56 protein-coding genes (1 of these 56 cut by a window edge) are annotated in these 56,073 nt (G+C 41.7%); 28 read left to right on the plus strand and 28 right to left on the minus strand.

The window, feature by feature from the left end; all coding sequences use genetic code 11:
- The 5 genes in view from paaE to paaA are tightly spaced (at most 57 nt apart) and all read right to left on the minus strand, a layout consistent with a single transcriptional unit that may run on beyond the window.
- Positions 1 to 277 carry the 5' end (the start) of a 1,2-phenylacetyl-CoA epoxidase subunit PaaE gene (gene paaE / locus AC5YCD_RS08280; protein WP_496129580.1) on the minus strand. It extends 782 nt beyond the left edge of the window, so 277 of the gene's 1,059 nt are visible here — the first part of the coding sequence; the start codon lies at positions 275 to 277; its stop codon lies beyond the left edge, outside the window.
- Between the two features lie 57 nt (positions 278 to 334).
- The gene (paaD, locus tag AC5YCD_RS08285; RefSeq protein WP_496129581.1) at positions 335 to 835 is read right to left on the minus strand and encodes a 1,2-phenylacetyl-CoA epoxidase subunit PaaD; all 501 of its coding nucleotides are present in this window, start codon (positions 833 to 835) and stop codon (positions 335 to 337) included.
- A gap of 25 nt (positions 836 to 860) precedes the next feature.
- Positions 861 to 1,616 (minus strand): 1,2-phenylacetyl-CoA epoxidase subunit PaaC, encoded by a 756-nt coding sequence (gene paaC / locus AC5YCD_RS08290; RefSeq protein WP_496129582.1) that lies wholly within the window; start codon positions 1,614 to 1,616, stop codon positions 861 to 863.
- Between the two features lie 12 nt (positions 1,617 to 1,628).
- Positions 1,629 to 1,919, minus strand: coding sequence for a 1,2-phenylacetyl-CoA epoxidase subunit PaaB (gene paaB, locus AC5YCD_RS08295; protein WP_496129583.1), 291 nt, complete (start codon positions 1,917 to 1,919; stop codon positions 1,629 to 1,631).
- Positions 1,920 to 1,946: 27 nt separating this feature from the next.
- On the minus strand, positions 1,947 to 2,888 hold the full coding sequence (gene paaA / locus AC5YCD_RS08300; RefSeq protein ID WP_496129584.1) for a 1,2-phenylacetyl-CoA epoxidase subunit PaaA: 942 nt from the start codon (positions 2,886 to 2,888) through the stop codon (positions 1,947 to 1,949).
- A 259-nt stretch (positions 2,889 to 3,147) separates the two neighbouring features.
- Here paaA and paaZ point away from each other — a divergent pair, with 259 nt between their 5' ends.
- Positions 3,148 to 5,244, plus strand: a complete 2,097-nt coding sequence (paaZ, locus tag AC5YCD_RS08305; protein WP_496129585.1) for a phenylacetic acid degradation bifunctional protein PaaZ — start codon at positions 3,148 to 3,150, stop codon at positions 5,242 to 5,244.
- A 54-nt stretch (positions 5,245 to 5,298) separates the two neighbouring features.
- On the opposite strand, the gene AC5YCD_RS08310 is transcribed toward paaZ, so the two are convergent.
- The 4 genes from AC5YCD_RS08310 to AC5YCD_RS08325 form a co-directional block, all read right to left on the minus strand.
- On the minus strand, positions 5,299 to 6,738 hold the full coding sequence (locus AC5YCD_RS08310) for a VWA domain-containing protein (protein WP_496129586.1): 1,440 nt from the start codon (positions 6,736 to 6,738) through the stop codon (positions 5,299 to 5,301).
- Complete coding sequence (locus AC5YCD_RS08315; RefSeq protein WP_496129587.1) at positions 6,726 to 8,228, minus strand: AAA family ATPase; 1,503 nt, start codon at positions 8,226 to 8,228, stop codon at positions 6,726 to 6,728. The genes AC5YCD_RS08310 and AC5YCD_RS08315 overlap by 13 nt, the downstream gene beginning before the upstream one ends.
- 359 nt (positions 8,229 to 8,587) lie before the next feature.
- Positions 8,588 to 9,001 carry a PaaI family thioesterase gene (locus AC5YCD_RS08320; protein WP_496129588.1) on the minus strand — a complete coding sequence of 138 codons (414 nt, stop codon included), beginning with the start codon at positions 8,999 to 9,001 and terminating at the stop codon, positions 8,588 to 8,590.
- A gap of 93 nt (positions 9,002 to 9,094) precedes the next feature.
- Positions 9,095 to 9,646 carry a type 1 glutamine amidotransferase domain-containing protein gene (locus AC5YCD_RS08325; protein ID WP_496129589.1) on the minus strand — a complete coding sequence of 184 codons (552 nt, stop codon included), beginning with the start codon at positions 9,644 to 9,646 and terminating at the stop codon, positions 9,095 to 9,097.
- A gap of 179 nt (positions 9,647 to 9,825) precedes the next feature.
- Here AC5YCD_RS08325 and AC5YCD_RS08330 point away from each other — a divergent pair, with 179 nt between their 5' ends.
- Complete coding sequence (locus AC5YCD_RS08330; protein WP_496129590.1) at positions 9,826 to 10,293, plus strand: CinA family protein; 468 nt, start codon at positions 9,826 to 9,828, stop codon at positions 10,291 to 10,293.
- Here the strand turns inward: AC5YCD_RS08330 and AC5YCD_RS08335 are convergent.
- Positions 10,290 to 10,490 (minus strand): hypothetical protein, encoded by a 201-nt coding sequence (locus AC5YCD_RS08335; RefSeq protein ID WP_496129591.1) that lies wholly within the window; start codon positions 10,488 to 10,490, stop codon positions 10,290 to 10,292. The genes AC5YCD_RS08330 and AC5YCD_RS08335 overlap by 4 nt on opposite strands.
- Positions 10,491 to 11,082: 592 nt before the next feature.
- Here AC5YCD_RS08335 and AC5YCD_RS08340 point away from each other — a divergent pair.
- Positions 11,083 to 11,505: an acyl-CoA thioesterase gene (locus AC5YCD_RS08340; protein ID WP_496129592.1), complete on the plus strand. Its 423-nt coding sequence runs from the start codon at positions 11,083 to 11,085 to the stop codon at positions 11,503 to 11,505.
- A gap of 30 nt (positions 11,506 to 11,535) precedes the next feature.
- Here the strand turns inward: AC5YCD_RS08340 and AC5YCD_RS08345 are convergent, their stop codons facing one another.
- A complete protein-coding gene (locus tag AC5YCD_RS08345) occupies positions 11,536 to 13,221 on the minus strand; it encodes an AMP-binding protein (protein ID WP_496129593.1) in 1,686 nt (561 codons plus the stop codon).
- A gap of 268 nt (positions 13,222 to 13,489) precedes the next feature.
- Here AC5YCD_RS08345 and AC5YCD_RS08350 point away from each other — a divergent pair, with 268 nt between their 5' ends.
- Both AC5YCD_RS08350 and AC5YCD_RS08355 read left to right on the plus strand, forming a co-directional pair.
- Complete coding sequence (locus tag AC5YCD_RS08350) at positions 13,490 to 14,770, plus strand: MFS transporter (protein WP_496129594.1); 1,281 nt, start codon at positions 13,490 to 13,492, stop codon at positions 14,768 to 14,770.
- 263 nt (positions 14,771 to 15,033) lie between these two features.
- Positions 15,034 to 15,234, plus strand: coding sequence for a hypothetical protein (locus tag AC5YCD_RS08355; RefSeq protein ID WP_496129595.1), 201 nt, complete (start codon positions 15,034 to 15,036; stop codon positions 15,232 to 15,234).
- Positions 15,235 to 15,530: 296 nt separating this feature from the next.
- Here the strand turns inward: AC5YCD_RS08355 and AC5YCD_RS08360 are convergent, their stop codons facing one another.
- The 7 genes from AC5YCD_RS08360 to AC5YCD_RS08390 all read right to left on the minus strand — a co-directional run bounded on the left by AC5YCD_RS08360 (position 15,531) and on the right by AC5YCD_RS08390 (position 23,324).
- Positions 15,531 to 17,009: a flavin-containing monooxygenase gene (locus tag AC5YCD_RS08360; RefSeq protein WP_496129596.1), complete on the minus strand. Its 1,479-nt coding sequence runs from the start codon at positions 17,007 to 17,009 to the stop codon at positions 15,531 to 15,533.
- Positions 17,010 to 17,021: 12 nt separating this feature from the next.
- Positions 17,022 to 17,861, minus strand: coding sequence for an alpha/beta fold hydrolase (locus AC5YCD_RS08365; RefSeq protein WP_496129597.1), 840 nt, complete (start codon positions 17,859 to 17,861; stop codon positions 17,022 to 17,024).
- Between the two features lie 62 nt (positions 17,862 to 17,923).
- Complete coding sequence (locus AC5YCD_RS08370; RefSeq protein ID WP_496129598.1) at positions 17,924 to 19,723, minus strand: acyl-CoA dehydrogenase C-terminal domain-containing protein; 1,800 nt, start codon at positions 19,721 to 19,723, stop codon at positions 17,924 to 17,926.
- Between the two features lie 129 nt (positions 19,724 to 19,852).
- The gene (locus AC5YCD_RS08375; protein ID WP_496129599.1) at positions 19,853 to 20,836 is read right to left on the minus strand and encodes an NAD(P)H-dependent flavin oxidoreductase; all 984 of its coding nucleotides are present in this window, start codon (positions 20,834 to 20,836) and stop codon (positions 19,853 to 19,855) included.
- Positions 20,837 to 20,845: 9 nt separating this feature from the next.
- Positions 20,846 to 21,628 carry an enoyl-CoA hydratase-related protein gene (locus tag AC5YCD_RS08380; RefSeq protein ID WP_496129600.1) on the minus strand — a complete coding sequence of 261 codons (783 nt, stop codon included), beginning with the start codon at positions 21,626 to 21,628 and terminating at the stop codon, positions 20,846 to 20,848.
- 20 nt (positions 21,629 to 21,648) lie between these two features.
- Positions 21,649 to 22,572 (minus strand): 2-hydroxyacid dehydrogenase, encoded by a 924-nt coding sequence (locus tag AC5YCD_RS08385; RefSeq protein ID WP_496129636.1) that lies wholly within the window; start codon positions 22,570 to 22,572, stop codon positions 21,649 to 21,651.
- Positions 22,569 to 23,324: a class II aldolase/adducin family protein gene (locus tag AC5YCD_RS08390; RefSeq protein WP_496129601.1), complete on the minus strand. Its 756-nt coding sequence runs from the start codon at positions 23,322 to 23,324 to the stop codon at positions 22,569 to 22,571. The genes AC5YCD_RS08385 and AC5YCD_RS08390 overlap by 4 nt, the downstream gene beginning before the upstream one ends.
- Before the next feature lie 106 nt (positions 23,325 to 23,430).
- On the opposite strand from AC5YCD_RS08390, the gene AC5YCD_RS08395 reads away from it, so the two are divergent.
- Positions 23,431 to 23,871, plus strand: a complete 441-nt coding sequence (locus AC5YCD_RS08395; RefSeq protein WP_496129602.1) for a PaaI family thioesterase — start codon at positions 23,431 to 23,433, stop codon at positions 23,869 to 23,871.
- Positions 23,872 to 23,901: 30 nt separating this feature from the next.
- Here the strand turns inward: AC5YCD_RS08395 and AC5YCD_RS08400 are convergent, their stop codons facing one another.
- The 4 genes from AC5YCD_RS08400 to AC5YCD_RS08415 form a co-directional block, all read right to left on the minus strand.
- On the minus strand, positions 23,902 to 24,744 hold the full coding sequence (locus AC5YCD_RS08400; protein WP_496129603.1) for an IclR family transcriptional regulator: 843 nt from the start codon (positions 24,742 to 24,744) through the stop codon (positions 23,902 to 23,904).
- 104 nt (positions 24,745 to 24,848) lie between these two features.
- The gene (locus tag AC5YCD_RS08405) at positions 24,849 to 26,057 is read right to left on the minus strand and encodes a 3-oxoadipyl-CoA thiolase (protein WP_496129604.1); all 1,209 of its coding nucleotides are present in this window, start codon (positions 26,055 to 26,057) and stop codon (positions 24,849 to 24,851) included.
- 14 nt (positions 26,058 to 26,071) lie between these two features.
- Positions 26,072 to 27,613: a 3-hydroxyacyl-CoA dehydrogenase gene (locus AC5YCD_RS08410; RefSeq protein WP_496129605.1), complete on the minus strand. Its 1,542-nt coding sequence runs from the start codon at positions 27,611 to 27,613 to the stop codon at positions 26,072 to 26,074.
- 2 nt (positions 27,614 to 27,615) lie between these two features.
- On the minus strand, positions 27,616 to 28,386 hold the full coding sequence (locus tag AC5YCD_RS08415; protein WP_496129606.1) for an enoyl-CoA hydratase: 771 nt from the start codon (positions 28,384 to 28,386) through the stop codon (positions 27,616 to 27,618).
- A 260-nt stretch (positions 28,387 to 28,646) separates the two neighbouring features.
- Between AC5YCD_RS08415 and AC5YCD_RS08420 the strand changes: the two genes are divergently transcribed.
- From AC5YCD_RS08420 to AC5YCD_RS08445, 6 genes are read left to right on the plus strand one after another with little or no spacing between them, the layout of a single operon-like run.
- Positions 28,647 to 29,798, plus strand: a complete 1,152-nt coding sequence (locus AC5YCD_RS08420; protein WP_496129607.1) for an acyl-CoA dehydrogenase family protein — start codon at positions 28,647 to 28,649, stop codon at positions 29,796 to 29,798.
- Between the two features lie 55 nt (positions 29,799 to 29,853).
- Positions 29,854 to 31,125 carry an MFS transporter gene (locus tag AC5YCD_RS08425; RefSeq protein ID WP_496129608.1) on the plus strand — a complete coding sequence of 424 codons (1,272 nt, stop codon included), beginning with the start codon at positions 29,854 to 29,856 and terminating at the stop codon, positions 31,123 to 31,125.
- An 11-nt stretch (positions 31,126 to 31,136) separates the two neighbouring features.
- A complete protein-coding gene (locus AC5YCD_RS08430) occupies positions 31,137 to 31,796 on the plus strand; it encodes a 3-oxoacid CoA-transferase subunit A (RefSeq protein WP_496129609.1) in 660 nt (219 codons plus the stop codon).
- Between the two features lie 9 nt (positions 31,797 to 31,805).
- Complete coding sequence (locus AC5YCD_RS08435; protein ID WP_496129610.1) at positions 31,806 to 32,453, plus strand: 3-oxoacid CoA-transferase subunit B; 648 nt, start codon at positions 31,806 to 31,808, stop codon at positions 32,451 to 32,453.
- A 45-nt stretch (positions 32,454 to 32,498) separates the two neighbouring features.
- Positions 32,499 to 33,803: a DcaP family trimeric outer membrane transporter gene (locus AC5YCD_RS08440; protein ID WP_496129611.1), complete on the plus strand. Its 1,305-nt coding sequence runs from the start codon at positions 32,499 to 32,501 to the stop codon at positions 33,801 to 33,803.
- A gap of 10 nt (positions 33,804 to 33,813) precedes the next feature.
- Positions 33,814 to 35,037 carry an MFS transporter gene (locus AC5YCD_RS08445; RefSeq protein ID WP_496129612.1) on the plus strand — a complete coding sequence of 408 codons (1,224 nt, stop codon included), beginning with the start codon at positions 33,814 to 33,816 and terminating at the stop codon, positions 35,035 to 35,037.
- Positions 35,038 to 35,463: 426 nt separating this feature from the next.
- On the opposite strand, the gene AC5YCD_RS08450 is transcribed toward AC5YCD_RS08445, so the two are convergent.
- Positions 35,464 to 36,522 carry an alcohol dehydrogenase gene (locus AC5YCD_RS08450; protein WP_496129613.1) on the minus strand — a complete coding sequence of 353 codons (1,059 nt, stop codon included), beginning with the start codon at positions 36,520 to 36,522 and terminating at the stop codon, positions 35,464 to 35,466.
- Between the two features lie 33 nt (positions 36,523 to 36,555).
- Positions 36,556 to 37,782: a CaiB/BaiF CoA transferase family protein gene (locus AC5YCD_RS08455; RefSeq protein WP_496129614.1), complete on the minus strand. Its 1,227-nt coding sequence runs from the start codon at positions 37,780 to 37,782 to the stop codon at positions 36,556 to 36,558.
- A gap of 135 nt (positions 37,783 to 37,917) precedes the next feature.
- Here AC5YCD_RS08455 and AC5YCD_RS08460 point away from each other — a divergent pair, with 135 nt between their 5' ends.
- From AC5YCD_RS08460 to AC5YCD_RS08475, 4 genes are all read left to right on the plus strand, one after another.
- The gene (locus AC5YCD_RS08460) at positions 37,918 to 38,718 is read left to right on the plus strand and encodes an acyl-CoA thioesterase (RefSeq protein ID WP_496129615.1); all 801 of its coding nucleotides are present in this window, start codon (positions 37,918 to 37,920) and stop codon (positions 38,716 to 38,718) included.
- Between the two features lie 123 nt (positions 38,719 to 38,841).
- Positions 38,842 to 39,612 carry an SDR family oxidoreductase gene (locus AC5YCD_RS08465; protein ID WP_496129616.1) on the plus strand — a complete coding sequence of 257 codons (771 nt, stop codon included), beginning with the start codon at positions 38,842 to 38,844 and terminating at the stop codon, positions 39,610 to 39,612.
- 10 nt (positions 39,613 to 39,622) lie between these two features.
- Positions 39,623 to 40,078, plus strand: a complete 456-nt coding sequence (locus tag AC5YCD_RS08470; protein WP_496129617.1) for a MaoC family dehydratase — start codon at positions 39,623 to 39,625, stop codon at positions 40,076 to 40,078.
- A 25-nt stretch (positions 40,079 to 40,103) separates the two neighbouring features.
- Positions 40,104 to 41,006 carry an SDR family NAD(P)-dependent oxidoreductase gene (locus AC5YCD_RS08475; protein ID WP_496129618.1) on the plus strand — a complete coding sequence of 301 codons (903 nt, stop codon included), beginning with the start codon at positions 40,104 to 40,106 and terminating at the stop codon, positions 41,004 to 41,006.
- A gap of 27 nt (positions 41,007 to 41,033) precedes the next feature.
- On the opposite strand, the gene AC5YCD_RS08480 is transcribed toward AC5YCD_RS08475, so the two are convergent.
- Positions 41,034 to 41,750, minus strand: coding sequence for a TetR/AcrR family transcriptional regulator (locus tag AC5YCD_RS08480; RefSeq protein WP_496129619.1), 717 nt, complete (start codon positions 41,748 to 41,750; stop codon positions 41,034 to 41,036).
- A 226-nt stretch (positions 41,751 to 41,976) separates the two neighbouring features.
- Between AC5YCD_RS08480 and AC5YCD_RS08485 the strand changes: the two genes are divergently transcribed.
- Complete coding sequence (locus tag AC5YCD_RS08485; protein ID WP_496129620.1) at positions 41,977 to 43,323, plus strand: spinster family MFS transporter; 1,347 nt, start codon at positions 41,977 to 41,979, stop codon at positions 43,321 to 43,323.
- Between the two features lie 60 nt (positions 43,324 to 43,383).
- On the opposite strand, the gene AC5YCD_RS08490 is transcribed toward AC5YCD_RS08485, so the two are convergent.
- The 3 genes from AC5YCD_RS08490 to AC5YCD_RS08500 all read right to left on the minus strand — a co-directional run bounded on the left by AC5YCD_RS08490 (position 43,384) and on the right by AC5YCD_RS08500 (position 46,279).
- Positions 43,384 to 43,593: a cold-shock protein gene (locus tag AC5YCD_RS08490; protein ID WP_122901178.1), complete on the minus strand. Its 210-nt coding sequence runs from the start codon at positions 43,591 to 43,593 to the stop codon at positions 43,384 to 43,386.
- Between the two features lie 266 nt (positions 43,594 to 43,859).
- Entirely contained in the window at positions 43,860 to 45,233 is a 1,374-nt protein-coding gene (locus tag AC5YCD_RS08495; RefSeq protein WP_496129621.1) for an MFS transporter, read from the minus strand.
- 134 nt (positions 45,234 to 45,367) lie between these two features.
- Positions 45,368 to 46,279, minus strand: a complete 912-nt coding sequence (locus AC5YCD_RS08500; RefSeq protein WP_496129622.1) for a LysR substrate-binding domain-containing protein — start codon at positions 46,277 to 46,279, stop codon at positions 45,368 to 45,370.
- A 127-nt stretch (positions 46,280 to 46,406) separates the two neighbouring features.
- Here AC5YCD_RS08500 and AC5YCD_RS08505 point away from each other — a divergent pair, with 127 nt between their 5' ends.
- The 11 genes from AC5YCD_RS08505 to AC5YCD_RS08555 form a co-directional block, all read left to right on the plus strand.
- Positions 46,407 to 47,516 (plus strand): muconate/chloromuconate family cycloisomerase, encoded by a 1,110-nt coding sequence (locus AC5YCD_RS08505; protein WP_496129623.1) that lies wholly within the window; start codon positions 46,407 to 46,409, stop codon positions 47,514 to 47,516.
- Between the two features lie 26 nt (positions 47,517 to 47,542).
- Positions 47,543 to 47,833, plus strand: a complete 291-nt coding sequence (catC, locus tag AC5YCD_RS08510) for a muconolactone Delta-isomerase (RefSeq protein ID WP_496129624.1) — start codon at positions 47,543 to 47,545, stop codon at positions 47,831 to 47,833.
- Positions 47,834 to 47,995: 162 nt separating this feature from the next.
- Complete coding sequence (catA, locus tag AC5YCD_RS08515) at positions 47,996 to 48,916, plus strand: catechol 1,2-dioxygenase (RefSeq protein ID WP_496129625.1); 921 nt, start codon at positions 47,996 to 47,998, stop codon at positions 48,914 to 48,916.
- A 77-nt stretch (positions 48,917 to 48,993) separates the two neighbouring features.
- Complete coding sequence (benA, locus tag AC5YCD_RS08520; RefSeq protein ID WP_496129626.1) at positions 48,994 to 50,376, plus strand: benzoate 1,2-dioxygenase large subunit; 1,383 nt, start codon at positions 48,994 to 48,996, stop codon at positions 50,374 to 50,376.
- Positions 50,373 to 50,876, plus strand: coding sequence for a benzoate 1,2-dioxygenase small subunit (benB, locus tag AC5YCD_RS08525; protein ID WP_496129627.1), 504 nt, complete (start codon positions 50,373 to 50,375; stop codon positions 50,874 to 50,876). Before benA ends, benB begins: the two co-directional genes overlap by 4 nt.
- A gap of 110 nt (positions 50,877 to 50,986) precedes the next feature.
- Entirely contained in the window at positions 50,987 to 52,003 is a 1,017-nt protein-coding gene (gene benC, locus AC5YCD_RS08530; protein ID WP_496129628.1) for a benzoate 1,2-dioxygenase electron transfer component BenC, read from the plus strand.
- 15 nt (positions 52,004 to 52,018) lie between these two features.
- Entirely contained in the window at positions 52,019 to 52,804 is a 786-nt protein-coding gene (gene benD / locus AC5YCD_RS08535) for a benzoate diol dehydrogenase BenD (protein WP_496129629.1), read from the plus strand.
- A gap of 53 nt (positions 52,805 to 52,857) precedes the next feature.
- Positions 52,858 to 54,093 carry a benzoate/H(+) symporter BenE gene (benE, locus tag AC5YCD_RS08540; protein ID WP_496129630.1) on the plus strand — a complete coding sequence of 412 codons (1,236 nt, stop codon included), beginning with the start codon at positions 52,858 to 52,860 and terminating at the stop codon, positions 54,091 to 54,093.
- Positions 54,090 to 54,761: a 3-oxoacid CoA-transferase subunit A gene (locus AC5YCD_RS08545; RefSeq protein WP_496129631.1), complete on the plus strand. Its 672-nt coding sequence runs from the start codon at positions 54,090 to 54,092 to the stop codon at positions 54,759 to 54,761. The genes benE and AC5YCD_RS08545 overlap by 4 nt, the downstream gene beginning before the upstream one ends.
- Positions 54,762 to 54,781: 20 nt before the next feature.
- Positions 54,782 to 55,435 carry a 3-oxoacid CoA-transferase subunit B gene (locus AC5YCD_RS08550; protein WP_496129632.1) on the plus strand — a complete coding sequence of 218 codons (654 nt, stop codon included), beginning with the start codon at positions 54,782 to 54,784 and terminating at the stop codon, positions 55,433 to 55,435.
- Between the two features lie 130 nt (positions 55,436 to 55,565).
- Positions 55,566 to 56,073, plus strand: a 508-nt coding sequence (locus AC5YCD_RS08555) for a thiolase family protein (protein WP_496129633.1), incomplete at its 3' end; no start/stop codon positions are given.

The raw sequence follows: 56,073 nt of genomic DNA on the forward strand, positions 1-56,073 counted from the left end.
CATCACCCACTTTGACCTGCTCATTGGCCCAAGTGGAAAAAATACCTTCAGGGATCTTTTTAATGGCAATACTGATGTCTTCATCTTGACCATAGCTACAAATAGAATAGCAACGACGCAGCTCTTCACCTTGATGCACATGACGAATGGTTAAATGCTGACCCGGTTGATATTGAAACTGCTCGGCTAAATTATCTTGTAAATCAAATGCAATACAAATGGCACTATCGGTTTGTGGTGTTACAGATTTAACCACTAAAGGTACGAATTGGCTCATAAAAATCTCCCTATTTTTTTAACTTTGACTGTATTTATTGTTGGATCTATTTCAATGTTAGATACATTTAAAATAGTCAAAGGGTTCTAAGCAGCTCTGGCAACGATACAAGGCTTTGCATGCGGTCGAACTAAATTCACTGAGTAATTGGGTCTGGGTACTTTGGCAATGTGGGCATTGGATGCCAGCGCCTAACGCCACATGACTGCCACAAGTTTTGGCTTCGCCGACTGGGGGGGCAATCCCATAAGCACGCAATTTATCTTTGCCCTGCTCAGACATCCAATCGGTGCTCCAAGCTTCCGATAAATCAATCACAACCTTCACTGGGGCAAAGCCTGCAGCATTGAGTGCTTCAACAATTTGGCTTTTGAGTAAGTCTGTTGCAGGACAACCACTATAGGTTGGCGTCAGACGCACAATAATCTGTTCATCTGCATCTAAATCTATCCCACGTACCATGCCTAAATCTAAAATCGACAGCACTGGAATTTCGGGATCGGCAACGTTGGCTAAAACGTCCCAGCATTGATCGGTACAGTGTTTAATTAAATTCATGCGTCTCACTCCCTGTGATTGCGATTTACCAAACCATATTTGGGTAACTACGTTGCATATATTGCAACTCTGCTAAAATGTAACCTAAATGCTCAGTATGTAAGCCTTGTTTGGCTCCATTACGATAAGCACCTAAAGCAGGCACTGTTAACCCTAAACGTTCGACATCATTCAATACTGTTTCTGTCCATAAGGTTTTTAAGCTACTTAAATTTGGCAAAATACCTTGCTCAATTAAGGCTTGCTCATCTTGAGTTGTGCTGAACAACTCTTCAGTAAAACGCCACAGTTCATCCAGCGCCGCTTGTACTTTTTCATGAGCAAGTTGAGTGCCTAAACTTAAGCGCTCCATCCAAGCACTTGAAAAACGCACATGATATTTGGCTTCTTTAAGTGATTTCACTGCAAATGCAGCCACTTCAGCATGCTTACTTGCAGTTAACGCATTTAATAAAATGCTATGATAATGATCCATTAACCATTGACGTACGATGGTTTGCGCAAAATCACCATTGGGTTGTTCAGTCAGCAATAAGTTACGGTAGTCACGTTCATGACGGAAATACGCCAATTGATCTTCATCACGACCCAAACCTTCGAGCTCACCCGCCAAAGTCAAAGCATTACGCGCTTGACCTAATAAATCTAAACCAATATTGGCAAGCGCAATATCAAGCTCTAGTTCAGGTGCATGCCCACACCACTCTGCCAAACGATGCGATAAAATCAGTTGACTATCGCCAACATGCAGTAAAAATTGTGCCAGTGTTGCATTTGTCATCATCATTCTCCCTTACATATGCTCAATGCCATCTGGGATGGTATAGAAGGTTGGATGACGATAAACTTTGTCTAATGACGGATCAAAAAATTCAGTTTTCTCATCAGGTTGAGATGAAGTAATCAATTCAGACTTAATTACCCAGATGCTGATCCCTTCATTACGACGGGTATAGACATCACGGGCATTTTGCAGCGCAATCTCATCATCTGGAGCACGTAAGCTGCCCACATGACGGTGACTTAAGCCTTGTTTACTACGGACAAAAACTTCGTAAAGTGACCAGTTGTTTTTGTTATTCATGATTGTATATCCTTATTCATCAAAAATTTAAGCGACTTTTGCTGCAGCATCTTGTTGCTGCTTTTGTGCATAAACGGCGGCAGACTCACGTACCCAAGCACCACCTTCCCATGCTTTTTTACGCGCCTGAATACGTTCGTGATTACCTGGGCCCTTGCCTGCCAGTACCGCAAAGAATTCATCCCAGTTAATTTCGCCAAATTCGTATTGACCCTTTTCTTCATTCCATTTCAAGTCAGGATCTGGCACAGTCAGCCCAAGCTGTAGCACTTGTGGCACCGTGTTATCGACAAACTTTTGACGTAATTCGTCATTACTAAAACGTTTAACTTTCCAAGCCATGCTTTGCGCACTGTTTGGAGAATTGTCATCATTAGGACCAAACATCATTAATGCCGGCCACCAGAAACGATTGACAGCATCTTGCGCCATTTGTTTTTGCTCAGGGCTACCAGCCGCCAAGGCCATCATGGCTTCAAAACCTTGACGTTGGTGGAAACTTTCTTCTTTACAAATTCGCACCATAGCACGTGCATAAGGACCATATGAGGTACGGCACAACGCCACTTGGTTGACAATTGCAGCGCCATCTACTAACCAACCAATGGCCGCCACATCTGCCCAAGTTAACGTTGGATAGTTAAAAATCGATGAATATTTCATTTTGCCGCTAATCAGCTTATCCATCATGTCATCACGGTCAGCACCCAAGGTTTCAGCCGCGCTGTAAAGATATAAGCCATGCCCTGCTTCATCTTGGACTTTGGCCAGCAACACCGCCTTACGCTTTAAGCTTGGTGCACGGGTAATCCAGTTGCCCTCTGGCAACATACCAATAATTTCCGAATGACCATGTTGGCCAATTTGACGGATGAGGGTCTTACGGTAGGCATCTGGCATCCAGTCTTTAGGCTCGATGGAAACGTCCTGTTGTATTTTTTGTTCAAATAACGCGGCTGCGGTTGTCATCTTATTGTCCTCACTTATCCTAAGTGTTTCGATTAAATTAAAACGATACACATTTAAAATCAATACATTTTTATTAGTATCATAAAATTTTTATGAATCAAATTTAATAAAATATTGTTTTTTATGAAATTAATTTTTATATTTTTCATATTAAATAAAATTTAATCAAAAACATGATTGACTTTTTGTTATTTAAATATCAAATTAGCACACAATAATTCAAACAAAACTATGGAATACAGGATAAGGAGTCAGTCGTATGCTTGATCTTGAACAACAACAAGACACGCCCGCTACACACGAAAGCCAAGAGTCAATTAAAGTTTTAAGTTCGTTGGTCTATGGTGAACAGTACACCGCTACACAAAGTCTACGCCCGGTGTATCATGCCATTAGCGGTCAACGGATCTATGAAGTGAGCAGTCACGGCATTGATACGCAAAAAATTGTGCAATATGCCAAACAAAAAGGCCGTGCTTTAGCGAACCTCACTTTCCATGAACGTGCCAATGCCTTAAAAAATATCGCACAATATTTGATGGAACGTAAGGAAGACTATTACCAGTTGGCTTATGCAACTGGTGTAACCCGTAAAGATGCCTGGATTGATATTGAAGGCGGGATTGGCACTTTATTTGCCTATTCAAGTTTGGTACGCCGTGAACTAAGCGATGAAAAAATTTGGGTAGAAGATGCATGGTTGCCATTGTCCAAACAAGGGAACTTTGGTGCCAAGCACATTTTAACCCCAAAAGCAGGCGTAGCTGTGCATATTGATGCCTTTAACTTTCCAATTTGGGGTATGTTAGAGAAAATTGCACCAACCTTGTTGGCTGGCGTGCCGTGTATTGTGAAACCTGCCACCGAAGGTGCTGAGCTAACGCATGCGGTAGTACGTGACATTTTAGCCAGCAACTTATTGCCTGAAGGTGCTCTACAGCTAATTTGCGGTCAAACTTATGATTTATTTGAGCATTTAGGCCCACAAGATACCATTACCTTTACTGGCTCTGCCGCGACAGGTCAAAGTTTACGTCAGCATCCGCATTTAAATCGTCATTCGATTGCATTTACCATGGAAGCCGATTCCGTTAATAGCGCGATCTTAGTCGAAGATGCCAACGACACGACAATTGACCTTTTTGTACGTGAAGTATTCCGCGAAATGACCACCAAAGCTGGGCAAAAATGTACTGCCATTCGTCGTGCTTTTGTACCACAAAATCTCATTGATACTGTACAAGAACGCTTGATTGCCAAACTTGCTAAAGTGGTGGTGGGTGATCCTGCACGTGAAGGCGTGACCATGGGCGCGCTTGCCAGCCTAAAACAAAAACAAGATGTGACTGAAAAAGTTGCGCAACTTGCCAGCCAAGCCCAAGTGGTGTTTGGTAGTCATTTACGTCAAGACTTTAGCATTGATGCCGCACAACCACAGCAAGGTGCATTCTATCCACCTGCGCTATTGCGTTGCGACCAACCAAGCCAAGCGGATGTAGTACATAATACTGAAGCCTTTGGCCCAGTGTGTACCTTAATGCCATACCAAAATCTCGATGAGCTTGCTGATTTAGTGGCACGTGGTGAAGGCAGCTTAGTCGCTTCTATTGTGCGTAATACAGACAGTCAAATCGAAGCCTTATTGGCCGCGATTGCACCATGGCATGGTCGTGTGCACATTTTAGATGAGCAAAGTGCTAAAGAAAGTACCGGTCACGGTTCGCCATTACCTTATTTAGTGCATGGTGGTCCGGGTCGTGCCGGTGGTGGTGAAGAACTCGGCGGCTTACGTGCAGTCAAACATTATATGCAGCGCACTGCAATTCAAGGCTCGCCAAATGCTTTAACCCAAGTCGGTCATAGCTGGACTGCAGGCGCTGAATTCTTTGCTGATCGTGTGCATCCATTTAAAAAATCCTTTGATGAATTACGCATTGGTGAACGTTTACTCACGGCACGTCGTAGCATTACCGAAGCCGATATTGTCAGCTTTGCGGGTTTAAGTGGCGACTATTTCTATGCACATATGGATAAAATTGGCGCGGCTGAATCGTTGTTTGGTGAACGTGTAGCACATGGCTACTTTGTGGTGTCTGCTGCCGCAGGTTTATTTGTTGATGCAGCGGTCGGGCCAGTAATTGCGAACTATGGTATGGACAACTTACGTTTTGTAGAGCCAGTAAAAATTGGCGATACGATTCAAGTTGAACTGACCTGTAAGCAAAAGACCCCTAAAATCTTAAAAGACCCAACGCAAAAACCGCATGGCGTGGTGGTCTGGGATATTAAAGTGAAGAATCAACGTGATGAGTTAGTTGCAACCTACGATATCTTGACTTTAGTCGAGCGCGACTAATCCTGTTAAAGCCAGTATGTTAAGCATACTGGCCTTTTTAAACCTTAATCCGCTTTAGGTTGTAGCAAGTTCAACAACTTGCCCTGTTTTGGCTTGATAGATCCATTGATGATCAAATAAGCCTAAATTAAGATGATCAAAACGGAAATTCCCAATCGCCACGGCATAAAAAACGTGGCCATTTTGCTTAGCTGTTTCAATATTTTGCATTAAATCTTCAGGCAAATGCCCCATAATAAAATCCGACACCACAATCACATCGGCATTGCTGAAATCTGGTGCTTCTAGCATCTCAATAGCATGACTTAAGGCTGGAATAATATCAGTACCACCATAAAATGATTGTCTTAAAAACTGCAATAAATCCTCAATGCCTTGGGCTTGAGTCAATTCTAAAGTCGTGACTTGAGTAGAGAAGTTTATTAAATACATGGGACGATGTTGTTTCATGGCCTGCATGGCCAAAAATAAACTTAAGGCTTTGGCAATCAGTTCTGGTTGTCCATGCATCGAACCACTGGTATCCAAACACAGCACCATCGGGCCTTTTTGCCCCAATTGTTTTTTTAGCTGTTGTTGCTGATCAATCACTTTGGCTTGGCTTTCACCTTGCATACTAAAGCTCATCAGATTTTCTTCTAAATATTTTAAATCAAATAGAATTTCTAAATCAGGATCAGCCAGTAAGGCCAATTCATGTGGCAAAGTGTTGTTTAAATCCCGTGCCAATTGAATCCCCATCAGCTCCTCTTGGACGTGATCAGTTTGCATAGCAACATGCGCATCGGGTGGCAATTGCAATGAGGCAGCACGGCGTGGATACTTAGACGGTTTGGCCGCACCCAAGCTATGGGCTAAGCGCACCAGTTCAGTATCTTGCTCTAAATATTCACACCATTGTTGAAACTGGTCTAAATCTTGTGGAGTCAGCTTGCCTTTGGAATAGTCAATAAAGATACCCGTATCGAGACCTAAAGACTCTTTATGTTTGGCCATACGCTGTAAGCTGGCTAAAAAGTCTTTCATATCATCTAAAAAAGCATCGCGCTGCAAGGCCAGTTGCTCAAATTCCCACGCAGCCACCGCTTCGGTCAGTTTACGCTGCCATTTATCACGTAATAATTGAAATTGTAAATCCCGAAACTTGGGGTCTTGCAAACGCTGTAATTGAAGCGGCTGCTGCCAAAAATCACTTAAATCCGACCAACCGAGCAATTGACTAAATTCTTGATAATCATTTAATAGTTGTTGAAACTCAGACGCATCCACCTGTATGAGCTTAAGCCAGTGCTCTAATTGCTGTTGTGCTTTTAAATATGGATGCTGCTGATCTAAATTAGATTTAGCTTGATAAGCCCATTCTTGTACCCTTTGCTCAACATGCTGCTGCACTTTTTGATCATTTAAATAATGTTTTAAGCTGGATGTCTGCAAACTTTGCATGAGTTGTTCGGTCGCAGCCTTTAATGCAGCAGGGGTATTTATTGTTGGCATAATTGTTCCAAACGCACACAATCCTGTAACTGTAATTCATACTGTTGCAATTGTTTTTCCAGTGCTTCAATCAAGTTTTGAATATGCTGCTGCTCTACAAAGATTGAGGCAAATTTTGGCTTTTGTGTGTTAAAACGTTGGCTTAAAGTCTGCTGCTGCTGCAAAAACTCGGCTTTGAGATCAGCCAGTTGTCGCTGTAATTGTTGCTGTTGTTCTGATTTTAAATGCTGACGTAGCGTACCTTTGGCATATTTAATACTTGGCGTCACCACTTCTTCTAAGCCGTAATAACCGCCTTTTAGCGTACATTGGCGCGTGCCGTTAAAATTACACACAATGCCACGAATTTCTTCGCCTTGTGCATCAATGGCAAAAAAGTCTTTATTCGTGCCCATTTTATCTAAGGCTAAATATAGAGCTTGATCTTGATAATGATGATCTAAATTGGTCACAGCATGTAGATAATCCTGTCCCTTGATTAAATAGCTATAATAGACATCATCGGTATAATAAAAATAGTTCAGGATTTCTTGTTCAAGCTGTTCTTTGTTATGGATTAAATCATCGAGCGCTAAATCATCATATAGCCCGCGCAATAGCACTTGATCTAAAATTTGCTCTACAAATGCGACATCGTCGAGCTGATTCCATAAACAATGTTTTAAAATAAATAAGTCACTGATAAGCACCGTGTCACGGCCATTTAAAAAAGCGGCTGCTTTGATTAAATAGGCAATGCGTTGCCAACGACGATCCGAAATATAAATCTGCTGATCAGCAAATTGCTGTTGCAGCTGCGCACGAATTTGACTAAAGGCATTTAACACATGCTCAGGCAAAACCACATCATAAATTTGCTCGCGCCAGGCTAATAATTCATCACGGCTAATTTTTAATTCTTCACTGACTTTAAGTTTACTGCTACTTGGGGCAGCATTTAATAAGGCAAAGAAATGCTGCTGCTGTTGAATTGGATGTACCTGCAAACGCAAAATAAAACGGTCATACAGTGCATCTAAGCCTTGCTCGGCTTGTGGAATTTCATTAGAGGCACTGATGAGTACTTTTAGCGGTACTTGTTGCAATACATCGCCATTTTTAAAGGTCTTTTCATTCAGCAGCGTGAGCAAGGTGTTTAAAATTGCTGGACTGGCTTTCCAAATTTCATCTAAAAAGGCAAATTCAGCTTTAGGTAAATAATGCTCAGTTTTACGGGTATATTGATCTTGTTTTAAGGCTTTTAATGATACTGGCCCAAATAATTCTTCTGGGGTGCTAAAGCGGTTCATCAAATATTCGAAATATTCAGAGACTTCAAAGCCTGCTGCCACGCGGCGCGAAATTAAACTTTTGGCTGTACCGGGTGCACCATATAAAAAACTGTTAGCACCTGCCACACCTGCCAATACACACAGCGCAATCGTTTGTTCACGTTCAAACATGTGCTCAGATAATGTTTGAATTAAAGTATGCATTCGCTTGTGCATCATGACCGATCATCTTGTAGCAGAAAACTAAATTGTAACCATGAATTGGTTCAAATATAAATCAAAGCTTTAATATTTGCTGTTTTAAGCAGCAATCGAGCAAACACTCTAATGCCTTGCTTACTAACCTTGCTATGCGTGTATTGAGCCAATGATAAAGAAAGCGTAAGGACTCTCTCCTTCCCCTACGCTTTCTAATGGCAAAATAGTAGCGTGATTTTTAAAGCAAGTAAAAACGATCTTTATTATTATAAACATCATTTTTACCGATTGTTTAAAATTAAAACGCTAAATTTTAATCATTTACTGAAATCAATATTGTCATTTAGTAGGGTAAATCACTGCCGTTTCAATGAAGCGTTTCATTCTGTACGCATTAATGCAAATGTGGCCACTGCATGCGCAATCATGTCTGCATTGCCGTCAGAATACATACTCATTTCAGCCGTGGCTAAATTTTTACCCGCTTTTAAAATTTTGGTATGCACAATAATCGCCTGATCTGCCGCGGCACGGCGCAAAAAATTAATATTTAAATTCGTGGTAAATGCACTCGCAATAATACCTTGATCCGCCATAATCCCCACATAAGCGGCAAAGTCGGCAATTTGCATTAAAGTTGGCCCCGAGACTGTCGCACCAGGGCGTAAGTCTTCCTCTTGAATATGACGTTTTAAGATGGTGCTGTCGGGTAAAATTTTTTCGAGCTGAAATTTTTGCATCGCACGCGGAAAATGTGTGACTAAATGCTGTTGTAGCTCAAGCAGTGATAACATAAGCGTCCTTGTTGTGATGTTTTTATTGTCGTCTTGAGCATAAAAAAACGCCAAAGTACATGCAAGTACTTTAGCGTCATATTTAACTGAAAATTAGCTTGAATGCTCAAGCTCTTTCACAATGGCTTGATTAAAGGCAGGCAGATCATCTGGACAACGTGAGGTGATCAGTACCCAATCATGCATCGCACAACGCTGTACTTCTTGATCGACCCAGTTGCCTCCTGCATGTTGTAAATCTAAGCGAATGCTATGATAAGAGGTTAAGGTTTTGCCCTGAATACGTTCAGCATCAATCAATACCCAAGGCGCATGACAAATGGCGGCAATCGGACGACCATGATCAGCGAAGTATTGAATAATACGCTGTGCGTCTTGATCCACACGCAATTGATCAGCATTGACCGTACCTCCCGGAATTAGCAATAAAGCATAGTCATCTACATTCACGGAACTTAAGCTGCTATCTGGCTCAAAATCAATGGCTGGCTTGCTATCCTGTTCTACGGTGCGTACAGCTTTATTTTCAATTGCAGCATGAATGGCTTCTATACCTTTACTGCGTAAAAATTCCAGCGGTTGCTGTAATTCTGCCAGCTCTACTCCCGTATTGGAGGTCATGATAAGCACTTTTTTCTGACTCATACTCATTCCTTCTCATATTTTTTTTGCGCCTCATTTACTGTAAAGCAAATCCAGCCAGATCAGGTTGAGTTATATAGTGCCTATGTATGTTTATGCAGGAATTGAGCAGCAGATTGTAAATATTAGCCCTGAATTGCATTTAGTTTTATAAGCTCAATACTAAAAAAAGGAGTACTGGCATGCGAAAATGCGCCCAAGCTTTAGCCAAGAAAAAATGCTGTATTAGCTTTATCGAAAGTGCAACCTGTGGTTATCTCGCCCACCGCTTTGCTCTTACACCTCAATCTGGAAAAATTTTAGTCGGTGGTTTAGTGTGTTACGACTTAAAAGTCAAAAAAAATGTCTTAGGTGTGCCTCAAAAACTGGTGAAAAAGTATAGTCCTGAATCTATGCAAGTCACTGAAGAACTGGCGCGCCGTGCCCCAAAATTATTTGATTGTGATATCTATGTGGCCTGTACAGGATTACTTAAAAAAGGCGGCAGTGAAACTCCGGATAAACCTGTCGGTACATTTTTTTATAGTATCTTATACCAAGATAAAATTTATAATCAGCGCTGTTATTGCACCGGCACTCAGCAGGAAAAATTAGATAAAGTACTGAAAAAAATCTGTAAAACATTGCTTAAATTACTCAACACACACTAACGTAAGCGTTGTAATGCACGTTGTCTTTTCATTAAGCCTAGAACTTTTTTACGCGCATTAATTTCTTCTTCATTAAAAGGCAATATCTTTTGCAGCTGTGCCATGCTTTGACTGGCATGCTCAATTAAATAACAATCCTGCTCCACACTCCATTGTGCTGTGAGCTGCAGTGCCGCCTGCTGTTTAGAACGCTTCATTTTTTCACTCAACATTTTTTCTTATAGAATAAAATAAAATGAGAGACATGCAAAAATTTCAGACTAATGGCAGGAAAAAGACCCTAGCATAAAATCGTAACAAGGTAACAGGGGTGTCAATTCATTTATGCTAGAGCAAGGTTATTATTGGTCGCAATTCCGACAAAATCAATCAAGATTACTAATCACCCAACAACGCTTAAATAAGTTTACAAATTGTGTGAAAATTCCTCCAAAATAAGCTTTTTAAGCTGCTCAACTGTGTTGAGGTTAACATTTTTAAATTTCACTAAACTGTAGCTAAGTATTCTGTATTTTTGACTGGTTAATGCAGTTGAACTTCATTTTAGAGTTGATGGGTAATAGGATTTAAGATCCATTCATTCCAATACAAAATCAGGACCAAAAGCCTGATTGATAAGCCATACAAATAGCAAAAGAGCATCAATTTATATCATCTCTAGCTGCACTTTTAACAGATCCATCATGAATGATAAAAATTGCGCTACAGCTTATGTTTAAATATACTACAGACTAACTAAAAATAATGCTGACCTAAAAACACAACACAATTCTATTTAGGATGTAGTCGATGCCTTTACAACAATTATTAAGCGTAAGTCGCCCTATTGCTTGGGGTGAAATGGATGCGTTTGGACATTTAAACAATGTACATTATTTCCGTTATATTGAAGATGCGAGAATTGCCTTTTTGGATGCTTTAAATTTCTTCGAACATTCGCTGTATAGTGTGATTTTAAAAAACGAATGTACCTATAAACAACCCGTTTTTTACCCTGATACGCTCACCACCAAAGCCTTAGTGACACATGTGGGCAAGAGTAGTTTTGTAATGCAATATGATATTTATAGCCAAGCACAAAATTGTTGTGTGGCCAGCGCCAGTAGTGTGATTGTGCTGGTATGCAAAGACAGTTTTGTAAAACAGCAGATACCAACTCAGATGAAAAATGATTTACAACGCTATATGCAGCAGTTTATACAAGCAGCCTAAAAAAGAGCCATCTTTCGATGGCTGTTTTATTTAAGACACTTGAGCTAAATCATTATGATCTAAATCACGAGGTAATTCACGACGCAAAATTTTTCCTACCGCTGATTTAGGCAATTCATCTATAAATTGAAGATATTTTGGAATTTTATAATTGGTCAGCTGCTGCTTTAAATAACTGTGTATTTCTTCTTGAGTCAAGCTTGGATCTTTCTTGACAATAAAGGCTTTAGGCACTTGACCAGATTTTTCATCCTCTACTCCAATTACTGCACTTTCTAGCACTTTAGGATGCAGTGATAAGACATATTCAATTTCATTTGGATAAACATTAAATCCTGACACTAAAATCATGTCTTTTTTGCGATCCAAAATGGTGATGTAGCCCTGTTCATTCATCGAACCAATATCACCACTTAAGAAAAAGCCATCTGGAGTAAAGACTTTCTGGGTGGCTTCTGGCTGTTGCCAATAACCTTTCATTACTTGGGGGCCACGAATCGCAATTTCTCCCGCTTGGTTAAAGCCAAGTCGTCGACCATGCTCATCTAGAATAACAATTTCGGTACCTGCAATTGGCAAACCAATAGTTTCATTAAAGCGTTCACTTAACGGTGGATTAAACGTTGCTGTGGGCGATGTTTCTGATAAGCCATAGCCTTCATAAATATAGCGACCGGTCACCGCTTGCCAGCGATCTGCAGTTGCTTTTAAAATTTTAGCGCCGCCACCTGTCGTCGTTTTCAAATGACTATGATCTAAACTAACAAAACGTGGGTGATGTGCCAAAGCATTAAATAACGTATTCACTGCTGGAAAAACCGTAGGTCTGTATTGCTGATATTGGTCAACTAAGCTGTCTAAATCGCGTGGGTTTGGAATAAGAATATTGGCGAAACCACGTGCCAAACCATAACTAAATAAGCAAATGGTAAAGCCATAAATATGATACAGCGGCAGCGCGCATAATACTGATTCACCATCTTCTGCAACGCGATCACCAAAATGACTCACGAACACAGTACTGTTTTGTGCCACATTAAATAAAATATTGGCATGAGTGAGTTCTGCACCTTTAGATAAGCCTGTAGTGCCCCCTGTGTATTGTAAAATGACCGTATCTTGTTGCTGTTGTTGTAGCGGATTTAATTCAGACGCTGGGGTGTTTTCTAAGATATTGAACAAATCAAATGCTTTTACCTGTTGAGGGCATGCAGGAATATGCGGTGCTGATGAGGTTTGCAAGACCAGATCTGTAGCCGTGGTCGCAATAATATGGGTTAAATCAGGGCACTGCTCTAAATCTTGTAGCTTTTCCAAAGTTGAATTTAACGCAATCAAAACCTGAGCCTCTGAGTCTTGTAATTGATGATATAACTCACGCTGGGTATAAAGTGGATTAACGTTAACTAAAATATAACCTGCTCTTAAAATTGCAAAGCTTGCAATTGGATACTGAATAATATTGGGCAGCATGACCGCAATACGACTGCCCGCAGCAATACCTTGTTGTTGCAAAAAATACGCTAATCTGTGACTGAATTCATCGACTTGTTGAAAGCTATATTTTTGATTAAGAAAAATAAATGCGGTTTTCTCTGCAAATAAACGCAGTTTTTCATCAATCACTTGCGCTAAGGTTAAATCCGGATGTGGTGGAACAAATGCAGGATTAACGTTCCATCGTTGATACTCAGCAATCCATGGTTGTTGTGACATAACTCACTCCTGTGACCTATTCTTATAGTTTTGTATAGTGAAATATTATTTTAAATCAGCTCAAATCATAATGGATAGACCAGTACAAATGCAACATCCAGTTAGTACACAATCGTATTTTTACAATTTTTTGACTATTTAGATCAATTTAACGCTGTAAAAGTATAAAAAACATGCTAAACATATTATTCCGTTAAGCGGAATTTAATTCCTAAAACTCAAAAATCAACATTATTTTAAAATAACAACTCTAAACAGGATGTGCTCAATGACGGATCATGTAGCAGACGCATCAGCTGCCCAAGAGGCACAGGTGCAACCCAAAAAAATATGGCTGACTGCTTTTATCTTGTGTTTCTTTATTTTATTGGCAGACGGAATTGATATTGCATTTTTAGCCTATAGCTTGACCAGCTTAAAGGCTGAATTTAACTTAACCACAGTACAAGTAGGTGCTATTGGCAGTTGGAGCTTAGTCGGCGGCGTAGTAGGTGGCTTAATTGGGGGTTGGGCGTGTGACCGCTTTGGCCGGGTAAAAGTCATTGTTTTTTACATGATTTTAGCGTCCACCTTATCTTGTACCTTAGGTTTTGTTGATTCATATCACCAATTTATTATTATTCGTAGTATTGCAGCCATTGGTTTGGGCTCTTTATATATTGCTTGTAATACCTTAATGTCTGAATATGTACCGACTAAATACCGTACTACTGTTTTAGCAACACTCATGACCGGTTTCACCTTAGGCTCTTTATGTGCGACTTTATTAGCAGGTTGGATTATTCCAGAATATGGCTGGCGTATGCTGTACTGGATTACGATTATTCCGATTGTATTGGCATTTCTGCTGTACTTTTTAGTACCTGAACCAGACTCTTGGCAGCGCTCGCGCGAAATAAAACGCCAAGAAGCTCGAAATCCTAACCACAAAGTCAAAAAACAAAATCCTTATCTGGTCATTTTACGTGATAAGAATCATCGCTGGATGTTTATGTTATGGATTTTAAGTGCTGGTGCGCTACAGTTTGGTTATGCAGGCTTAAGTAATTGGTTACCTGCATATTTAGAATCGGATTTAGGTATCAAGTTTAAGGAAATGACCACCTACATGGTAGGTACTTTCTTAATTATGATTTTTGCTAAAGTCGTCGCCGGTGTGCTAGCAGATCGCTTTGGTCGCCGTGCTTTATTTGCTTTTGGTACGATTGGTACTGCATTATTTTTACCTATTGTTATCTATTTTAACACGCCAACCAATATCTTATGGTTAATGCTAATGTTTGGCTTTTTATATGGCATGCCATTTGCTATTAATGCCACCTATATGACCGAAAGCTTTCCAACTTCTATTCGTGGTACAGCAGTGAGTGGTGCATTTAACATTGGGCGAATTGGTGCTGTCTTTGCACCGCTCACTATTGGCTATTTCGCGCATGGTGGCTCAATTGGCACAGGTCTTTTAGTCATGGCTGTGGCTTATTTTATTTGTGGATTAATTCCAGCTTTACTGATTAAAGACCGTTTATACGATCCACAAAAAGCAGAATAAATTCAATATACAAAAGCCCCTCAATTGAGGGGCTTTTGCTCATCTACAGATCATATAATTAAAATTTAGCCATGAATGGCAATTGAATGGGCATAAAGTTTAACTAAATCGCTGGGCCAAAATATTTAGATCCGTCACCTAAGCACCAATTGATCTTTTAGAAATTCTTATATACACTAAATTTAGAAAAGATTAAAAGTTAGCTATAATTTTTATATAACATATTTATTAATAAAAATATTTTCTGTAATGAGGTCCTATTTATGAAACCAATACTTATGCTATTCAGTGCCTTAACTTTAGCTGCCTGTACATCCACACCCCATCAAAACACTTGGTCTACAGCGCAAATGCAGCAAGCCAAAACAGATTGTGCTTATGAAATTTCATTAGCCAAACTAAGTAATACAGAACATGCTAGTAAATTAGATGCCTGCCTAGCTCAGCACGGTCATAAAAAATAATGTGCTATTTATACAATGATTAAGTTACGTATAAGCTTAAATTGATTTAGGAAATTTAAGCTTATCTCTTTTTATACTGCTGATCATATCGCAAAGCACGGACTGTTTTTGTGTTGTACCCATCCCCCATTTAAATCCTATTCATGAGAAGATTTACCTGGTCTTTTATTTATATTTTACTAAAAAGCGAAAAGAGAATAATGGATCGATTCAAGAGTTTAAGCAATCTATAAGTTACTCATGCTTTTCATTATTATAGATTACAAAAAAGCGCCAATTATTGGCGCTTTGAGCATTTAGGCGACTGTTTGTTGCTGTATATATTGATAATGATAACCACTGCGCTTGAAATGCTGATTTTGATCACGGAAAGAATGTGCAAAATCAGGCCAAATAAGCGTCAGTTTGCGACTCACCGGATCTAAATACCAACTTTTACAGCCCTCAGATAACCACACGCTGCCTTGAGATAAAGTTTGTAAATCTGCCATATAATCAGCTTCAGCTTGTTCATCCGCTTCAAAGACTTGAATCTGCTGTTGTTTAAAAAAGTCTAAAGCATCTAAAATTAAATCAAATTGTACTTCAAGGAAGTATAATGCTGAATTATGGCCTGTAGCAGTATTAGGGCCATTTAAAATAAATAAGTTAGGGAAATTGTGCACCGTGGTCGATTGATAACCTTGCATGCCATTTTGCCATTGCTGTTCTAAACTCAAGCCGTGTTTACCCACTACTTTACTGGCATAAGGCGGTCGTGCTGCCTCAAAACCTGTCGCAAAAATAATCACATCGACATCATAAGCATTGCCCTTTTGACTGATGACTTGACTGGCATTAATTTCAGATAAAGCCGCATCTTCTAGGGTCACATGAGCTTCGAGAAAGGTGGGATAATAGCTATTGGATAATAATAAACGTTTACAGCCCGGCTGATAGTTAGGTGTAAGCTTGGCCCTTAACGTTGGGTCAGGTACTTGCTTCGCTAAAAAGTTAAGGCAATTTTTTTTCACCCGCTCAATTTGGCTCGTGACATTGCGACGCTGCGCGAAGTTATATTCATTACCCCAAAAAATTTCATGGCGTAACTGCGCCATACTTGCGGGGTCTTTGGCAAAAAGTTGCTTTTCAAGCGTGCTATAAGCACGGTCAGGGCGCGGTAAAATATAAGGTGCACTACGCTGTAAAACAGTGAGTTGTTTGGCACATTTGGCCACTTCAGGTACTAGTTGTATGGCTGAGGCACCAGAACCAATCACCGCCACACGTTGATTGCTGAGATCTATATCATGCTGCCAACGTGCTGAATGCATGATTTGCCCTTGGAATTGTTCAATTCCTTGAATATTGGGTAAACGTTCATCTGCTAAATGCCCCGTGGCAGTAATTAAAAAATCTGCACTGTATTGTCCTTGTGAGGTTTGAATGTGCCAACGTTTTAAGTCACTTTGCCATGTGGCACATTCAAGTGAAGTATTAAAATCAATGTGTTGACGAATCGCATACTCATCACAGGTTTGAATTAAATAGTTTTGTATTTCTTGACCTTGTGGAAAAACCCGTGACCAATTTGGATTTTGTACAAAAGAAAATGAATACAAATGTGACGGCACATCACAAGCAACACCAGGATAAGTGTTGTCACGCCATGTGCCACCAACTTCATTAGCCCGCTCAATCAGTCGAAAATTCTCAATCCCTTGTTGTTTTAAACGAATTGCCATGCCTAAACCGCCAAAGCCCGTTCCAACAATTAAAATTTGATAATGTTGCATCAAAACATCTCCTTAAGGCAGCAGCGCAGCGAGTGTACTGTTGGCGTGATAACGCTCAGCATGCTGACTAAATAAATGAATTAAACGGACCACCTCAGCAGGTGCTTCAATATATAAAGCATGTCCAGATTGAATCTCGCTATAACGACTATTACGGATCCCTGCAAACAATAATTTGCCTTGTGCATAAGGAATCATACGATCTTGTGTACATGCAACGACCAAAGTTTGCGCGCTAATTTCTTTGAGCAAGGCGGTAATATCAATACGACAGTTTAAAATACGCTGTTTGGCCGCATCCTTAGAAGGTGTCACAAAGCGAGCGAGATCGAGTACTTGTTGTTGATTGCGCAGTGATAAATATTGATCACTGTATAAACAATAGTTAATAAAATGCGGCAAAGCTTGCGAGCGCTCTTCAAATAAAGTTTGCCAAACATGGTTACGTAATTGCTGTACGGAACTGGTTTTCGCCCAACCTGCCAGTAAAATTAGCCGTGAGATCCGCTCACCCAATTCTGCCGCCAATTGAGCGGCAATTACAGCACCTAAAGAATAACCAACTACTGTAATCTCTTCATCTGCCTCGGTATATTGCTCAATCAGCGCAGCAACTTGAGCACTAAAGTCATGCACCTCAAGATCATCTCGATCCGGTGTATAAAGATCAATCGACAAGACACGCTGATGTACCGCAAGCATTGGAAAAATATAGTTAAAATGCTTATCCGTACTCCCACCTGTACCGTGAATTAAAACAATAGTCGGATGTTGGCTACGTTGCCCCGCTTCATAAAAACGTATACTTTGTTGTTGATGGTTGAATTGTTGTACTTTTGCGTCTAAGTCCATAATTTACTCCTACGCAGATATAAAAAAACCCACAACTGGCAAAATTGTGGGTGGGAAAAAACTTAATCGAATTTAAATTCATCTGGATCTAAAAGATACAGACTTTGGCTACCGGCCATAATATTGCCACGATGCGTTAAGGTACGCGGTAAAATACGTTCAAAATAGAATTGACTGGTTTTCACTTTAGCTGCGTAAAATGGATCTTGGCTATCTTGCGCTTTTTCCGCCGCCACCAACGCCATTTTGAGCCATAAATAAGCAAATACCACATAGCCTGAGAAATATAGATAATCGACTGAAGCGGCACCAATTTCATTGGCTGAGCTTTTGGCTTGTTGTTCTACAAAGCTCGTTAAATCTAGCCATTGACTGACCAAATCTGAGAGTTGCTTAAACTGAGTAGAAAATTGGTTTTTAGTTTGATTTTGTTCAATAAAAATTTTAATCTCGTCAGTCAATGGATGCAATAACTCTAATTTAGAACCTAAGACCTTACGCGCCAGTAAATCAATTGATTGAATTTCTGTAGTGCCTTCATATAAGCAAGCAATACGGGCATCGCGTGCCACTTGTTCCATACCATGTTCTGCAATGTAACCATGCCCACCAAAAATTTGCATACCGTGTTTAGCCGCTTCCAAACCTGTTTCGGTCATAAATGCCTTTGCAATTGGTGTTAATAAGGCCAAACGATCTTCAGCTTGCTGTTTTTCTACTGCACTTGTTGAAGCTTCCGCTAAATCCGCATAGCTGGCTAAGTAATAAGCTAAGGCGCGTGAACCTTCTGCAAAGACTTTTTGCGTTAATAACATATTCCGCACCGCAGGGTGCACGATAATTGGATCAGCAGGTAAATCAGGACGTTCAGCTCCAGTCAAAGCACGCATCGCTAAGCGTTCTTTGGCGTATTTTAATGCCCCTTGATAAGCTGACTCTGCTGCAGCCAACCCTTGAATGGCTGTACCAATACGCGCTGAGTTCATAAAGGTAAACATACAATTTAAGCCACGATTTTCAGGACCTATTAAGTAACCCTTGGCTTGCTCAAAATTTAAAACACAAGTGGCATTACCATGAATACCCATTTTATGTTCGAGTGCGCTGCAGATCACACCATTAGGTTCCGCCACAGCACCGTTCTCATCTAGATTAAATTTAGGCACAATAAATAGAGAAATACCTTTGGTGCCTTTAGGCGCATCAGGTAAACGTGCCAAAACAATATGGACAATATTTTCAGCCAAATCATGGTCACCAGCTGAAATAAAGATTTTCTCTCCACTAATAGCATAGCTACCATCTGCTTGTGGCACTGCTTTGGTGCGAATTAAACCTAAATCGGAACCTGCATGTGATTCGGTTAAACACATGGTACCTGTCCAACGTCCTTCTAATAACGGCACCAAGAATTTTTGTTTTTGCTCTTCACTGCCGTGATGTTCTAAAGTACGCATTGCACCGTGTGCTAAGCCCGGGTACATCCCCCATGACCAGTTGGTCGCGGTAATCATTTCTGACATAGCAATACGTAGCAGAGTGGGAAAACCCTGACCACCGTAGTTTTCATCACCTGTTAAGGATGGAAATCCTAAAGCAACATATTGTTGATAAGCTGCTTTAAAGCCTGTTGGTGTGGTGACTACACCATTGTCTAAACGGCAACCTTCTTGATCACCAATAGCATTTAAAGGTAATAACTCATTTTGGCAAAAATCAGCAGCCACTTGTAAATATTGGGCAAAAAGCTCTTCTGAAACTTTATCTTGATATTTGGGCAGCGCTTGATATAGCTGTTCAATCTTGAGCACATCATTGAGTACAAAGTGCATATCTTTTAAAGGTGCTTGGTATGGTCGCATCGCTAAATCCTTTGGCGTCTCTAGTTATTCTTGTTTAGTTTCGTACAACGAAATTTAATTCTAAAAATACTATAGTGTCTGTATAGAAAAAAATCTAGCCTTTTATGTTTTTTCAGGCAAAAAAATTATTCATGATGATTTAGATATCATAAAATGACTTAAACGCTGGCCAATAATCTGCTGCGCCTGTTGAATAATGCTTTGAATTAAAGCATCACAGCTTGGAATATCATGAATCAGGCCCATTACCTGCCCTGCACTGATCAGACCTGCATCAAGGTCCCCAGTTTCAAGCACTGTTTTACCACGGGCACCGCTGACCAAGTGACGAATCATGTCAAAACTCGCCTGTGGATTTTGACTGATCTGTAAAACTTGCTCCGAAATGGAATTTTTGGCCACGCGTGCGGTATTATTAAATTGCCGATACAGGAGTTGCGTCGCGCGCTCATCTTGCTCGAGATAAAATTGTTTCACCCGAGGATGAATCGGTGCTTCTTGAGTCGCGCAAAAACGTGTACCCATATTGATGCCTTCTGCGCCTAAAGCCAATGCTGCCACTAAACCACGTCCATCAGCAAAACCACCACTGGCAATTAATGGCACGCGCACCTGATCAGCGGCAGCTGGGATTAATACTAAGCCTGGAATATCATCTTCTCCTGGATGCCCTGCACATTCAAAACCATCAATCGAAATGAGATCTGCACCAATCCGTTCGGCCGATAGCGCATGCCGTACCGAGGTACACTTGTGAATGACTGTAATCCCGTGTGCTTTAAAGGCTTCAATATGCTCATGTGGGCGGTTACCAGCGGTTTCGACAATCTTTACCCCACTTTCAATGATGACTTGCCGATAATCTGCATAAGGGGGTGGCTGAATACTCGGCAATAAGGTCAAGTTGACCGCAAATGGACGATCCGTCATGCTTTTGCAACGTTGAATTTCGGCAGCTAATGCATCGGGCGTTGCTTGAGTTAAGGCGGTGAGTGTACCTAGTCCACCGGCATTAGAGACAGCGCTGGCCAGCTCCGCTGTTCCTACCCACATCATACCGCCTTGAATAATTGGATATTGAATACCTAAACATTGTGTAACACGCGTTTGCATCAGATTCTCCTAGCGTCCCAAAAATACTGCGGGACGTTTTTGTTTAAATGCTTGCACACCTTCTTTAAAATCATAACTATGCAAAGCAAAATATTGTAAATTACGTTCTAATTCTAATTGTTGGGCAAGGCTATGCTCGCTACTGCGATACAGCGCTTGTTTGGTAAAACCCAGAGCTTGAGTTGGTCGCTTGGCTAATTTTTCACATAAAGCTTGTACTTGATATTCAAAATCATCATCAGCAACGGCTTGCCAAATCATGCCCATTTTTTCTGCTTCAAGCGCATTAACGGCTTCCCCCAATAAGGTTAAACCGACTGCTTTGGCATAACCCACTAAACGTGGCAACATCCAAGTGCCGCCAGCATCAGGTACTAACCCAATATTAGAAAAAGATTGGATAAACTGAGCACTGTGTTTGGCAATCACTAAATCACAGGCCAGCGCTAAATTGGCACCTGCACCAGCAGCCACACCATTGACAGCCGCCACCACAGGTTTGGCCGACTGACGAATGCTTTGAATTAAAGGATTATAATAACGCTCTAAACTGCCCTCTAAAGGCAACGGTACACCCTGCTGTGCTGAGCTTTCACTTAAATCTTGCCCTGCACAAAAGGCACGTCCTTGGCCGCTGATTACAATCACACGCACCTCATGATCTTGACTGAATGAGGCAAAAGCATTGGCCAATTCTTGATGTAAACTTTCATTAAAGCTATTTAAACGTTCGGGACGGTTTAAAAGAATGCGCGCAATCCCAGCGCGTTTTTCGATTAAAATACTCTGCATATTCAAACCTGTATAGATCATTAATAACCGCGGCTCAAATCCACCTCATGCTCTAAGGCGTGGCCATGTTGTAGTCTTAAATCGTTCTCAATAATTTGTTTGACCACGGCGGACATCGGTGCATGTGAGGCAATATGTGGGGTGACTACAATATGAGGATGCTGCCAATATGGATGACTTTTAGCTAAAGGCTCTTGGTCAAACACATCTAAAATTGCACCCGACAATTGCCCTGTATCTAATGCAGCAAGTAGATCTTGCTCCACCAAATGCTGACCACGCCCACAATGAATGAGAGCTGCACCTTTTTTTAGCTGCTGAAATAGGCGTTGATCAAAAATGGCCAAGGTTGCATCAGTGAGTGGTAATAAATTAATTAAAATGTCACAGTCTGCTAAAAACGCTTTTTGCTGCTTGACCCCCACAAAACTGTCTACATTTAACAATTGCTTAGCAGAATTTGACCAACCGCGTACCTGATACCCCAAGTCGGCTAAAGCCTGCGCCACGAATGCCCCCATGTGCCCCAAGCCCATGACGCCAATACAGATATCTTGGCGGCTGCGTTGGCGCTGCTGTTGCCAAATCTGTTGCTTAGCTTGAGTAAAATAACGATCAAAGGCACGCTGAAAATACAACACGCCCCAAAGTACATAATCCAACATACCTTGTTGATGGACTTGATCTAATACTCGGCAGACCCGATATTGATGATCTAAATGCGCTAAATCTAAATGTTCGACTCCAGCAGCAATGGAATGTAGCAGCTGCAACTGCGGCAATTGTTGTAATTGACTCAGATCTGGAAACCAGCAAGCAGCCGTACGCGCCTGTAAAGCTTGTGGCGTATTGGGTGTTGTAATCGGCATTTCAGGCGCGTATTTTTTAAAGACTTGTATTAAAATTTTCTCGACCTCAGGTCGGCTACTGGCAATCACAATCATTGGCAATAGGCCTCCTGCTGCTCGGCAATTAGTGACAATGCCGCTTGCCAAGCACGCTGTAAAATCGGTTCAATTAAAGGACTGGAAAACTGTTTCGCGGTTTTTTCACACACCGTTACATCGGGATAATACAACTCACTGCCACCACTTAAGGCTTTGACTTGCGCTTGGCAAGCACGCTCTAGAAAATAAATTTCATGAAACGCCCGCGCAATAGATTCTCCTAAAGCCAATAAGCCATGATTACGTAGCATCATGGCACGTTTATCACCTAAGTCTGCTACCAAACGTTCACGCTCATCGGTCGATAAAGCAATGCCTTCATAATGGTGATAGGCCAGTTGCCCATAAAATTTCAATGCATGTTGCGAGATCGGCAACAGTCCATGTTTTTGTGCTGATACTGCAATGCCATCGGCAGTATGGGTATGAATAACGCAATCAATCTCAGGGCGGGCATGATGTACTGCAGAATGAATCACAAAACCCGCTTGATTGACGGGCTTATCTTGATCATAGCTAGCAATAACCTGACCTTCATGATCAATTTTAACCAAAGTCGAGGCGGTCATTTTTTCAAATGCGACCCCATATTGATTAATTAAAAAGTGTTGTGGTTGATCGGGTAAACGATAGCTAATATGCGTATCAATTAAATCGGTCATTTTATAATAAGCAATCACCCGATACAGTGCGGCAAGCTCACAGCGTGCTTGCCACTCGAGTGGGCTGACCTGATTTTTTATACTCATGGCGTAATCCTTGACGCTGATTATTATTGTGCTTTATTGTTATAGCATATTTTAAATAAAACAGAATATAATTTCACAAAGCGAAATAAAACAAGGATAATCAATTATGGATATGCAACATATGAGCGGTTTAGAATATTTAACTGCCATTCAACAAGGTAAAATTCCTGGTTCTGCCATGGCAGATATTATTCCCATGCGCCTAACAGTGGTCAAACCACAGTATATTGAATATGAAGTAACTCCTGATGAACGTCATTTCAATTTACAACACGGCATTCATGGCGGCTTTTGTGCCACAGTCTTAGATAGTGCTACAGGCGCAGCTGTACACACCACTGTCGGTAAAGGGGTCAAATTTTCTACCATTGATTTAAACGTCAAAATGCTAAAAGGTTTGCAAAGCGGTCAAACCTATACTGCAATTGGTGAAGTGATTCGTACTGGACGCAATGTACTGACGTCAGAAGGGCGTATTATTGATCCTGAGGGTAACATCTATGCCTACGGGTCAGCGACTTTACTCATTACCTCGCATTCAACCTAAACACAATCAGCCCCATTGCTGGGGCTTTTTTTAGCTCATATTCAGCGCATCTTGAATATTATGCACCATATGAATCAAACGTGGACCAATTTCATTTTCCAACTTTTCTTGACCCAGCAAATAACTTGGCGCACCGCAGTTAAACACTAATAAGCCATGTTTTGAGTGTACTAATGGCACGGCGACCGAATTGACATCCTTATGCCATTCACCAATCGATAAGCAATAGCCATAATCTTGATAATCGCGAAAAGCACGTTCTAAGTTACGTTTAATTTGTGGCCAATCATCGCCATGGCGTTTGGCTAAAGCGTCCATTAAAAAATTACGTTCACTTTGTTCCATCGCGGCTAAACAGGCACGTCCCATCGCACTCGAATGAATCGGTAAAGTCGAACCAATTGGGCGACGCATGGTTAGGGTTAAATCATGTTGCACCACATCTAAATACATCATATTTAAACGATCACGGGTCGCCATAGCCACTGGTGCTTGAGCATATTCAGCCATGGCCTCCATAAATGGATGCGCATGTACACGTGCCGAAATATTAGACAGGGCTGCATAACCTAAAGCGAGTACGCCAATATCTAGCGTATATTTGGTCGAGTTATTCAACTGTTTTAAATAGCCCAACGACACTAAAGTATTGGTAATTCGAGCAATAGTGGGTTTGGGTAGACCTGTCATGGTAGACAGTTCAAGATTACCTAGAACCTGATTCGTTGCTGAAAAACAACGTAAAATCTCTAAACCACGCGCAAGTGACGCAATAAATTGCGGATTATTTTCACGGTGGATATGGGAAATTGGATCTAGGCGAATCTCATCAAGATTAATTTTTTTTGTTGGTTCTTGTGCTTCTGTTTGCATTGATGACTCACCTAAATAAAATTATACTGCTAAAAATGATAACATTTTATTTCATCATTCAGAACAAATGCCATGAAAAACGAAATTTCATGGCATGTTTGAACTTAAGCAGCTTGGTTTTCGATCACCATCGCAAGGCCTTGGCCCAGACCAATACATAAGCTCACCACGGCATATTTTTTGCCTGTACGCTGTAAATGACGAGCGGTGGTGAGTGCCAGACGCGCGCCGGAACAGCCCAAAGGATGTCCAACAGCAATCGCTCCGCCATTTGGATTGACTCGTGGGTCATTTAAATCCACATTTAAACCTTTTAAGCAGGATAAAACTTGTGACGCGAAGGCTTCATTAATTTCAATCACGTCCATATCATCAAGGCTTAAATTGGCACGCTGTACTGCTTTTTTAATGGCATCTACAGGCCCTGCCCCCATAATACGCGGCTCAATACCTGCTGCTGCCGCAGAAATAATTTTGGCTAATGGTTTTAAACCATATTTATGTTGCACTTGCTCGCTGCCAATCAGCAAAGCTGCAGCACCGTCATTAATACCCGAAGCATTCCCTGCAGTCACCACACCACCTTCAAACAATGGTTTTAAATTTTGTAATGCAGCAAAATCTGAACTCGGGCGCGGATGCTCATCTTCAAGCACTTGTTTAGGAGGTAGTTTTTTACCTTGTGGTACTTCAATTGGGGTAATTTCGCCATCAAAGAAACCAGCCTGCTTCGCCGCTTGATATTTGGCTTGTGAAGCTGCGGCAAATTGGTCTGCTTGCTCACGGCTAATGCCATATTCTATAGCGACGTTATCACCAGTTTCTGGCATGCTATGTGCACCAAAAATCGCGGTAAATTTTGGATTTGGGAAGCGCGTACCAATGGTAGTGTCATAAATTTTGACGTCACGTCCAAATGCAGATTCGGTTTTTGCCATCACAAATGGGGCACGAGTCATACTTTCAACCCCACCCGCAATGTATAAATCACCTTCACCACAGGTAATCGCACGTGCTGAATCAATGACAGCGCCTAAACCGGAAGCACATAAACGGTTGACCGTTTGCCCTGGCACAGTCACTGGCATACCCGCTAACAATGCCGCAAAACGTGCCACGTTACGACTGTCTTCACCTGCTTGGTTAGTACTACCTAAAATGACATCTTCAACCTCATGGGCTGGAATTTTGGTTTTATCGAGTAGACTTTTAATCACTGAGGCTGCGAGATCATCAGCACGCACAGGTGCGAGTGCACCGCCATGACGACCGAAAGGTGAACGTAATCCATCGTAAATATATGCATTTAACATGTTTAATATCCTTATTATGCTGCTTGTTCTTGTTGCTGTTGTGGTTGATGATTAAGTTTTAAGCCCAGTTGTACACGGCGACGTAACCATGGACTTGGACGATAACGTGGATCATGAGTAATATGACTGATGCGTTCTAAAATGATAAATATTTTTTCAGCCCCCAACACATCGCCCCATTCAATTGGGCCATATGGATAACCCAAACCTAAGCGTACTGCAGCATTAATATCATCCACGCTGGCAATATTTTGCTGGGCGATATCACAGCCTAAGTTGACAATCATGGCCATGACACGCTGTGCTACAAAACCCACACTCTCTTGAATCACGCTTAAGCTTTGACCATCTAAATTAAAAATAGAATGAGCAGCTTGCAGTAAATGCGGTGCTGTCAGCAATGATGGCATCAGCGTCCGGTGTTTATCTAAGCCATAGAGCAGATCAATACATACCACTTGCTCTGGATTTACCCCATAACGCTGCGCTGCTGTGGTGGCATCTTCACCATAACAGGCCAATAACACTAAGCTGTTGGCTTGTGGCTGCGGCTGGGTATCAAGACGAATCTGGTGTTCGTTCAAATAACGCTTTAATACTTCAGCATCTTGTGTAAAGTCTGCACCAATCCAAACACTTGGATAATCATTTAAGCGACCAACAAAGATAGGGGCCACATCACCTTGCTTTTGCCCGCTGCGATAATCATAGAAGCCCTGCCCAGTTTTACGTCCCAGTTGCTTGGCAATATAGCGTTGACGCGTATTGACATTTGGACGATAACGCGGCTCATGGTAATACTGCTGATAGATCGACTCACTGACTGGATGGGAAACATCCATGCCCGTTAAATCACCGAGTTCAAACGGTCCCATTTTAAAGCCAATACCATCACGGTAAATTCTGTCAATCTCATAAAACTCAGCCACTTGTTCAGACAAAATCGCATAGGCTTCACTACCAAAGGCACGGCCGGCATGATTAATAATAAACCCTGGTGTGTCTTTGGCGACCACTGGACGATGTCCCATTTTCTCCGACAACTGTACCAAGGCCTGTACAATATCATCGCGGGTATAAAAACCTTGAATCACCTCAACTACTTTCATCAGCGGTACTGGGTTAAAGAAATGATAACCCGCTACGCGTTCAGGTTGCTGGCATTTGGCGGCAATTGCAGTAATGGATAAAGATGAGGTATTCGAAGCAATCACCGCATCTGCTTTTAACACTTGCTCGAGCTGTAGCATTAAATCTTGTTTAATTTCAAGATTTTCAATAATAGCTTCAACTACTAAATCACAGTCACTTAAATCTGATAGCTGATTGGCAATGTGCAAACGAGCGAGATCTTGTTCAGCTTTGGCATGGCTGAATTTACCTTTATCCGCCAATTGTTTTAAGGTTTGGCTGAGTTTTTGCTGAGCCTCTTGCGCAGCGCCTGCTTTGGCATCATATAGCCAGACTTCATGTCCTGATTGAATGGCAATTTGCGCAATGCCTGCGCCCATGGTGCCTACGCCAATCACGGCAATTTTTTCAATATGCAGACTCATTTTTATCGTCCTTGATAGGCTGGTTTACGTTTTTCGATAAAGGCTTGCATGCCTTCTTTTTGATCTTGTGAAGCAAACAACAGTTGGAAAGATTTACGCTCTAGACTTAAACCTGCTGAAAGTGGCAAGTCTTCAGCCATTAACGCTACTTCTTTAATTTGCTCTAAGGCAATTGGTGGCAGTTTTGCTAAACCTTGGGCAATTTTGACTGCTGTATGAATCGTTTCGCTGTCTTCGGTGACTTGCGATACCAAGCCCATCGCATAAGCTTCTTCGGCTGGCACCAAACAGCCCGTTAAAATCATACGCATGGCATGGAATTTACCCACTGCACGAAACAGACGTTGTGTACCGCCGGCACCTGGCATTACCCCAACTTTGACTTCAGGTTGTCCAAAATGCGCACTTTTACCTGCAATGATAATGTCAGCATGCATCGCCAGTTCACAGCCCCCGCCTAATGCATAGCCATTGACTGCCGCAATAACAGGTTTTGGACACTGTGATATGGCTGACCAATAGCGCTCCGTGCGACGTTGCATCATTTGAATCGGTTCGGCACTGGCCAACTCTTTTAAATCTGCACCTGCGGCAAAATCTTGTTCACCACCCGTTAATACAATGGCACGGACTTCAGGGTCATCACTTAAATCACGAAATGCTTGAGCCAAGCTTTGGCGGACTTGGGTATTTAGCGCATTTTTTGCTTCGGGGCGATGAATCGTTACCACAGCGACATGCTGCTGTTTTTCAATTTTTACGACCTGTTCCATAGGTTTTCCTTGTTTTTATTTTGCATCGTGAAAATTTGTTTTAAATCATAATTACGTTTTTTCCAATTTTTTAGCAAGTTTTTTTTGATTTTTATGCTTAAAAAACTGTAAAAGCAAATTTTTAAGTAAAAAAATGATTTTTTAATGGCTTTTTGCTTGTTTAATAGCCCATTTTATGATTAATATGTTTCGCATAACGAAATTTTAATAAAATTGTAGCAGGATTGCTGCAATGCAACAATAAATAGAGGATCTGAGCCATGATTCGTGATCAAGAGATGTTAGATCAATTACTCACCACCATTCGTCATTTTGTTAAAAAAGAATTGGTGCCAATTGAACATCAAGTGGATGAAACTAAAGAAATTCCTGAACATATCATTCAGCAAATGCGCGAATTAGGTTTATTTGGTCTGACCATTCCTGAGGAATACGGGGGATTGGGCATTACCATGGAAGAAGAGGTCTATGTGGCCATTGAACTTGGACATACTTCACCTGCCTTTCGTTCCTTAATTGGTACCAATAATGGTATTGGTTCAAGTGGTATCTTGATTGACGGCACGGAAGCGCAAAAACAAAAGTACTTACCACGTTATGCCAGCGGCGATATTATTGGTTCATTTTGCTTAACTGAACCGGATTCAGGCTCAGATGCGGCATCTTTAAAAACCACAGCCCTCAAAGACGGTGAATATTACGTCCTCAATGGTACCAAACGTTTTATCACCAATGCGCCGCGCGCCTCGACCTTTACGGTCATGGCCCGCACCAATCCTGAAATTAAAGGCGCCGGCGGGATATCCGCCTTCTTGGTCGAAGCTGGTACACCAGGTTTGTCCTTAGGTAAAGTGGATAAAAAAATGGGCCAGCATGGCTCTTATACCTGTGATGTGATTTTCGACAATTGCCGTGTCCATCAAGATCAACTTATTGGCGGGGTAGAAGGCGTGGGCTTTAAAACCGCGATGAAGGTTTTAGACAAAGGTCGTTTACATATTGCAGCCTATAGCGTGGGCATTGCCGAACGTATGCTTGAAGATGCACTGCAATATGCCTTAGAACGTAAGCAATTTGGTCAAGCCATTGCCGATTTCCAATTGGTGCAAGCTATGTTGGCAGATTCTAAAGCGGAAATTTATGCGGCTAAATGCATGGTAATTGATGCCGCCAAGCGCCGTGATGCAGGTCAAAACATCAGTACAGAAGCCTCCTGTGCCAAAATGTTTGCCACTGAAATGTGTGGTCGTGTGGCAGATCGCTGTGTCCAAATTCATGGCGGCTCAGGCTATATCAGTGAATATGCCATTGAACGTTTTTACCGTGACGTGCGCTTATTCCGCCTCTATGAAGGTACCACGCAAGTCCAACAAATTATTATCGCCAAAAATATGATGAAAGAAGCAAGCTAAGCTTAAATCTATATAACGCCACAGGATGTGGCGTTTTATCTTTGAGGATTTCATAATGACAACAGAAGCGATTGCAACAACGCAAGCGGTGAGCGAAACTCCGCGTCGCGTGTGGATCACTGCTTTTATTTTTGCATTTTTTATTTTGCTCTGTGACGGTGCTGATATCGGTATTTTGGCCTTTACCCTGACCAGTTTAAAAGCAGAATGGGGCTTGACCAGTGTTCAAGCCGGTGCGCTAGGTAGTTGGTCTTTAATTGGTATGGGTGTGGGGGGCTTTTTAGGTGGCTGGGCCTGTGACCGTTTTGGACGTGTCAAAGTCATCGTCATCTCCACCATCTCATTTTCTATTTTATCCGCCTACTCAGGCTTTGCTCAATCTTATGTTGAGTTTGCTGTACTACGCACCTTAGCCTGCTTTGGTTTGGGCTGCTTATATATTGCCTGTAATACCTTAATGTCAGAATACGTGCCAACCAAGCACCGTACGACTATTTTAGCCGCATTAATGACTGGCTATACCTTAGGTTCATTGGCCATTACCATGCTTTCCGGTTGGATTATTCCTGAATATGGCTGGCGTATGCTGTATTTCATTACTATTGCACCGGTGTTATTGGGCGTTTTAATGTACTTTATGGTACCTGAACCTGAATCATGGAAACAGGTCAATGCACTACGTCGCTCAGGTCAACTGCAAGATTTAACCACACAAAAAGGCAACCCTTATCTTGCCATTTTAAAAGACAAACAACATGGTCGCATGATGATCTTATGGTCACTCAGTTCAGGCTTCTTACTGTTTGGTTATTTTGGGGTAAGCAACTGGTTACCATCTTATCTAGAAGCAGAAATGGGCATTAAGTTTAAAGATATGGCCATCTATATGATGGGCACCTATGCCACCATGATTTTTGCTAAGGTGATTGCAGGTTATGTGGCCGACAAAATCGGACGCCGTGCAGTATTTGCTTTTGGTACGATGGGTACTGCAATCTTTATTCCTGTGGTTGTTTATATGCATACCCCTGAAAACATTGGCATATTAATGATTGTCTTTGGTTTCTTATACGGTATTCCTTATGCCATTAATGCCACCTATTTAACTGAAAGTTTCCCCACCGCATTTCGTGGTACAGCGGTCGGTGGTGCCTATAATATTGGTCGTGTTGGGGCAATTTTTGCGCCGCTGGCCATTGGTTATTTGGCGATGAATGGTTCAATTGGTACCGGTTTATTACTGATGGGCGCAGCCTATTTCTTCTGTGGCCTCATTCCTGCACTGTTTATTAAAGACCGTTTATACGATCCACAAAAAGCTGAATAAGGGATAAGCATATGATTAATAAAATTCGCCCCAATATGCATGACATCTTAAAACAAATTCCAGATGGCGCGCGAATTATGACCAGTGGCTTTGGGATTACAGGGCAAGCCATCGAACTCATTGAAGGTCTATTGGATTTAGGTACACGCGATCTGACTATTATTAATAATAATGCTGCATCCAGTGACCGCGGTTTAACCCGTTTACTCGAGGAAGGACGGGTCAGTAAAATGATCTGTTCCTTTCCTAAAACCAATAATTCTAATGTGTTTGAAACCTTATACCGTCAAGGCAAAATTGAACTCGAACTTGTCCCTCAAGGTAACCTTGCCTGCCGCATTCAAGCGGCAGGTGCAGGCTTGGGCGCGGTATTTACTCCAACAGGTTATGGTACTGCTTTGGCAGAAGGCAAAGAAACCCGACAAATTAATGGCAAAAATTATGTGCTTGAGTATCCAATCGATGCTGATTTTGCCTTAATTTGTGCACATCAAGCCGATCGTTGGGGCAATTTAACTTATCGTAAAACCGCGCGTAATTTTGGTCCCATTATGGCCAAAGCTGCCAAAACCACCATTGTACAGGTTAAAGAGCTTTTTGAACTCGGTGAGCTCGATCCAGAAAGTATCATTACTCCCGGTATTTTTGTACAACACGTGATTAAAGTCTAAGGAGAGACGATGCAAAAACGTACTCGTGAGCAAATTGTGGCACGCATTGCAGCCGATATTCCAGAGGGTAGCTATGTCAATTTAGGCATTGGCTTACCCACCAAAGTGGCGCAATTTTTACCTGCCGATAAAGAAATTATTTTACATTCGGAAAATGGCGTATTGGCATTTGGCCCTTGCTTAGGCCCTGAAGATCAAGACCCTGATCTGATTAATGCAGGTAAAGAGTTGGTCAGCCTATTAGATGGCGGCTGCTTTATGCATCATGGCGATTCTTTTGACATTATGCGCGGTGGTCATTTAGATATTTGCGTTTTAGGCGGATTTCAGGTTGCAGTCAATGGTGATCTGGCCAATTGGCATACTGGTGCTGCAGATGCTATTCCTGCCGTTGGGGGCGCAATGGATCTAGCCGTTGGGGCAAAATGCATTTATGTATGTATGGAGCATCTGACCAAACACGGCGAAGCTAAAATCGTGCAAGATTTAACTTACCCTGTGACTGGGCAACAATGCGTGGATCGGATTTATACGGACCTCTGCACCATTGACTTAAAAGATGGGCAAGCTCATGTGATTGAGATGATTCCTGAATTATCATTTGAAGAGTTACAAAAGCACACTGGATGTGCTTTAATTGATGCGCGTACTGTATAAGTACGCCATCGTACAATAAAAATATAAACATAAAAAGGATAATTTATGAAGAAATTACTGTTTGCTGGTGCTTGCAGTTTCACAGCTATGTCTGCTTTTGCCGTGGACACAACAGAACAACGTATCTTATTATTAGAACAACAACTCAGTGCATTGAAAGCTGAATTACAGCAACAAAAACAAGCACAAACCCAACTACAACACAGCCAAATTGTGGTACAGCAAGACCTACAAGCACAACAGCAGAATCTAGAAGCACAGCAAAGTAGCAGCAAAAAACTACTTGATTTAGGTGATAATGTCGACGTGTATGGGGTATTACGCTTTGATGGTGCTGTAGATTTTAAAAGTGCTCCTGATGGCCGGGGTCGTACCATTAACCAAATCAATCGCGCACCTTTTAATGAACCTGACTCAACGCGCTCCGATTTTACCGCTGCTGCGACGCGAATTGGGGTCAACGTTAAAGATTTAGCCGGCAATCCAAATGTTAAAGCCAAAATCGAAGCTGACTTTTGGACCAATGGTGGCCGGGGCGATGGTAATTTTCGTATCCGCCATGCTTATTTAAATGCTTATAATTGGACCTTTGGTCAAACCACGTCATTAATGTCTAATATTGAAGTGGCAACCGACGCGGTGGATTATAGTTTGCTACTTGGTAATGCCGTGGTGCGTCATCCTCAAGTCCAATACGGCTGGAAACTTAATCCAGAAAATAGTGTCAATGTGGCCTTAGAATATATGGGCGGTGGTGACCGATCTTCAGCATTACCTGCATTAACAGCCAAATACAGCTATAAAAATGGGCCAGCACACATCATTGCCAATGGTTTTGTCAATGAGAAACAAGCCCAAAGTACCAGCGAGGATATTGAAGAAATCGGTTGGGGTGTAGGTTTAGGTGGACGCTATCGCTTTGACGCGCAGAACTCTATTCAAGCGCAGTATTATCATATGGTCGGTGACCAACGCATTGTATCCTTCTTAACGCAAGGAGCAACTTCAGATGGCCACGCCTGGGGCGGTGATTTCTCAGTCGATCCTATTCAAAAAGAATTACTGCTGAATCGTTTTGATAGCTTTACTTTAGGTTACTCGCACATTTTCAATCCTAAATGGCGTGCCAATATTGCGGCAAGCATGGTAAATTTTGATGATGATTCAGACTATGCCAAAGCCAATCCTGAAAGCAATAAACGCCTAAGCGATTACGTCATTAATGGCATTTATAGTCCATGGAAAAATGTCGATTTAGGCGCGGAATATCATCATGGACAACGTGAAAGTTTTGATGGTCGGGAAGCAGATGTCTCACGTATTAATATGACTGCTAAATATAGCTTCTAGGCATAATCTTATGTCTGAAGTAACGCCATCCAAACAAGTCATCTTTATGATGGCAGTAACCTGCGCTTTATGCGCAGGTTGTAACTATTTTAATCAACCACTAATTTATTCAATTGCTCAAGATTTAAATATTTTACCTGAGCAAGCAGGTTTTACCGTGGTGTTAAGTCAAATTGGCTATACCTTAGGGCTATGCTTATTTGTGCCTTTGGGTGATTTATTTGAGAAACGTGCCTATATTTGTGGCTTGATGTTACTCACTGCCCTATCATTAATGGGCCTAGCCGCCAGCCAGCAAATCAATACTTTATATGGCTTTACGCTGCTTGCCGCCTTTTGTTCAATTAGCACGCAAATTTTAATTCCCTTTGCAGCGAGTTTATTTAATCAGCAAAAAAGTGCCGAAGTGGTTGGCTTGCTCATGAGCGGAGTGCTCATTGGTATTTTATTTGCCCGTACCTTATCTGGCTTAATTTCCACGCTATGGTCTTGGCATATGGTGTATTGGCTCAGTGGCTGCTGTATTTTACTCTTTAGTCTTTTGATGTGGTTTCAACTGCCACAAAGTAAGAGCCCGCTTGATTTAAAACCCGTACAAATTTATCAATCTTTATGGTATTTAATTAAAACCGAACCAAGACTAATGCGTCGTAGTCTCATTGGTGCCTTATCTTTTGGCATGCTCAGCATTTTATTTACTACCATGAGCTTTATTTTGGCTGAAGCACCTTATCATTTTAATGATTTTGAAATTGGGTTAATGGGCATTATTGGTGTAGTTGGGATTTGGGCATCCCAATGGACAGGCAAAATGATTGCTCGCGCTCAGGAATCTTTTTTAGCCACTTGGGCAACACGCAGTTTATTTATCGCTTGGTTGCCTTTAGCCGCTGCACAGCACAGTTTAGTTTTATATATTCTAGGCCTAATTTTTGCCTATTTTGGGATTTCAGCACTCCATGTTTTAAATCAGAATTTGGTTTATCGCATTTCGATTTCAGCACGCTCACGGATTAATGCCATTTATATGACATGTTACTTTTCTGGTGCAGCTTTAATGTCATTTTTAAGCTTAAAACTATGGCAGCATTATGGTTGGTGGGCATGTGTGATTATGGGCAGTATCTTGGGAATTTTCATTTTATTCTTAAATGCCTATGACTTAAGGCGTAAGAATAATTTAATTCAGTTAAATTTAAATGAAACTCACTCTGATCATTGTCCTAAGAATTAAAGATTTAAGCTGTATCAAGCGCTATTAGGTGACCAATTTTAGATGAAAGTGCAATTTATGTTAGATATCATAGATGAAATTTTCACCACTTATTCTCATATCTGATGTGTACTTTTGCTTAATTGGCTAAGTTAAAATAATACTGCACTTCTATTCAATAGGTCGGTAATGAGAACCTTAGGTTTTGCGTTTTGCTTGCCGTTATATGGCAATCTGCAAAGCGCGTGGATAACAGATCCTTATGGTCGATAGCACTCTAATTTTTGCCGCGCTGGTTTTTATTGGCAGTCCCATGGAGTCTAGCAGTAACTGAGTTTTAGATGCTTAGACATGCTTTATGGGGAAAACTTGTCCTCGAATCACATGGTTATGTTACGCAGAGAAAGCCAATCTTGAGCAAGATTGGCTTTGTTTTAAGCGATTTTTTTAACTGGCATGTAATAACACCACACGCCCTGTTATTTTACCTTGTTGTAAATCCTCAAAAGCCTGATTAACTTCCGTAATTGCCCTGGTTTGAATCGGAATCATATTTAAATTACGTTCTCGTACTAACTCTAGCAAGGCACGTAATTCCTGCACCGTGCCCACGTAGCTGCCTTGGATCGTAATCGGTCGCATCGCAATGCTTGGAATAGGTAAGTGTATGTCTCCTCCCATTAAGCCACATACCACAATATGTGCTCCACGTGCGGCATTTTTTAAAGCAAAATCTAAGCTATTACTGCTGCCAACTAAATCTAAAATACAAGCTGCACCACCATCAGTAAGCGCCTGTAATTGCTGGCTGGCATCTGCAGCTTGACTATTGATTGTAGCAAGTGCACCCAGTTGCTGCGCAGTTTGTAATTTGGCATCATCAATATCCACTAAAATTGCCCCCTTAGCATCTTGGGCATTTAGCAAAGCGAGTGCCATTAAGCCTAATCCGCCTGCGCCAATAATTACTACAGGTTGTTGCTGAACTTGTGCGCCAAATTTATTTAAGGCGCTAAACGTGGTTAAACCCGCACAGGCCAAAGGGGCAGCTTGAGCTGGATCAAGACCTTTTAAATCAATCAAATAGCGTGGATGAGGCACTAAAATATATTCAGCGAAACCACCTGGTTTGACAATGCCCAATTGCTGGGGTTTTAAACATAAGTTTTCTTGCTCATTTTGGCAATAACGGCAGGTATTACACCCAATCCATGGATGTAACAAGGCCTGTGTCCCTATTTCAAGTGCAGTGACTTGCTCACCATAAGCCACTACTTCACCACTAATTTCATGGCTTAAGGTCAATGGCGGCTTCACTCCACGTTCAGCCAAGGATAATTTTTTACCTTGGCCCAAATCATAATACCCATCCCATAAATGTAAGTCAGTATGACATAACCCTGCAGCATGCACTTTTATGAGGACTTCGGTGCCTTTCGGCTCAGGCATGGGTAGATTAATTTCTTGTAATGGCGCACCATGTTCTTGTACACAATAACAGCGCATCTGATTCATCCTTGTTGTTATTAAAGTTATATATTAGGCACTTTGCTGAATAATACCGCGTGCCTTTAAGCTTTGTAATTCATCTTCAGTTAAAAACTCCACTAAGACCTGATCGGTGTCTTCACCTAAGCAAGGCGGTGCTTTTTTATACTCAACTGGCGTTTTAGACAGTTTAATCGGTGAACCGATTGACTCATAATCATCACGTAAATGATGCGGCATTTTCACCAGCATCTCACGCGCTTGTATTTGTGGTTCTTCGAGCGCCTCTGCTAAATTATTAATCATCCCCACAGGTACACCCACAGCATGAATCACATCAACCCAATAGTGGGCTTCATGTTGCATAAAATGTTGCTGTAAAAGCTGTGTTAGAACATCACGGTGTTCGACCCGACCTGAATTATGCTGAAAACGCGGATCTTGGGCCAATTGGTGTAAGCCAATACTTTGGCATAGCGCGTCAAATTGTCCATCATTCCCGCACGCAATAATAAATTCACCTGCACTCGCTTTAAAGACTTGATAGGGCACAATATTGGCATGTGCATTACCAAAACGTCCTGGAACTTTACCGGAGGTTAAATAATTCATGGCCAGCACGGAAAGAGATGCGACTTGGGTATCTAACAGCGCCATATCAATATGTTGCCCTTCGCCTGTGGTATGGCGAGATAATAAAGCGGCTTGAATTGCAATGGCTGCATATAAACCTGTGGTTAAATCGGCAAAGGCTAAACCGGCTTTCTGCGGCCCACCACCCGGTAAATCATCACGCTCACCAGTGACGCTCATCATGCCACCCATACCCTGAATAATAAAATCATAACCTGCTTGCTGGGCACGTGGGCCATTTTGTCCAAAGCCTGTAATTGAACAATAGACGAGACCAGGATTGACCTTGGCTAAACTCTGATAATCTAAGCCATATTTTTTTAAAGAACCCGCTTTATAGTTTTCAATCACTACATCCGCAGTTGCTACCATTTTTAAAATTAAGGCTTGACCTTCTGGGCTCGCTAAATCAATCGCCACAGAATGCTTATTACGATTGGCTGATAAATAGTAGGCTGATTCACGCGTATTCTGCCCTTGATTGTCTTTCAGCCAAGGTGGGCCCCAAATTCGGGTATCATCGCCTGCCTGTGGTCGTTCAACTTTAATCACTTCAGCACCTAAATCGGCTAAAATTTGACTGCACCAAGGTCCAGCTAAAATACGGCTTAAATCCAATACACGAAATCCAGTTAATGCGCCCATATTGTCTAATACTTCCTTTATTGTGGCGTTTTTATTTTTTATTTCACAGAGTGAAACTAAATTTTATAACATAATTTTGGATTGTGGTGAAAAAATATGCAAGGATAAAGATTAAATTGACTCTTTTATAACAATATGAATCAAATTATACAAACTCCGACACAACAACTGATTGATTTATTAGCCTTAAATCCACTCACTGAGCAACGTTTCCTGGGAAAAAGTTTAGCTCTATTTGGTAAACGCGTGTTTGGCGGACAAATTTTGGCGCAAGCTATTATGGCTGCTGCTAAAACGTGCGATCGTCCAGTGAACTCTTTACATGCTTATTTTATTCGCCCTGGAGATAGTGCTTTCCCAATCGAATACCAAGTCGAAATCTTACGCGATGGCCAAAAATTTTCTTTAAGACAAGTGCATGCCTATCAGCATCAGCAGCTGATTTTTACTGCCTTGATTTCCATGAGCATTGAATATGCAGATTTTGATTATCAAGCCACTGTACCTGCCTATCCCGAGCAGCCATCTCATATTCAGCAGCAATATGCACGACGTTTCCATTTACATATTGAACCGCATATTGCTACACAACCCTCTGAATATATTGAATATGGCAAAACCTATGAGCCCTTAAATTTGGAATATGATACCCCATGCTATCATCAAGCGATTCTCGCTTATTACTCTGACTACAGCTTATTAAATACTGCTTTAAGTCAGTTAGATTTAAATGAGCATGATACCAATATAATGAGTGCCAGCTTAGACCACAGTTTATATTTTCATCGTGATTTTCGAGTGGACCAATGGCTACTCTATCAATTGCATTGTCCAACTGCACAGGCTGGGCGCGGTTTAAATCAGGGCTATATTTGGCAAAATAATCAATTAGTGTGTAGTGCAGTACAAGAGAGCTTAATCCGTGTGCATAAATAAAATTGATGCAAATACAATGGATTAATTTAGCATAGTTAAATAAATATAGTATTTACAAAAAAATTCCGTTATAAAATCTAAAAAAACAAAACCGTATTTATAGAAAAACAACAGGGATGCTGCATGCAGAATCTATTTGATGTACAAGGAAAAGTGGCTCTAGTGACCGGTGGCAGCCGTGGTATTGGTTATATGATTGCCCAAGGTTTATTACAACAAGGCGCCAAAGTCTATATCGTGTCACGTAAGTTAGCTCAATGCCAACAAGCGGCTGAAACATTGCAAGCCTTTGGTGAGGTGTATGCTCTATCTGCTGATTTATCTGATGTTGAACAAATTGAGTCCTTTGTTCAACAGTTTAAACAGCATGAAAGCCACTTAGATCTTTTGGTAAATAATGCAGGCGCAACTTGGGGCGCACCTTTAGGTGAATACCCTGAACAGGGTTGGGATAAAGTAATGGACACCAATGTTAAATCGGTGTTTTTTTTAACTCAAGCCTTATTACCTTTATTAAAACAAGCTGCAACTGACCAGCAACCCGCTAAAATTATTAATATCGGTTCTATGGATGGCTTAACCGTACCGCGTTTTGACAGTTATGCCTATTCAAGCAGTAAAGCAGCTTTACATCATTTAACCCGACATTTAGCTGGCCATTTAGCTGGACAATCCATTCAAGTGAATGCTATTGCACCTGGGCCTTTTGCCACACAAATGATTCAATTTGTTTTAGAACACAATAAACAAGAACTTGAACAACGCATTCCACTACAACGCATTGGTCAAGCTGAAGATTTAATTGGAACTACCCTATTTTTAGCGTCCAAAGCCTCAAACTATATTACTGGCGCAGTGATCCCTTTAGATGGCGGATACTCAACCACGCGCTAAGGAGCTTATTATGAATCAAATGCTCAATTTAGAAGATTACCAACTATTGGTAGGTCAAACTTTACACTCACCGTGGCTCGCGTTAGACCAAGAACGAATTAATGCCTTTGCTGATGCCACTTTAGATCATCAATTTATTCATATTGATCCGGAAAAGGCCGTACAAACTCCTTTTCAAGGTACCATTGCTCATGGCTTACTGACTTTATCGCTGTTGCCTTATTTTAGTCAGCAGACTTTGCCTAAATTAAACGGCTTAAAAATGGGCATTAATTATGGCTATAATAAAATTCGCTTTTTATCGCCGGTCAAGTGTGGCAGTTCATTACGTGCACATATCTTGATTCAAAGTTTTACTCCACTCAATAATTCACAATATCAACTAATTACTCAAGTCACTATTGAAATTCAAGGACAAGAAAAACCTGCCTTAGTGGCCGAGTGGATTAATTTATTTATTGCTTAATTTTTATTTTACAAGGAAAGTAGGTATGCAAAATCAATTTCAAGATCAGGTGGCTATTGTCACAGGTGCAGCCAATGGCTTAGGTAAATCTTATGCATTAGCATTGGCTGAGCTGGGTGTTAAAGTGGTAGTCAATGATGTCGGCGGTTCACGCGATGGTTCAGGTCAAGATCAAAGTGCTGCGGCCAAAGTCGTTGAAGAGATTCAAGCCAACGGAGGAACAGCCCTACTTAGCTATGCTGACATTACCAATTATAATGCTGTCACTGAAATGGTCAATGACGTGCTAAAACACTTTGGGCGTATCGATATTTTGATTAATAATGCAGGTATTTTGCGTGATTCGACCTTTTCTAAAGCCAATTTAGATGATTTTTGGCAGGTCGTCGATGTGCATCTCAAAGGCAGTGTACATTGTACTAAAGCGGTTTGGGATGTGATGAAAGCACAAAACTATGGCCGTATTGTACTGACCTCCTCTGCCTCAGGCTTATATGGTAATTTTGGACAAACTAACTATGCTGTGGCCAAATCAGCGTTGTTAGGCTTGATGAATGTTTTAGATGCCGAAGGTAAAAAATATAACATTAAAGTCAACTTATTGGCGCCAAGCGCACATACGCGTATGACTGATGAATTGTTACCAGAAGCAGCAAAACCCTTGTTGACTGCCGATGCTATTACCCCTGCAACTTTATTTTTAGCTGGTCCAGACGCACCCTCTAAAACCATTTTAGCAGTGGGTGCAGGTGTATATGCTAGAAGCTATATTTTTGAAACAGAAGGTGTTTTCATTCCCAAAGAACAGCGTACACCAGAAATTATTGCTCAACATTTTGAGCAAATTTCTGCCTCTGAACAACGCCATTATTTAAATAGTGCCTCAGAACAAACTGTACGTTTTGTCGAAAAGGCTATGCAACACTAAGCAATTCAATCAGGTGGCTTAAATCATTTAAGCCGCCATTTTCGCTTGCGTGAGTGCTTGATGTGCCCAGACATTTAAGCCAAGCCCTGCAAAAATCACATAACAAATATAATGATGCACTTGCGCTGCGCTTTGCCCAAAACCTGTCATGATCCATTGCCGACAATAGGCAATTGCTCCCTCAATTAACATTTTAAAAATTTCTACAGGCAGTGAATGCGGTTTAAAATGCGCAGGCAAAGCATTAAACCAATATTCTAGACCCGCCACATAATGGCCTTTAATGACATTTAGCTCTGCTAAAATTTTATTTGTGGTATAAGGTGCCAGAGCAAAAAATGCGTTGGCATAAACAGCATTTTGTGGAATATGATGTACATAAGCCCAAATCGCATGCTCTAAACGGGCCTTATGATCTATACCTTTGGCATAAGCTTGATGCAACACTTTAATATGTGCGGAGCTAATACGTTCAAAACACTGTAAATAACAATCTTCTTTGTCTTTAAACAATTTATAAAACGTCGTCTTAGATACACCAGCACGGTCAATGATATCTTGGACAGAAGTCGCCGCGTAGCCTTTTTGGTCCAAATGATAAGCTGTCGCTTCAATTAAGCGTCCACGCTGTGACAACATGACCACTGCAGGCGGTAGGCTATTGCTACCACGTGGCAATACACGGCGTTCTACCTGATCTAGCGCTGGCATATGAGATTCGATGATGGGATCTAATTTTGGCATCTGCAGCTCGTTTTTATAGGCAAGTCTCATCTTGAAGTGTAGCGAATTTAACAGAAAATTGCATATCTTTTCCCACGCATTAATGCTTCTTCGCTTCCCGACCAATGACAAGTAAAAGCCATATGCTAAGACTTGTTTGTATAAATACATCTATGTTTATATAGATAAAGCACGTGATATGATCGGCGCGATTCTTACAACAACAATAACATCAGGAAGTATTTTTATGTCTAAGGAAAGTTATATTGATTCAAACACTACTACCGTAACACCCATACCTGAAGCCTCAAGTGGCAATCGAACTTGGAAAATCTTGTTTTTTTTGTTCTTAGCCAATATGTTGAATTTTTTTGACCGTACCATTCCCTCTATTATTATTGAACCTTTACGTTTCGAGTTTAAACTCAGTGATTTACAATTAGGTCTGGTCACTGCAGCATTTACTTTGGTTTATGCGGTTGCAGGCTTACCCTTTGGACGTTTAGCCGATAAAGGCTCACGTAAAAATATTATTGGTTGGGGGTTACTCATTTGGAGTGGTTTTACCGCCATGAATGCTATGGCGTGGAACTATATCTCATTTTTCTTGGTACGTATTGGCGTGGGGATTGGCGAAGCCAGTTATGCACCTGCCGCCAATTCTATGATTGCTGACTTGTTCCCCCCTGAGCGTCGTGCACGTGCAGTGGGCATTTTTATGCTTGGCTTACCTATTGGTTTATTACTGGCATTTTTTACTGTAGGTTCAATTGCAGAATACTTTAATAGTTGGCGAGCACCATTTTTACTGGCCGCTGTCCCTGGCATTATCTTGGCTATATTCTTCTTTCGTATGAAGGAACCACAGCGTCAACAACTACAAAATGCCACTGCTGCACCGGTACATACGGTGCATCAACCAGTACGCCAGTTACTCAAAATTAAAACCTTACGCTGGTTAATTTTATCCGGTGTGAGTATGAATTTTGCAGCCTATGCAGGTAACGCTTTTTTTGTGCCCATGTTTCAACGTTATTTTGGCTTAAGTTTAACCCAAGCCGCCGTGATTACTGGATGCGTGGTTGGGATCACTGGTTTAATTGGCTTAGTATTGGGTGGCATAATCGCCGACCGTGCACATCAACGTTTAGCAGGTGGTCGCTTATTATTTGGTGCGATAAGCCTGTTGTTCTCAGCAATTTTTATTGCCGTAGCCTTATACCTTGGCAATGACTCATTAACTGCTGTTGTGATTTTACTCAGTATTGGTTGGCTCGCGTCTTATAATTATTACACGACGGTTTATCCAGCAATTCAAGATGTGGTGCAACCAAATTTACGTGCGACAGCTGTAGCGGTATATTTTGCTTGTATGTATATTTTAGGTGGTGCTTTTGGACCGGTCGTAGTGGGAGCATTGTCTGATCATTTTTCTAATGCTGCTATGCTCGCTTCAGGTTCTACTGTGATGTTAGAGCAATTTAAAGCGGTAGGTTTACATCATGCTTTATATGTCATTCCTGTAGCGCTATTGATTACATCGATCTTCTTATACTTTGCAGCACGTCAATTTAAACAAGATTGTCCAGATTAAAGACACAAAAAACCCATGCAATGCATGGGTTTTTTTCACTTTACTTTCTAAAAAGAAAAATTAAAGTGGGCTAATCGCGTTAGCTTGAGAGCCTTTAGGACCAGCAACGATTTCAAATTGAACGCGTTGGCCTTCTTGCAATACTTTGAAGCCTTTTACTTGGATTTGGCTGTAGTGTGCAAACACGTCTTCGCCAGAATCTGCTGCAATAAAACCAAAACCTTTAGTTTCGTTAAACCATTTAACTGTGCCAGTTACTACGTTTGACATAGATTTTTCCTATACTTTAAAAACTTTGTATGGCTTGTGCCATAGTGCCTAAGACAATAAACTTTGCAACGAAAAAATCTGATAAAACGAAGGGAACAACGAAATGAAAAGATTTGCGATAACAACAGTATTATTATTTTAGTGACTCCAATTATACATGGCTTGAATAGATAAGCAAGCCTTTTGGTTAAAATATATCAATCGCTTCTCAAATGCGTTATAGCGATAGAAATACTGCACTATAACGCATCTTCAGAATCCAGCTATTAACTGGTTTGGCGATCAAGAGTAATCTTTGTTTGAGGGTCAGCTATATGTTGCTCATGTTGACCATCTACTGATACTTTTAGATTGACCAAATAAATAGCAATGGCGGCAATCACACCAGGAATGGCGATCAGTAAAAAGTTCATTTGGTGGGGTAGTTCAAAGGTCAGTAATGCACCTGTTAAGACTGGACCCACAATGGCACCAATACGTCCCACTCCAGAAGCCCATCCCATGCCTGTTGAACGCACATTAGCAGGATAAAACTGTGCGACAAAAGTATATAGTAAGATTTGCGAACCAATCGTGGCTGCACCAGCAAGCGCGATTAAGCTATAGAGCACCAGTTGTGGACTATTAAAGCCAAGTAAAATTAAGGCCAGCGCCCCCACAACGAATAAACTGGTGAGTACTTTTTTAATATGAAAGCGATCTGCTAACATCCCACCGCCAATCGCGCCAACCATGCCACCAATATTTAAAGCAAATAAAAAAATCATACTGGCGCCAAGTGAATAACCTGCTTGAATCATCAATTTTGGTAACCAGCTGCCCAGCGCATAAACCATCAATAAGCACATAAAAAATGCCAACCAGAACATAAAGGTGCTTAAACTGCGCCCCTGCTGGAATAAAGCTTTTAAAGGTGCTTGATCTGCGACATTCACTTCAGGTAATACAAATTGAGTTTGCGCAGTTAAACGCTGTTCAGGTGCGATTTTATGAACAATTTTCGCAACCTCATCATTTTGCTGTTTTTGCGTCAAAAACATTAATGATTCAGGTAAATATTTCCATAATATAGGCAAAAATAAACATGGAATACCAGCGATATAGAACATGATTTTCCAGCCATAGTCACCCACTAACCATGCCCCTAATAATGCTGAGCTCATACCACCAATGGCATAACCACTAAACATGAGTGCCACCAAAGTACTGCGAATACGTTTGGGCGCATATTCAGTCATCAAGGCGACGACATTAGGCATCACACCGCCAATACCCAGTCCAGCTAAAAAGCGCAGCACTGCAAATTGGGTCGGATTTTCGGCAAACGCCCCTAAAAAGGTAAAACCACTAAAAATGGCCACACAAATTAAAATAGTTTTCTTACGCCCCAAACGATCCGCTAAAGTGCCAAAGCCCATAGCACCAAACATCATACCAAATAGAGCACTACTGGCGAGTAAGCCTGCTTGAACGGTCGTTAGGCCCCATTCTTGCATCAATAAAGGTAGTGCCACTCCGTAAATGACCAGATCGTAACCATCAAAAATGATAATACTCAAACACCAAAGCAATACGCTCCAATGGAATGGGCGGAATTTTGCTTCATCCACCACACGCTGAATTTGAATCTGCTCAGCCATACTTCACCTCCTTATTGTGAAGAACAATCTGCTGTGCACAATGCGTGATTAAAACTCCTTTGTCCAAAACTGTTTAAGCATACATTTATACTTAAAAAGTGGTATTTTTCCACAATATCTCAATTTTCAATACTTTAAAAAGCAGAACGGTCGTATTGAATGGCCTCTAAATCATAGACTTGATAAATACAATCAAATAATGCGCGTAGATCGTCGGCTGCATCTAAATTACGAATCGCCATAAATACAGGACTGACTGCATCATGCTCATGAATCGGAATATAGTGAACATGCGCTAAGCGCACTGATTGGGCACTTTCAGGCACAATACATATTCCTTCAGCCGCAGCCACTAAACCCAAAGCCAATTGAATTTCACGAACCAACTTTAAACTTTTGGGTGTGAGGCTATGCTCTGCAAAGATTCCTTGAACTTGCGTGGCAAAGTTAGGCCCAGTGCTGTTTGGGTATAAAAATAAGTTTTCTTGTTCAATTTCAGCCAAACTAATTGCGTCTTGTTGAGCCAAAGGATGGCTTTGATGCACTGCTGCAACTAGAGGTTCTTCACGTAATAAAATGCGTTTCACATTCGGATCAGAAATACGTAGACGACCAAAACCAACATCAATTTGACCTTTTTTAAGCGCTTGAATCTGCTCAAAAGTCGACATTTCAATCAACTCAACTTTTAAACTAGGCTGTTGTTGACGAAATACATAAATAATTTTTGACAATAATCCATACAGTAATGACGCCACAAAGCCAATTTTAATACTACGTTCAACAATACCTATTCGTGTGGTCATAGATTTGACTTCTTCAGCGTTAGACAAAAGTTTAACGGCATGCTGATAAAAGAATTGCCCTGCTTCAGTCAACTGTAATGGACGTGTACCACGTTCGAATAACTGCACCCCAATTTCGGCTTCAAGCTGTTGTATTTGGCGGCTTAGCGGGGGTTGAGCGATGAATAAACGTTCTGCTGCTTTGGTAAAACTTTTGGTTTCCGCCACGGCGACAAAATAACGTAAATGTCGCAATTCCATGGGCTCACTCCTTAACTTCATATCTTAAAGGTATAAAAAAATGCTAATTTGATCTTCGACAGCAAAAATTTATTCTTTTAAGGTATATGCAAGAACAGCGAAACGCAAGTACAGCCCGGAAGAGATTATGTACACAGCAATAGAAACAATTTTGGTGGAAATTCCAACCATCCGCCCACACAAAATGGCGGTTGCAACGATGCAAACCCAAACCTTGGTGTTGGTGAAAATCAGTACGGCTGATGGCTTTGTGGGCTGGGGTGAGGCCACCACTATCGGTGGTTTAGGTTATGGTGATGAAAGCCCTGAAAGTGTCAAAACTAATATTGAAACCTACTTTGCCCCACTGTTAAAAACATTATCGGGCTTGAATATTGCACAAACATTACAAGTCTTAAAAAAGAATATCAATGGTAACCGTTTTGCCAAGTGTGCCATTCAAACTGCGTTACTCGATATTCAAGCACAGCGTTTAGGCGTGCCTGTATCTGAATTACTCGGTGGCCGTTTACGTGATAGCGTGCCTGTCCTTTGGGTACTTGCATCTGGCGATACAGAGAAAGATATTGCTGAAGCAAAACGCATGGTGGCAGCAAAACGCCATAATATTTTCAAACTTAAAATTGGTTCACGTGCAGTAGAAGCGGATGTTGAACATGTGCTGGCCATTAAACAAGCTTTGGGTAAAGACGTATCGATTCGTGTCGATGTCAACCGTGCTTGGACTGAATTAGAAGCCATTAAAGGCATTCAATTACTCCAAGATGGTGGTGTTGATTTAATTGAGCAGCCATGTGCGATTGATAATATTGATGCGATGCAACGTTTAACTCAACGATTTGATGTTGCCATCATGGCGGACGAATCGCTTATGGGTCCAAGTACTGCATATCGCTTAGCTAAACGTCATGCAGCATCTGTATTTGCAGTTAAAGTTGCGCAATCAGGGGGCTTAATCGAAGGTTGCGAAGTAGGCACCATCGCTCGTCTAGCCGGCATTGACCTCTATGGCGGCACTATGCTCGAAGGTCCTGTGGGAACTATTGCTTCAGCGCATGTGTTCTCTACTTTTGAAAAATTAGCGTATGGCACTGAACTTTTTGGCCCATTGCTACTGACCGAAGACATTTTAACAACGCCGCTGCAATACCAAGATTTCGAATTACATTTGCCAAAAACGGCAGGTTTAGGTCTAGAACTGGATCTAAACAAAATTGACAACTTACGTCGTCAATAAACCCAGAATTAAAGAAGGAGTGAAACATGCTGTTTCAGGTACGAATGGATGTCAATATCCCACGTGATATGCCGGTTGAACAAGCCAATGAAATTAAAGCTGTAGAAAAAGCCTATTCGCAAGAGTTACAGCAGCAAGGGAAATGGCGTCATATTTGGCGTATTACCGGTCAATATTCCAACATCAGTATTTTTGATGTCGAAAGTAACGAAGAGCTGCATACGATTTTACAAGGTTTACCGTTGTATCCGTATATGCACATTGAAGTGATGGCACTCAATCGTCATCCCTCTTCAATTCGTGAAGACGATCGTTAATTTAAGCCACATCAATTAGTTTAAATTTTCAGCATGGATGCAGTTTTTTTGCTGCATCTTGACCCCCTTATTGTCCAAAAAAGGAAATCGGCCAGCCATCTCGCCAGCCCAAGTTAAATTGCGATGAATGTGCTTGCCATACATATTTACAGGAGTAAATGTATGAATCGCCAAGAAATTGATGCTTTAGTTAAGCAAATGAACGTTGACACTGCAACAGGTCCAGTGGATGCACGTGTACAACAAATTGTGGTGCGTTTACTTGGAGATTTGTTCCAAGCGATTGAAGACTTAGACATCAGCCAAACGGAACTTTGGAAAGGTCTTGAGTATTTTACTGATGCAGGTCAAGCCAACGAACTTGGTCTTTTAGCTGCTGGTTTAGGTTTAGAGCACTATCTTGATTTACGTGCTGACGAAGCTGATGCGAAAGCAGGCATCACTGGTGGTACGCCACGTACCATTGAAGGCCCATTGTATGTTGCTGGTGCACCAGAATCTGTCGGTTTTGCCCGTATGGATGATGGTTCTGAAGAAGGCAAAATTCCGACTTTAATTATTGAAGGTATTGTTAAAGATACTCAAGGTAACATCATTGAGGGTGCTAAAGTTGAAGTTTGGCATGCCAACAGCTTAGGTAACTACTCGTTCTTCGATAAGTCACAATCTGACTTCAACTTACGTCGTTCGATCTTAACTGATGCACAAGGTCAATACACTGCTTTAACAACTATGCCTGTAGGTTATGGTTGCCCTCCACAAGGTACCACTCAGCTTGTATTAGACAAACTTGGTCGTCACGGTAACCGCCCTTCACACGTGCATTACTTCGTTACTGCACCGGGTTACCGTAAGTTAACCACTCAGTTTAACATCGAAGGTGATGAATACCTTTGGGATGACTTTGCATTCGCAACACGTGATGGCTTGGTAGCGACTGCCGTAGACGTAACTGATGAAGCTGAAATCGCTCGTCGTGGCCTGAAAGGTGCGTTCAAACACATTCAATTTGACATTGAATTAGTCAAAGATGTTGAAGGTGCACCTTCAACTGAAGTTGAACGCCGCCGCGCATCAGCATAAATCATTCAGTCGGAATCGGGATAATCCATCCATTATCCCGATGACTTCCCCTCAATTTGGAAAGTCGGAGAACGTCCATGCCACGTATTCCTGTAATTAATACCAGCCATCTAGATCGTCTTGATGAGTTACTTGTAGACAACTTTGAGACAGGTGAGTTTAAACTTCATCGTTCAGTTTTCACTGATCAAGCCCTTTTTGATTTAGAGATGAAATACATCTTTGAAGGCAACTGGGTTTACTTGGCGCACGAAAGCCAAATTCCAAATAATAACGATTACTACACAACATATATTGGTCGTCAGCCGATCGTTATTGCACGTAACCGCCAAGGCGAGTTAAATGCGATGATCAATGCATGTTCACACCGTGGTGCACAGCTTTGCCGTAACAAACGTGGTAACAAAGCAACCTATACTTGCCCATTCCATGGTTGGACATTTAACAACTCAGGTAAACTTTTAAAAGTTAAAGATCCAGCAGATGCAGGTTATTCTGATTGCTTTAACAAAGAAGGTTCACACGACCTGAAAAAAGTTGCACGTTTTGAAAACTATAAAGGTTTCTTATTCGGTAGCTTAAACCCAGACGTATTACCATTAGAAGAATTCTTAGGTGAAACGACTAAAATTATCGACATGATCGTAGGTCAGTCTGATCAAGGTTTAGAAGTCTTACGTGGTGCTTCAACGTATACCTACGAAGGCAACTGGAAACTGACGGCTGAAAACGGCGCAGACGGTTACCACGTATCAGCAGTTCACTGGAACTACGCTGCAACGACTCAGCAACGTAAAGAGAAAGAAGCGGGTGACAACATCCGTGCCATGAGCGCTGGTTCTTGGGGTAAACAAGGCGGTGGTTCTTACGGTTTTGAAAACGGTCACATGTTACTTTGGACACAGTGGGCAAACCCTGAAGACCGTCCTAACTTCCCGAAAGCAGAAGAATATGCTGAAAAATTCAGCCCTGCAATGTCGAAGTGGATGATCGAGCGTTCACGTAACCTTTGCTTGTATCCAAACGTTTACTTGATGGATCAGTTCGGTTCACAAATCCGTGTCCTTCGCCCGATCTCTGTCGATAAAACAGAAGTGACCATCTACTGTATCGCACCTGTAGGTGAAGAGCCAGAAGCACGTACACGCCGTATTCGTCAATATGAAGACTTCTTCAACGCTTCAGGTATGGCAACTCCGGATGACTTAGAAGAATTCCGCGCATGTCAAGCAGGCTATGCAGGTATCGAGCTTGAATGGAACGATATGTGCCGTGGTTCTAAGCATTGGATCAATGGTCCAGATGATGCTGCAAATGAAATCGGTCTTAAACCAAAACTTTCAGGCATTAAAACTGAAGATGAAGGTTTATACCTTGCACAACATCAACATTGGTTAGAAGAAATGAAACGTGCGATTAAAGCAGAGCAAGCTTTAGCTGAACAAGGAGATCACGCATGAGCAACGCGAATCTTGAAGCAACTTTAGAATCAGTGAGCCAGTTCTTATTTAAAGAAGCGCGCCTACTTGATGATGAGCAATGGGATGAGTGGTTAGCGTGCTATGCACCTACAGCCTCTTTCTGGATGCCATCTTGGGATGACTACAATACTTTAACTGAAGATCCACAATCTGAGATCTCGTTAATTTATTATCCAGATCGTCAAGGCTTAGAAGACCGCGTGTTCCGTATTAAAACAGAACGTTCTTCTGCAACCATGCCTGATACACGTACAAGCCACAATGTAAACAACATTGAGATTCTTGAGCGTCATGAAGACAAGGTTATTGTACGTTTTAACTGGAACACTTTAAGTTACCGCTACCAAAAATCGTACAGCTACTTTGGTATGTCACGTTACGAAATCGATTTATCAGGTGATCAACCACAAATTTTAAATAAATATGTGGTACTTAAAAATGATTACATCAACCAAGTGATTGATGTTTATCACCTCTAATAAGTTCTTTTAAGTGCTTTTATTTTTACAAGCACTGCCTTTAGCTAAAAGGATTTTTAGCTAAAGGTTTCTCTCTCTGTTCCCCAGATTTTTTTATAGGATTTTCAGCCATGTCAAACCACAACATTGCTCTTCAATTTGAAGATGGCGTGACACGCTTCATTTCAGTTGCTCAAGGTGAATCTTTATCTGACGCCGCTTATCGTCAAAAGATTAATATTCCACTAGATTGCCGTGACGGCGCATGTGGTACTTGCCGTGCATTTTGTGAATCGGGTACATATGACATGCCTGAAGAAACTTATATTGAAGATGCACTGACGCCAGAAGAAGCTGAGCAAGGCTATATCCTAGCCTGCCAATGCCGCCCTACTTCTGATGCGGTATTCCAAATTCAAGCATCTTCTGATGTCTGCAAAACAGAAATTCATACTTACCAAGGTACTTTGGCAAGTGTAGAAAACTTATCAGAATCTACTATTACCTTTGATATCCAATTAGACGAAGGTCAACCAGACATCAACTTCCTTGCGGGTCAATATGTCAACGTAGGTATTCCAGGCACGCAAGAAACACGTTCATACTCTTTCAGCTCTAAACCAGGTAACCGTTTAACCAGTTTCGTTGTTCGTAACGTACCTAACGGTAAAATGAGTAGCTTCTTAAGCGAAACAGCGAAAGTTGGCGACAAAATGACATTTACGGGTCCATTTGGTAGCTTCTACTTACGTAATGTTGCACGTCCTGTTGTAATGCTTGCGGGTGGTACAGGTATTGCCCCATTTATGTCGATGCTTCAAGTATTAGAAGAAAAAGGTTCTGAGCATCCAGTACGCCTTGTATTTGGTGTGACCAATGACTTCGACTTAGTTGCACTTGAAGAACTGAACAAATTACAAGAGAAACTTTCTTGGTTCGAATATCGCACAGTGGTTGCAAGCCCTGAATCTGCGCATGAGCGTAAAGGTTATGTCACAGGTCATATCGAAACAGAATGGTTAAATGGCGGTGACGTAGACGTTTACCTGTGTGGTCCTGTACCTATGGTCGATGCGGTTCGTGGTTGGTTAGATGCAGAAGGTGTTAAACCGGCGAGCTTCTTATTCGAAAAATTCTCAGCAAACTAATTGAGAGCGATTCAAATGTCTGATCGTCAAAGATTTTTAAATAAAGTTGTGATCGTCACGGGTGCCGCGCAAGGCATTGGTCGCGGGGTTGCCTTACAAGTTGCCAGCGAAGGCGGACACGTTGTCATGGCTGACTTTTCTGACTATGTCGATGATGTGCTTGCAGAAATCACCAATGCAGGCGGTCAAGCGATTGTGGTTAAAGCCAACCTAGAGACTTTCTCAGGTGCACAATCCGTTGTTGCCAAAGCAGTTGAAAGCTACGGTCGTGTTGATGCCCTCATCAACAACGTCGGGGGTGCAATTTGGATGAAACCTTTTCAAGAATTTTCTGAAGAAGAAATCATCAAAGAAGTCAATCGTTCATTGTTCCCAACCCTATGGTGCTGCCGTGCAGTACTTCCTGAAATGTTGAAAAACAAAAAAGGAACGATTGTAAACGTCTCTTCAATTGCAACACGTGGCATTAACCGTATCCCTTACTCTGCTGCCAAAGGCGGTGTAAATGGTTTAACAGCATCTTTAGCATTTGAACATGCCAAAGATGGCATCCGTGTCAATGCGGTTGCAACAGGTGGTACAGAAGCACCGCCGCGTAAAGTACCGCGTAATGCTGCGCCAATGTCTGAGCAAGACCAAGCGTGGATGCAACAAGTGGTCGATCAAACCATTGATCGTACCTTTATGGGTCGTTATGGCACGATTCAAGAACAAGTGAATGCAATTACATTCCTTGCTTCAGATGAATCATCTTATATCACAGGTACAGTGGTTCCTGTGGGTGGTGGTGATCAGGGTTAACCTGATCTCCCCCTCTCATTTGCAGGATCATTGACGCAAGGAGGCATCATCCAATGGCAACCCTGTTAAAAACATTACAAGAGGATTGGTCGATCTCAGCCACAGTTGCAGGATTTTTAGCTGTGCTGATTTCTTATGCCGGCCCGCTGATTATCTTTTTCCAAGCCGCACAGCAAGCTCAAGTCTCTCAAGAGATGATGATCTCTTGGATCTGGGCCATTTCCATCGGTGCTGCGTGTGCTGGGATTTTTTTATCACTTAAATATAAAGTCCCAATTGTGACAGCATGGTCAGCACCGGGTACTGCCTTACTGGTTACTTTATTCCCTGAATTGTCTTTAAATGAGGCCATTGCTGCCTATATTACCTCAGCTGTGGTGATTTTTCTGATTGGGATTTCTGGTTCCTTTGACAAACTTTTAAAGTGGATTCCACAAAATATTGCCGCTGCCATGATGGCGGGCATTTTATTTCAATTTGGCTTAAGTTTATTTAAAGCCAGCGACTCCATGCCATGGATTGTGTTTGGTATGTTGGCTGTTTTTTTGCTCGCCAAACGTTTGACTCCACGCTACACCATGTTATGGGTACTTTTATCCGGTGTCATCTTGGCGATGTCTTTTGGGCAAATTAATCCAGTGACTGTCGACTTTCAATTGGCGGTACCGCAGTGGATTCAACCTGAATGGAGCTGGTCATCGACCTTAAACTTTGCCCTGCCGCTGATTTTAGTCAGCTTGTCTGGTCAGTTTTTACCAGGCATGTCGATCATTAAACTCAGTGGGTATGACGTCCCAGCCAAACCCATTATTGCAACGACCAGTATCGCCTCCCTTGCTGTGGCATGTATGGGTGGAATTACCATCGTTTTAGCCTCTATTACCGCTGCTTTGTGTATGGGTAAAGACGCCCATGAACTCAAAGATAAACGTTATATCGCTGGCATCGCCAACGGTGTTTTTTACATTTTAGGGGGTTTATTTGCTGGCAGCATCGTGATGCTGTTTAGCCTACTCCCTAAAGAGTTGATTGCAGCACTGGCTGGACTGGCTTTACTGGGTGCGATTGCCAGCAATATTTCTGTAGCCATGCAACATGAAAATCAACGCGATGCTGCACTATTAACCTTTTTAGCCACTGCTTCTGGGATGCAATTTTTGGGTCTCAGTTCAGTATTCTGGGGCATTTGTATTGGCATGTTGGCGCACCTGATCTTAACACCGCGCGCCGTGCCAGTCACAAAGGCACCGTCCTCTTCTAAACCTCATTCATCTAAGGAAACGACATGATTGATAAAAGTTCAACGTCAATGCAAGCCGCACTGGCACAAATTAAAGATGGTGCCACCATCATGATCGGTGGCTTTGGGACAGCAGGACAACCTGCCGAACTGATTGATGGTTTAATTGAGCTGGGTGTTAAAGACTTGGTGATTGTTAATAACAATGCTGGAAATGGTGATTACGGTTTAGCAAAGCTGCTCCAAGCAGGCGCTGTGCGTAAAATTATTTGTTCTTTCCCGCGTCAGTCAGATTCTTATGTGTTTGATGAGCTATACCGTGCCGGAAAAATCGAGTTAGAACTTGTCCCACAAGGTAACTTGGCTTGCCGTATTCAAGCAGCAGGTATGGGTTTAGGTCCAATCTATACCCCGACAGGTTTTGGTACTTTGCTTGCTGAAGGCAAACCAACCCTCAACTATGAAGGCAAAGATTACGTTTTAGAAAACCCAATCAAAGCAGACTTTGCTTTAATTAAAGCGCACAAGGGCGACCGTTGGGGTAACTTGGTGTACCGTAAATCTGCACGTAACTTTGGTCCAATTATGGCACAAGCAGCAGCAGTAACAATTGCACAAGTATCAGAAGTGGTTGAATTAGGTGCGTTAGACCCTGAACACATCATCACTCCGGGTATTTTTGTACAACACGTTGTACAAGTTAAACCTGCACAGTAATTTGAGATTGGAGAAATAAAATGAGTTATCAAAAATTAACCCGTGATCAAATTGCTGAACGTGTTGCACAAGATATTCCTGATGGTGCTTATGTCAACCTTGGTATTGGCTTACCGACTAAGATTTCGAGCTATTTACCTTCTGACAAAGATGTATTTTTACATTCTGAAAATGGTTTATTGGCTTTTGGTCCACCCCCTGCAGAAGAAGACCGTGATCCTGAGTTAATTAACGCAGGTAAAGAATTTGTGACCTTGCTTGAGGGTGGCGCATATTTCCACCACGGTGATTCATTTGCCATGATGCGTGGCGGTCACTTAGACATCGCTGTCCTTGGTGCGTTCCAAGTAGCGGAAAATGGCGACCTTGCCAACTGGCATACAGGCGCACCTGATGCAATTCCTGCGGTTGGCGGTGCCATGGACTTAGCCGTTGGCGCGAAAAAGGTCTTTATTACCACGGATCACGTGACTAAAAAAGGCGAACCAAAAATCGTGGCTGAGCTATCTTATCCTGCAACAGGTTTGAAATGTGTAGACCGCATTTATACCGACCTTTGTGTGATTGATGTGACACCTGATGGCATGAAAGTCATTGAGAAAGTTGAAGGCTTATCTTTTGAAGAACTTCAATCTATGACTGGCGCAAAACTCATTGATGCGACTCAAGGCTAATTTATCAATCCTCCCTAAATTCCTCCTTCATTAAAGGAGGGACTTTCCACCCAATGAATTTAAGGATTGGGAACTCTTCCCTTTTTTAAAGGGAGGTCGGGAGGGATTCAAAGATTTAGGACATAAATAAATGAAAAATGCATATATCATCGATGCCATTCGTACGCCATTTGGTCGCTATGCAGGCGGTTTAGCGCCTGTCCGTGCTGATGACTTAGGTGCAGTGCCACTTCAAGCACTGATGCAACGTAACCCAAGCATCAATTGGGAAAAAGTTGACGATATTATTTACGGCTGTGCCAACCAAGCGGGTGAAGACAACCGTAACGTCGGTCGTATGTCTGCACTGCTTGCTGGTGTACCGTATCAAGTACCAGCAACAACAGTAAACCGTTTATGTGGTTCATCACTTGATGCCGTGGCGATGGCAGCCCGCGCCATTAAAGCGGGTGAAGCAGACCTGATTGTTGCAGGTGGGCTTGCTGGTGTACCGTATCAAGTACCAGCAACAACAGTAAACCGTTTATGTGGTTCATCACTTGATGCCGTGGCGATGGCAGCCCGCGCCATTAAAGCGGGTGAAGCAGACCTGATTGTTGCAGGTGGTGTGGAATCTATGTCACGCGCACCACTGGTAA

It is taken from the genome of Acinetobacter sp. CY05 (assembly GCF_059515805.1).

Bases quoted from the DNA above. Each gene is read 5' to 3' on its own strand.
- catA (WP_496129625.1), top strand. From the start codon at position 47,996: ATGAATCGCCAAGAAATTGATGCTTTAGTTAAGCAAATGAACGTTGAC.
- AC5YCD_RS08365 (WP_496129597.1), bottom strand. From the start codon at position 17,861: ATGGACTTAGACGCAAAAGTACAACAATTCAACCATCAACAACAAAGT.
- AC5YCD_RS08470 (WP_496129617.1), top strand. From the start codon at position 39,623: ATGAATCAAATGCTCAATTTAGAAGATTACCAACTATTGGTAGGTCAA.
- AC5YCD_RS08460 (WP_496129615.1), top strand. From the start codon at position 37,918: ATGAATCAAATTATACAAACTCCGACACAACAACTGATTGATTTATTA.
- AC5YCD_RS08370 (WP_496129598.1), bottom strand. From the start codon at position 19,723: ATGCGACCATACCAAGCACCTTTAAAAGATATGCACTTTGTACTCAAT.
- AC5YCD_RS08420 (WP_496129607.1), top strand. From the start codon at position 28,647: ATGATTCGTGATCAAGAGATGTTAGATCAATTACTCACCACCATTCGT.
- AC5YCD_RS08385 (WP_496129636.1), bottom strand. From the start codon at position 22,572: ATGATTGTGATTGCCAGTAGCCGACCTGAGGTCGAGAAAATTTTAATA.
- AC5YCD_RS08425 (WP_496129608.1), top strand. From the start codon at position 29,854: ATGACAACAGAAGCGATTGCAACAACGCAAGCGGTGAGCGAAACTCCG.
- AC5YCD_RS08495 (WP_496129621.1), bottom strand. From the start codon at position 45,233: ATGGCTGAGCAGATTCAAATTCAGCGTGTGGTGGATGAAGCAAAATTC.
- AC5YCD_RS08435 (WP_496129610.1), top strand. From the start codon at position 31,806: ATGCAAAAACGTACTCGTGAGCAAATTGTGGCACGCATTGCAGCCGAT.
- AC5YCD_RS08330 (WP_496129590.1), top strand. From the start codon at position 9,826: ATGCGAAAATGCGCCCAAGCTTTAGCCAAGAAAAAATGCTGTATTAGC.
- AC5YCD_RS08485 (WP_496129620.1), top strand. From the start codon at position 41,977: ATGTCTAAGGAAAGTTATATTGATTCAAACACTACTACCGTAACACCC.
- AC5YCD_RS08355 (WP_496129595.1), top strand. From the start codon at position 15,034: ATGAAACCAATACTTATGCTATTCAGTGCCTTAACTTTAGCTGCCTGT.
- benC (WP_496129628.1), top strand. From the start codon at position 50,987: ATGTCAAACCACAACATTGCTCTTCAATTTGAAGATGGCGTGACACGC.
- paaZ (WP_496129585.1), top strand. From the start codon at position 3,148: ATGCTTGATCTTGAACAACAACAAGACACGCCCGCTACACACGAAAGC.
- AC5YCD_RS08415 (WP_496129606.1), bottom strand. From the start codon at position 28,386: ATGGAACAGGTCGTAAAAATTGAAAAACAGCAGCATGTCGCTGTGGTA.
- AC5YCD_RS08440 (WP_496129611.1), top strand. From the start codon at position 32,499: ATGAAGAAATTACTGTTTGCTGGTGCTTGCAGTTTCACAGCTATGTCT.
- benD (WP_496129629.1), top strand. From the start codon at position 52,019: ATGTCTGATCGTCAAAGATTTTTAAATAAAGTTGTGATCGTCACGGGT.
- AC5YCD_RS08360 (WP_496129596.1), bottom strand. From the start codon at position 17,009: ATGCAACATTATCAAATTTTAATTGTTGGAACGGGCTTTGGCGGTTTA.
- benA (WP_496129626.1), top strand. From the start codon at position 48,994: ATGCCACGTATTCCTGTAATTAATACCAGCCATCTAGATCGTCTTGAT.
- AC5YCD_RS08335 (WP_496129591.1), bottom strand. From the start codon at position 10,490: ATGAAGCGTTCTAAACAGCAGGCGGCACTGCAGCTCACAGCACAATGG.
- AC5YCD_RS08395 (WP_496129602.1), top strand. From the start codon at position 23,431: ATGGATATGCAACATATGAGCGGTTTAGAATATTTAACTGCCATTCAA.
- AC5YCD_RS08545 (WP_496129631.1), top strand. From the start codon at position 54,090: ATGATTGATAAAAGTTCAACGTCAATGCAAGCCGCACTGGCACAAATT.
- benB (WP_496129627.1), top strand. From the start codon at position 50,373: ATGAGCAACGCGAATCTTGAAGCAACTTTAGAATCAGTGAGCCAGTTC.
- AC5YCD_RS08445 (WP_496129612.1), top strand. From the start codon at position 33,814: ATGTCTGAAGTAACGCCATCCAAACAAGTCATCTTTATGATGGCAGTA.
- AC5YCD_RS08410 (WP_496129605.1), bottom strand. From the start codon at position 27,613: ATGAGTCTGCATATTGAAAAAATTGCCGTGATTGGCGTAGGCACCATG.
- AC5YCD_RS08350 (WP_496129594.1), top strand. From the start codon at position 13,490: ATGACGGATCATGTAGCAGACGCATCAGCTGCCCAAGAGGCACAGGTG.
- AC5YCD_RS08375 (WP_496129599.1), bottom strand. From the start codon at position 20,836: ATGCAAACGCGTGTTACACAATGTTTAGGTATTCAATATCCAATTATT.
- AC5YCD_RS08390 (WP_496129601.1), bottom strand. From the start codon at position 23,324: ATGAGTATAAAAAATCAGGTCAGCCCACTCGAGTGGCAAGCACGCTGT.
- catC (WP_496129624.1), top strand. From the start codon at position 47,543: ATGCTGTTTCAGGTACGAATGGATGTCAATATCCCACGTGATATGCCG.
- AC5YCD_RS08310 (WP_496129586.1), bottom strand. From the start codon at position 6,738: ATGCCAACAATAAATACCCCTGCTGCATTAAAGGCTGCGACCGAACAA.
- AC5YCD_RS08320 (WP_496129588.1), bottom strand. From the start codon at position 9,001: ATGTTATCACTGCTTGAGCTACAACAGCATTTAGTCACACATTTTCCG.
- AC5YCD_RS08490 (WP_122901178.1), bottom strand. From the start codon at position 43,593: ATGTCAAACGTAGTAACTGGCACAGTTAAATGGTTTAACGAAACTAAA.
- benE (WP_496129630.1), top strand. From the start codon at position 52,858: ATGGCAACCCTGTTAAAAACATTACAAGAGGATTGGTCGATCTCAGCC.
- AC5YCD_RS08405 (WP_496129604.1), bottom strand. From the start codon at position 26,057: ATGTTAAATGCATATATTTACGATGGATTACGTTCACCTTTCGGTCGT.
- AC5YCD_RS08465 (WP_496129616.1), top strand. From the start codon at position 38,842: ATGCAGAATCTATTTGATGTACAAGGAAAAGTGGCTCTAGTGACCGGT.
- AC5YCD_RS08455 (WP_496129614.1), bottom strand. From the start codon at position 37,782: ATGGGCGCATTAACTGGATTTCGTGTATTGGATTTAAGCCGTATTTTA.
- AC5YCD_RS08400 (WP_496129603.1), bottom strand. From the start codon at position 24,744: ATGCAAACAGAAGCACAAGAACCAACAAAAAAAATTAATCTTGATGAG.
- AC5YCD_RS08325 (WP_496129589.1), bottom strand. From the start codon at position 9,646: ATGAGTCAGAAAAAAGTGCTTATCATGACCTCCAATACGGGAGTAGAG.
- AC5YCD_RS08500 (WP_496129622.1), bottom strand. From the start codon at position 46,279: ATGGAATTGCGACATTTACGTTATTTTGTCGCCGTGGCGGAAACCAAA.
- AC5YCD_RS08380 (WP_496129600.1), bottom strand. From the start codon at position 21,628: ATGCAGAGTATTTTAATCGAAAAACGCGCTGGGATTGCGCGCATTCTT.
- AC5YCD_RS08505 (WP_496129623.1), top strand. From the start codon at position 46,407: ATGTACACAGCAATAGAAACAATTTTGGTGGAAATTCCAACCATCCGC.
- paaC (WP_496129582.1), bottom strand. From the start codon at position 1,616: ATGACAAATGCAACACTGGCACAATTTTTACTGCATGTTGGCGATAGT.
- AC5YCD_RS08480 (WP_496129619.1), bottom strand. From the start codon at position 41,750: ATGCCAAAATTAGATCCCATCATCGAATCTCATATGCCAGCGCTAGAT.
- AC5YCD_RS08315 (WP_496129587.1), bottom strand. From the start codon at position 8,228: ATGATGCACAAGCGAATGCATACTTTAATTCAAACATTATCTGAGCAC.
- paaA (WP_496129584.1), bottom strand. From the start codon at position 2,888: ATGACAACCGCAGCCGCGTTATTTGAACAAAAAATACAACAGGACGTT.
- AC5YCD_RS08475 (WP_496129618.1), top strand. From the start codon at position 40,104: ATGCAAAATCAATTTCAAGATCAGGTGGCTATTGTCACAGGTGCAGCC.
- paaB (WP_496129583.1), bottom strand. From the start codon at position 1,919: ATGAATAACAAAAACAACTGGTCACTTTACGAAGTTTTTGTCCGTAGT.
- AC5YCD_RS08450 (WP_496129613.1), bottom strand. From the start codon at position 36,522: ATGCGCTGTTATTGTGTACAAGAACATGGTGCGCCATTACAAGAAATT.
- AC5YCD_RS08340 (WP_496129592.1), top strand. From the start codon at position 11,083: ATGCCTTTACAACAATTATTAAGCGTAAGTCGCCCTATTGCTTGGGGT.
- paaD (WP_496129581.1), bottom strand. From the start codon at position 835: ATGAATTTAATTAAACACTGTACCGATCAATGCTGGGACGTTTTAGCC.
- AC5YCD_RS08345 (WP_496129593.1), bottom strand. From the start codon at position 13,221: ATGTCACAACAACCATGGATTGCTGAGTATCAACGATGGAACGTTAAT.
- AC5YCD_RS08550 (WP_496129632.1), top strand. From the start codon at position 54,782: ATGAGTTATCAAAAATTAACCCGTGATCAAATTGCTGAACGTGTTGCA.
- AC5YCD_RS08430 (WP_496129609.1), top strand. From the start codon at position 31,137: ATGATTAATAAAATTCGCCCCAATATGCATGACATCTTAAAACAAATT.